The organism is Arthrobacter sp. Leaf337 (assembly GCF_001423745.1).
Taxonomy (GTDB): domain Bacteria; phylum Actinomycetota; class Actinomycetes; order Actinomycetales; family Micrococcaceae; genus Arthrobacter.
The window spans coordinates 1-56,921 of the sequence record NZ_LMPC01000008.1; the positions used below are offsets into that span (position 1 = coordinate 1).

The 56,921-nt window shown below is 66.0% G+C and carries 52 protein-coding genes and 1 pseudogene (1 of these 53 running past the window's edge); 27 read left to right on the forward strand and 26 right to left on the reverse strand.

Translation table 11 applies throughout. The features are described from left to right. The 9 genes and pseudogenes from aspA to ASF98_RS07725 form a co-directional block, all read left to right on the forward strand. Positions 1–271, forward strand: a pseudogene (gene aspA, locus ASF98_RS07685) (aspartate ammonia-lyase); the annotation flags it as partial. 21 nt (positions 272–292) lie between these two features. After that, entirely contained in the window at positions 293–1,858 is a 1,566-nt protein-coding gene (locus ASF98_RS07690) for an amino acid permease (RefSeq protein WP_200939325.1), read from the forward strand. 120 nt (positions 1,859–1,978) lie between these two features. Next, positions 1,979–2,926 (forward strand): L-lactate dehydrogenase, encoded by a 948-nt coding sequence (locus ASF98_RS07695; RefSeq protein ID WP_055799793.1) that lies wholly within the window; start codon positions 1,979–1,981, stop codon positions 2,924–2,926. A 75-nt stretch (positions 2,927–3,001) separates the two neighbouring features. Further along, a complete protein-coding gene (locus tag ASF98_RS07700; RefSeq protein WP_055799795.1) occupies positions 3,002–3,520 on the forward strand; it encodes a hypothetical protein in 519 nt (172 codons plus the stop codon). Positions 3,521–3,660: 140 nt separating this feature from the next. Beyond that, complete coding sequence (locus ASF98_RS07705; protein WP_055799799.1) at positions 3,661–4,287, forward strand: DUF305 domain-containing protein; 627 nt, start codon at positions 3,661–3,663, stop codon at positions 4,285–4,287. A gap of 182 nt (positions 4,288–4,469) precedes the next feature. Next, positions 4,470–5,786 carry an ATP-binding protein gene (locus ASF98_RS07710; RefSeq protein WP_055799801.1) on the forward strand — a complete coding sequence of 439 codons (1,317 nt, stop codon included), beginning with the start codon at positions 4,470–4,472 and terminating at the stop codon, positions 5,784–5,786. Positions 5,787–5,794: 8 nt separating this feature from the next. After that, on the forward strand, positions 5,795–6,439 hold the full coding sequence (locus ASF98_RS07715) for a transmembrane-type terpene cyclase (RefSeq protein ID WP_055799803.1): 645 nt from the start codon (positions 5,795–5,797) through the stop codon (positions 6,437–6,439). 3 nt (positions 6,440–6,442) lie between these two features. After that, positions 6,443–7,708 carry a low temperature requirement protein A gene (locus ASF98_RS07720; protein WP_055799806.1) on the forward strand — a complete coding sequence of 422 codons (1,266 nt, stop codon included), beginning with the start codon at positions 6,443–6,445 and terminating at the stop codon, positions 7,706–7,708. Between the two features lie 80 nt (positions 7,709–7,788). Then, positions 7,789–9,294: a carboxylesterase/lipase family protein gene (locus tag ASF98_RS07725; protein WP_055799809.1), complete on the forward strand. Its 1,506-nt coding sequence runs from the start codon at positions 7,789–7,791 to the stop codon at positions 9,292–9,294. Here ASF98_RS07725 and ASF98_RS07730 read toward each other — a convergent pair. Further along, entirely contained in the window at positions 9,291–9,896 is a 606-nt protein-coding gene (locus ASF98_RS07730) for an HD domain-containing protein (RefSeq protein ID WP_055799812.1), read from the reverse strand. The two genes, ASF98_RS07725 and ASF98_RS07730, sit on opposite strands and share 4 nt — an antisense overlap. Before the next feature lie 17 nt (positions 9,897–9,913). Further along, entirely contained in the window at positions 9,914–10,828 is a 915-nt protein-coding gene (gene gluQRS, locus ASF98_RS07735; RefSeq protein ID WP_055799814.1) for a tRNA glutamyl-Q(34) synthetase GluQRS, read from the reverse strand. Positions 10,829–11,188: 360 nt separating this feature from the next. Between gluQRS and ASF98_RS07740 the strand changes: the two genes are divergently transcribed. The 3 genes from ASF98_RS07740 to ASF98_RS07750 all read left to right on the forward strand — a co-directional run bounded on the left by ASF98_RS07740 (position 11,189) and on the right by ASF98_RS07750 (position 13,923). After that, a complete protein-coding gene (locus ASF98_RS07740; protein ID WP_055799817.1) occupies positions 11,189–11,656 on the forward strand; it encodes an Lrp/AsnC family transcriptional regulator in 468 nt (155 codons plus the stop codon). Between the two features lie 96 nt (positions 11,657–11,752). Beyond that, on the forward strand, positions 11,753–13,240 hold the full coding sequence (locus ASF98_RS07745) for a WXG100 family type VII secretion target (RefSeq protein WP_055799820.1): 1,488 nt from the start codon (positions 11,753–11,755) through the stop codon (positions 13,238–13,240). Then, positions 13,237–13,923, forward strand: coding sequence for a hypothetical protein (locus ASF98_RS07750; RefSeq protein ID WP_235505699.1), 687 nt, complete (start codon positions 13,237–13,239; stop codon positions 13,921–13,923). The genes ASF98_RS07745 and ASF98_RS07750 overlap by 4 nt, the downstream gene beginning before the upstream one ends. Positions 13,924–13,957: 34 nt before the next feature. Here the strand turns inward: ASF98_RS07750 and ASF98_RS07755 are convergent, their stop codons facing one another. Next, a complete protein-coding gene (locus ASF98_RS07755) occupies positions 13,958–14,413 on the reverse strand; it encodes an Lrp/AsnC family transcriptional regulator (protein WP_082506758.1) in 456 nt (151 codons plus the stop codon). A gap of 105 nt (positions 14,414–14,518) precedes the next feature. Here ASF98_RS07755 and ASF98_RS07760 point away from each other — a divergent pair, with 105 nt between their 5' ends. Continuing rightward, the gene (locus ASF98_RS07760) at positions 14,519–15,184 is read left to right on the forward strand and encodes a LysE family translocator (RefSeq protein WP_055799822.1); all 666 of its coding nucleotides are present in this window, start codon (positions 14,519–14,521) and stop codon (positions 15,182–15,184) included. Positions 15,185–15,205: 21 nt separating this feature from the next. On the opposite strand, the gene ASF98_RS07765 is transcribed toward ASF98_RS07760, so the two are convergent. From ASF98_RS07765 to ASF98_RS07790, 6 genes are all read right to left on the reverse strand, one after another. Then, the gene (locus tag ASF98_RS07765; RefSeq protein ID WP_055799824.1) at positions 15,206–15,565 is read right to left on the reverse strand and encodes a nuclear transport factor 2 family protein; all 360 of its coding nucleotides are present in this window, start codon (positions 15,563–15,565) and stop codon (positions 15,206–15,208) included. A 76-nt stretch (positions 15,566–15,641) separates the two neighbouring features. Continuing rightward, positions 15,642–16,607 (reverse strand): hypothetical protein, encoded by a 966-nt coding sequence (locus ASF98_RS07770; RefSeq protein ID WP_055799828.1) that lies wholly within the window; start codon positions 16,605–16,607, stop codon positions 15,642–15,644. Between the two features lie 53 nt (positions 16,608–16,660). Then, entirely contained in the window at positions 16,661–17,161 is a 501-nt protein-coding gene (locus tag ASF98_RS07775; RefSeq protein ID WP_055799831.1) for a DUF456 domain-containing protein, read from the reverse strand. Positions 17,162–17,312: 151 nt separating this feature from the next. After that, positions 17,313–18,536, reverse strand: coding sequence for an NAD(P)-dependent malic enzyme (locus ASF98_RS07780; protein WP_235505701.1), 1,224 nt, complete (start codon positions 18,534–18,536; stop codon positions 17,313–17,315). A 342-nt stretch (positions 18,537–18,878) separates the two neighbouring features. Further along, the gene (locus tag ASF98_RS07785) at positions 18,879–19,454 is read right to left on the reverse strand and encodes a TetR/AcrR family transcriptional regulator (protein WP_055799833.1); all 576 of its coding nucleotides are present in this window, start codon (positions 19,452–19,454) and stop codon (positions 18,879–18,881) included. 151 nt (positions 19,455–19,605) lie between these two features. Continuing rightward, the gene (locus ASF98_RS07790; protein WP_055799835.1) at positions 19,606–20,907 is read right to left on the reverse strand and encodes an MFS transporter; all 1,302 of its coding nucleotides are present in this window, start codon (positions 20,905–20,907) and stop codon (positions 19,606–19,608) included. Positions 20,908–21,006: 99 nt separating this feature from the next. Between ASF98_RS07790 and rraA the strand changes: the two genes are divergently transcribed. The 3 genes from rraA (at position 21,007) to ASF98_RS07805 (ending at position 25,052) form a co-directional block, all read left to right on the forward strand. Then, positions 21,007–21,543, forward strand: a complete 537-nt coding sequence (gene rraA, locus ASF98_RS07795; RefSeq protein ID WP_235505705.1) for a ribonuclease E activity regulator RraA — start codon at positions 21,007–21,009, stop codon at positions 21,541–21,543. A 107-nt stretch (positions 21,544–21,650) separates the two neighbouring features. After that, the gene (locus tag ASF98_RS07800) at positions 21,651–23,303 is read left to right on the forward strand and encodes an MDR family MFS transporter (RefSeq protein ID WP_055799838.1); all 1,653 of its coding nucleotides are present in this window, start codon (positions 21,651–21,653) and stop codon (positions 23,301–23,303) included. Positions 23,304–23,612: 309 nt separating this feature from the next. Next, a complete protein-coding gene (locus tag ASF98_RS07805; RefSeq protein ID WP_055799842.1) occupies positions 23,613–25,052 on the forward strand; it encodes a sugar porter family MFS transporter in 1,440 nt (479 codons plus the stop codon). A 112-nt stretch (positions 25,053–25,164) separates the two neighbouring features. Here ASF98_RS07805 and ASF98_RS07810 read toward each other — a convergent pair whose 3' ends face one another. The 4 genes from ASF98_RS07810 to ASF98_RS07825 all read right to left on the reverse strand — a co-directional run bounded on the left by ASF98_RS07810 (position 25,165) and on the right by ASF98_RS07825 (position 29,764). After that, positions 25,165–25,686 (reverse strand): GNAT family N-acetyltransferase, encoded by a 522-nt coding sequence (locus ASF98_RS07810; protein WP_082506759.1) that lies wholly within the window; start codon positions 25,684–25,686, stop codon positions 25,165–25,167. A 178-nt stretch (positions 25,687–25,864) separates the two neighbouring features. Beyond that, positions 25,865–27,019: a mannitol-1-phosphate 5-dehydrogenase gene (locus ASF98_RS07815; RefSeq protein WP_055799845.1), complete on the reverse strand. Its 1,155-nt coding sequence runs from the start codon at positions 27,017–27,019 to the stop codon at positions 25,865–25,867. Beyond that, positions 27,019–28,980 carry a PTS mannitol transporter subunit IICBA gene (locus ASF98_RS07820; RefSeq protein WP_055799848.1) on the reverse strand — a complete coding sequence of 654 codons (1,962 nt, stop codon included), beginning with the start codon at positions 28,978–28,980 and terminating at the stop codon, positions 27,019–27,021. The genes ASF98_RS07815 and ASF98_RS07820 overlap by 1 nt, the downstream gene beginning before the upstream one ends. A gap of 58 nt (positions 28,981–29,038) precedes the next feature. Continuing rightward, positions 29,039–29,764, reverse strand: coding sequence for a TetR/AcrR family transcriptional regulator (locus ASF98_RS07825; protein WP_055799851.1), 726 nt, complete (start codon positions 29,762–29,764; stop codon positions 29,039–29,041). A gap of 162 nt (positions 29,765–29,926) precedes the next feature. Here ASF98_RS07825 and ptsP point away from each other — a divergent pair, with 162 nt between their 5' ends. From ptsP to ASF98_RS07850, 5 genes are all read left to right on the forward strand, one after another. Then, positions 29,927–31,612, forward strand: coding sequence for a phosphoenolpyruvate--protein phosphotransferase (ptsP, locus tag ASF98_RS07830; RefSeq protein ID WP_055799854.1), 1,686 nt, complete (start codon positions 29,927–29,929; stop codon positions 31,610–31,612). Positions 31,613–31,649: 37 nt separating this feature from the next. After that, the gene (locus ASF98_RS07835; RefSeq protein ID WP_028271476.1) at positions 31,650–31,928 is read left to right on the forward strand and encodes an HPr family phosphocarrier protein; all 279 of its coding nucleotides are present in this window, start codon (positions 31,650–31,652) and stop codon (positions 31,926–31,928) included. Positions 31,929–31,990: 62 nt separating this feature from the next. Beyond that, the gene (locus ASF98_RS07840; RefSeq protein WP_028271475.1) at positions 31,991–32,386 is read left to right on the forward strand and encodes a helix-turn-helix domain-containing protein; all 396 of its coding nucleotides are present in this window, start codon (positions 31,991–31,993) and stop codon (positions 32,384–32,386) included. Between the two features lie 98 nt (positions 32,387–32,484). Next, positions 32,485–32,685, forward strand: coding sequence for a hypothetical protein (locus ASF98_RS07845; protein ID WP_055799857.1), 201 nt, complete (start codon positions 32,485–32,487; stop codon positions 32,683–32,685). A 202-nt stretch (positions 32,686–32,887) separates the two neighbouring features. Continuing rightward, positions 32,888–34,180, forward strand: a complete 1,293-nt coding sequence (locus ASF98_RS07850; RefSeq protein WP_055800012.1) for an FAD-binding protein — start codon at positions 32,888–32,890, stop codon at positions 34,178–34,180. A 26-nt stretch (positions 34,181–34,206) separates the two neighbouring features. Here the strand turns inward: ASF98_RS07850 and ASF98_RS07855 are convergent, their stop codons facing one another. Continuing rightward, positions 34,207–35,427 carry a helix-turn-helix domain-containing protein gene (locus ASF98_RS07855; RefSeq protein WP_055799858.1) on the reverse strand — a complete coding sequence of 407 codons (1,221 nt, stop codon included), beginning with the start codon at positions 35,425–35,427 and terminating at the stop codon, positions 34,207–34,209. A gap of 235 nt (positions 35,428–35,662) precedes the next feature. Between ASF98_RS07855 and ald the strand changes: the two genes are divergently transcribed. Continuing rightward, a complete protein-coding gene (gene ald / locus ASF98_RS07860; protein WP_055799860.1) occupies positions 35,663–36,781 on the forward strand; it encodes an alanine dehydrogenase in 1,119 nt (372 codons plus the stop codon). 106 nt (positions 36,782–36,887) lie between these two features. On the opposite strand, the gene ASF98_RS07865 is transcribed toward ald, so the two are convergent. The 6 genes from ASF98_RS07865 to ASF98_RS07890 form a co-directional block, all read right to left on the reverse strand. Next, on the reverse strand, positions 36,888–37,976 hold the full coding sequence (locus ASF98_RS07865) for a Gfo/Idh/MocA family protein (RefSeq protein WP_055799862.1): 1,089 nt from the start codon (positions 37,974–37,976) through the stop codon (positions 36,888–36,890). 121 nt (positions 37,977–38,097) lie between these two features. Then, positions 38,098–39,807 carry an ABC transporter family substrate-binding protein gene (locus tag ASF98_RS07870; RefSeq protein ID WP_055799865.1) on the reverse strand — a complete coding sequence of 570 codons (1,710 nt, stop codon included), beginning with the start codon at positions 39,805–39,807 and terminating at the stop codon, positions 38,098–38,100. A 53-nt stretch (positions 39,808–39,860) separates the two neighbouring features. Beyond that, the gene (locus ASF98_RS07875; RefSeq protein WP_055799867.1) at positions 39,861–42,140 is read right to left on the reverse strand and encodes an ABC transporter ATP-binding protein; all 2,280 of its coding nucleotides are present in this window, start codon (positions 42,138–42,140) and stop codon (positions 39,861–39,863) included. Next, positions 42,137–43,108 (reverse strand): ABC transporter permease, encoded by a 972-nt coding sequence (locus tag ASF98_RS07880; protein WP_055799876.1) that lies wholly within the window; start codon positions 43,106–43,108, stop codon positions 42,137–42,139. Before ASF98_RS07880 ends, ASF98_RS07875 begins: the two co-directional genes overlap by 4 nt. A gap of 2 nt (positions 43,109–43,110) precedes the next feature. After that, a complete protein-coding gene (locus ASF98_RS07885) occupies positions 43,111–44,097 on the reverse strand; it encodes an ABC transporter permease (RefSeq protein ID WP_028271466.1) in 987 nt (328 codons plus the stop codon). A gap of 360 nt (positions 44,098–44,457) precedes the next feature. After that, a complete protein-coding gene (locus ASF98_RS07890; RefSeq protein WP_055799879.1) occupies positions 44,458–45,111 on the reverse strand; it encodes a TetR/AcrR family transcriptional regulator in 654 nt (217 codons plus the stop codon). Between the two features lie 127 nt (positions 45,112–45,238). Here ASF98_RS07890 and ASF98_RS07895 point away from each other — a divergent pair, with 127 nt between their 5' ends. Both ASF98_RS07895 and ASF98_RS24715 read left to right on the forward strand, forming a co-directional pair. Further along, the gene (locus ASF98_RS07895) at positions 45,239–45,805 is read left to right on the forward strand and encodes an NAD(P)H-dependent oxidoreductase (protein WP_055799882.1); all 567 of its coding nucleotides are present in this window, start codon (positions 45,239–45,241) and stop codon (positions 45,803–45,805) included. Between the two features lie 161 nt (positions 45,806–45,966). Beyond that, positions 45,967–46,788 (forward strand): GerMN domain-containing protein, encoded by an 822-nt coding sequence (locus ASF98_RS24715; protein WP_235505707.1) that lies wholly within the window; start codon positions 45,967–45,969, stop codon positions 46,786–46,788. A 36-nt stretch (positions 46,789–46,824) separates the two neighbouring features. On the opposite strand, the gene ASF98_RS07905 is transcribed toward ASF98_RS24715, so the two are convergent. Next, positions 46,825–47,670 carry an isocitrate lyase/PEP mutase family protein gene (locus tag ASF98_RS07905; RefSeq protein WP_055799885.1) on the reverse strand — a complete coding sequence of 282 codons (846 nt, stop codon included), beginning with the start codon at positions 47,668–47,670 and terminating at the stop codon, positions 46,825–46,827. 121 nt (positions 47,671–47,791) lie between these two features. Here ASF98_RS07905 and ASF98_RS07910 point away from each other — a divergent pair, with 121 nt between their 5' ends. Together ASF98_RS07910 and ASF98_RS07915 are read left to right on the forward strand one after the other, a co-directional pair. Continuing rightward, positions 47,792–49,084, forward strand: coding sequence for an aminotransferase-like domain-containing protein (locus tag ASF98_RS07910; protein ID WP_055799889.1), 1,293 nt, complete (start codon positions 47,792–47,794; stop codon positions 49,082–49,084). Between the two features lie 67 nt (positions 49,085–49,151). Beyond that, entirely contained in the window at positions 49,152–49,583 is a 432-nt protein-coding gene (locus ASF98_RS07915; protein WP_055799892.1) for a universal stress protein, read from the forward strand. 23 nt (positions 49,584–49,606) lie between these two features. Here ASF98_RS07915 and ASF98_RS07920 read toward each other — a convergent pair whose 3' ends face one another. Beyond that, complete coding sequence (locus tag ASF98_RS07920) at positions 49,607–51,190, reverse strand: AMP-binding protein (protein ID WP_055799895.1); 1,584 nt, start codon at positions 51,188–51,190, stop codon at positions 49,607–49,609. Positions 51,191–51,419: 229 nt separating this feature from the next. Between ASF98_RS07920 and ASF98_RS07925 the strand changes: the two genes are divergently transcribed. Continuing rightward, the gene (locus tag ASF98_RS07925) at positions 51,420–51,758 is read left to right on the forward strand and encodes a hypothetical protein (RefSeq protein ID WP_055799898.1); all 339 of its coding nucleotides are present in this window, start codon (positions 51,420–51,422) and stop codon (positions 51,756–51,758) included. Positions 51,759–51,880: 122 nt separating this feature from the next. Here the strand turns inward: ASF98_RS07925 and ASF98_RS07930 are convergent, their stop codons facing one another. From ASF98_RS07930 to ASF98_RS07945, 4 genes are all read right to left on the reverse strand, one after another. Beyond that, complete coding sequence (locus tag ASF98_RS07930) at positions 51,881–53,404, reverse strand: dihydrolipoamide acetyltransferase family protein (protein WP_055799901.1); 1,524 nt, start codon at positions 53,402–53,404, stop codon at positions 51,881–51,883. A gap of 53 nt (positions 53,405–53,457) precedes the next feature. Further along, entirely contained in the window at positions 53,458–54,438 is a 981-nt protein-coding gene (locus tag ASF98_RS07935; RefSeq protein WP_055799904.1) for an alpha-ketoacid dehydrogenase subunit beta, read from the reverse strand. Continuing rightward, positions 54,435–55,682 (reverse strand): pyruvate dehydrogenase (acetyl-transferring) E1 component subunit alpha, encoded by a 1,248-nt coding sequence (pdhA, locus tag ASF98_RS07940; protein WP_055799907.1) that lies wholly within the window; start codon positions 55,680–55,682, stop codon positions 54,435–54,437. The genes ASF98_RS07935 and pdhA overlap by 4 nt, the downstream gene beginning before the upstream one ends. Positions 55,683–55,831: 149 nt before the next feature. Beyond that, positions 55,832–56,921: the 3' portion of a histidinol-phosphate transaminase gene (locus ASF98_RS07945; RefSeq protein ID WP_200939326.1), read on the reverse strand. 29 nt of this gene lie beyond the right edge of the window; the window shows 1,090 of its 1,119 coding nt (coding positions 30–1,119); the start codon falls outside the window, past its right edge; it ends in the stop codon at positions 55,832–55,834.

The following is a 56,921-nucleotide window of genomic DNA, read 5'->3' on the forward strand; positions in this document are numbered from 1 at the left end:
CCTCGAAGCCGCCTGCCGCACCCTCACGGCACGCTGCGTCCGGGGCATCACCGCCAACACCGAACACCTCCGCCTCACCGTCGAACAATCCATCGGCCTGGTCACAGCCCTGAACCCCCACCTCGGCTACACCACCGCAACCGCCATCGCCCAGGAAGCCCTCGCCACCGGCAAGGGCGTCGCCGAACTCGTCCTCGAACACCAACTGCTCACCGCCGAGCAACTGGAAGAGCTCCTCAGCCCGCAACGCCTGGCCAACCTCAGCAAGTAGTCCCCCACCTAAGGACCCTTCATGACACAGCCCCAGCAGGACACTGCCCAAAAGCAGCCGGCCCAAAAGCAGGCCATCACCGACCACACCATCCCGGCACACGCCCACGCCTCAGAAGCCACCCTCCACCGCGAGGATGAGGGCTACCACAAGGGACTCAAGCCCCGGCAGGTCCAGATGATCGCCATCGGCGGCGCGATCGGTACCGGTCTCTTCATGGGCGCCGGCGGCCGGCTTGCCACCGCCGGACCGGCCCTCATCATCAGCTACGCAGTGTGCGGATTCTTCGCCTTCATGATCCTGCGCGCCCTCGGCGAGCTCGTGATGCACCGTCCCTCGTCGGGATCGTTCGTTTCCTATGCCCGTGAATTCTTCGGCGAGAAGGCGGCGTTCGTCACCGGCTGGCTGTACTGGCTGAACTGGGCGATGACCGCAATCGTGGACATTACCGCCGTCGCGCTTTACATGAACTTTTTCAAGAAGTACTGGGCACCCATTGCGGACGTTCCGCAGTGGGTGTGGGCGCTGACGGCCCTGATCCTGGTGCTCGGCCTGAACCTGATCTCCGTCAAGGTCTTCGGCGAGCTGGAGTTCTGGTTCGCGCTCATCAAGGTGGTGGCGCTGGTGACCTTCCTGGTGGTGGGCATCTACTTCGTCATCTTCGGCACGCCCGTGGACGGCCAGCAGGTTGGCTTCAGCCTGATCGCGGACAACGGCGGCATGTTCCCCAACGGGCTGCTGCCTGCCATTGTGGTGATGCAGGGCGTGGTGTTCGCCTACGCTTCGATCGAACTGATCGGAACCGCGGCCGGTGAAACCGAGAACCCGGAAAAGATCATGCCCAAGGCAATCAACACGGTGATCTTCCGGATTGCGGTGTTCTACGTCGGCTCCCTGGTGCTCCTCTCCCTGCTCCTGCCGTACACCGCATACAAAGCCGGCGAAAGCCCGTTCGTCACGTTCTTTGGTTCCATCGGCGTCGAAGGCGTGGACGCCATCATGAACCTGGTGGTCCTCACTGCGGCGCTGTCCTCGCTCAACGCCGGCCTGTACTCCACCGGTCGCATCATGCGCTCCATGTCCGTCACCGGCTCCGCTCCGAAGTTCGCGTCCCGCATGAACAAGGCCGGCGTCCCTTACGGCGGTATTGCACTGACTGCGGCGGTGGCCGTCCTCGGTGTGGTGCTCAACGCCATCGTTCCCGCCGAAGCTTTCGAGATTGTCCTGAACGTGGCATCCCTGGGCATCATCAGCACCTGGGCCGTGATTGTGCTGTGCCAGATGCAGCTGGCCCGGCTGGCCAAGCGCGGCGAACTCCTCCGCCCGGCGTTCCGGATGCCCGGCGCCCCCGTGACCGGCTGGATCACGCTGGCGTTCCTGCTGGCAGTGTTGGTCCTGATGGCCTTCGACTCGCCAGTGGGAACCTGGACCATCGCCTCGCTGGTGATCGTGATTCCGGCGCTGATGCTGGGCTGGCGTCTCTGCCGGGACCGTGTCCTCGAGCTCGCCGCAGTCCGCGACGGCTTCACCGGCCCGTACCCGCTGGTCGCCAACCGCCCGGGCCCGGGGGCGAAGAACAAGAGCTAAACACATTCCGCTAGCCACGCGTTCCACCGGCGAAGCGTTTCAATAGCGCATGAAGCCATTGCGTGCAGTTCCACCACTAGCGCGGGTCCTGGCACTCCGGGACCGGGGAAGAGGTAGCTCATGTCAGGATCCAAACTTGCGGTGGTGGGAGCGGGAAGCGTCGGCACCTCACTGGCGTACGCCGCCCTGATCCGGGGTTCGGCCAGCAATATCGCCCTATTCGATGTCAATGCCCTCAAAGCGGAGGCGGAGGTCCTGGACCTCGCCCACGGCACCCAGTTCGCCGCGGCGGCCGCCACCGTCACCGGCGGCGGAGACATCGCCGTGACTGAAGGCGCCGACGTCGTGGTGATCACGGCCGGCGCCAAACAGGCGCCGGGCCAGACGCGCCTGGACCTGGCCGGAACGAACGTCCGCATCCTCGAACAGCTCATGCCGCAACTGCTCCAGCATGCCCCGGACGCGGTCTATGTCCTGGTCACTAACCCCTGCGACGTTCTCACCGTGGCGGCGCAACAGATCTCGGGGCTGCCGCCGGAACGTGTCTTCTCCTCCGGCACCGTGCTGGATACGTCGCGGCTGCGCTGGCTGCTGGCCCGCCGTGCCGGCGTCTCCGTGGCCAGTGTCCACGCCAGCATGGTGGGCGAGCACGGCGACACGGAGTTCCCGGTGTGGTCCGGCGCCACGATCGGCCCGGTCCCCATCCGGGACTGGGAAGTGGACGGCGAACGGGTCTTCACCGCGGATTACCTCACCGAGACGGCCCGCGAAGTGACGCAGGCGGCCTACAAGGTCATCGCCGGCAAGGGTGCCACCAACTACGCGATCGGCCTCTCCGGCGCGCGCATCGTGGAAGCCCTGCTCCGGGACGAGAACGCCGTGCTGCCCGTGTCCACCGTCCTGGACGGCCCCTACGGAATCTCCGGCGTGGCGTTGTCCCTTCCCAGTATCGTGGGGCGCGGCGGCGTGCACCGCGTGCTTCACACGCCCATGGACGACGGCGAACTGGCGGCTCTGCAGCATTCGGCAGACACGCTGCGGAACACAATGGGTACGCTGGGAATCTAAGGGCCGCACCCTTCGTTGAACGGTGCGGACACTACAGCCGCACTGCCACGCGGTACCAAGGGAAGGGAGAATGCTGTGCCTCAATTTGCCGGTTCCCTGTCCCTCCCTGTGAGTCGTCGGCTTCGGGCCGCCCTGTTTCTTGGCGTCCTCGCAATCCTGGCCGGATTCATCGGCATGCACGTCATAGCGTCCGCGCACACGCAGCACGGCCCGGGTGCCCTGGCAGCCTCTCCCGCCGGCGCCCACGCAACCCACGCCGCGGCACCGAGTGCAGCGGCGCATGTGGCGCCCGATGCCATGGCGGACGGCACAGTTCACGCCGCAGCCTTGGATCCGGCGTCCGCCCGGCCCATGGGCAGCAGCGCACCGGAGCCGCCGCCGTCATGCGTCTCCACCGGCGAAACCGGTGACATGGCTGCCCCGCACGCAAGCTGCATTCCCGCACCGGCCACCACGGTCCTGTCCGCGCCGCCCCCCGGCACCACATCTTTCACCGGTCCGGAACCGTCCGTGGACACCGGCCGGGTGCTGCACGCGTACACACACATGCCCGGCAGTCCAACGCCCGGCGAACTCTCGATTAGCCGGACGTAAAGCGGGAACTGCACCGTGACGCTTCCGGTGCTTCCACCTGCCCGCTGGATGCCTGTTCCCCGCGTTGAACCCCCGCGCACCGAAGCCAGGCAGCCGCCCCTCCCGGCACCCATGCCGGATTCCCGAAGGACACCACTTACATGAAGAAGCCAATCACTCTTTCAGCCGCTGCCCTGGCCGCGGTCATCACACTCGCCGGTTGCGGCTCGAATGCCACCACCGGCTCCTCAACGATGCCCGCGGACCACGGGGCCATGAGCTCCAGTTCCGCGCCAGCCGGCAGCCCTGACTCCATGGGCCACAACTCCGCGGACACGCTATTCACCCAGTCCATGATTCCGCACCACGCACAGGCCGTGGAAATGAGCGCCATGATGCTCGGCAAGCAGGGCGTCAACCCGGCCGTCACGGAGCTGGCCACCAAAATAAAGGCCGCACAGGGCCCGGAAATCGACCAGATGAACGGCTGGCTCAAGGGCTGGAACGAACCCACCGCCATGGCCGGGCACGGCGAAGCAGGCCACAGTATGTCCGGCATGATGAGCGACGACGACCTCAAGGCACTCGACGCCGCACAGGGCAAGGAAGCTGACAAGCTGTTCCTCACCCAGATGATTGCGCACCACGAGGGCGCCGTGCAGATGGCAAAGGCCGAAATAGCCGACGGGCAGAACAGCGACGCCGTGAAGCTCGCCCAAGGAATCGTTACCGCCCAGGAGTCCGAAATCAAGGAAATGAAGGAGCTGCTGGCCACCGCGGCTCAGTAGCGGCGGAGTCGGCGACGGGCCGCAAGTGTCTGTGAGCGCTGTAGGAGCGGCGGATAGGTGCGGTAGCCGGGTTGCGGCGGCGTAATGCAACGCCGCCGCAACCCTGCGGAGCGCCGGTTCGCATATGCTCAGCTGAGAAGTTCACGCTGGCTCAACGACGAACCACCACAGGAGAAACGCTCATGACCACCTGGCGGATCAGGGATTTCCATTCGGCCGACCTTGACGGCATCCTGCACCTCTGGGAATCGCTCAAGGCCACCAACGTGGAGCCCGTCTACGCGCTCTCCGAAGTCCTGGCCTCCTGCGAAAAAGACCACGCCGTGGTGGCGGTGCAGGGCGATATGGTGGTGGGCGCCGCCGTCGGTCGCGCCGCGCACGACCAGGGCTGGATCGTTTTCCTGGCCACCCTCCCCGAATACCGCGGACGCGGGATCGGCACCTCGCTGCTGGCCGCCGTCGAAAACCGGATGGCCCCGCACGGGCTGAACAAGCTGTCCGCGCTGATGCCGGAGTCCGAAACCCGGGTGGAGGCCTTCCTCAGCCGGGGCTTCGTGCTCAAGAAAAACCTGCGCTACTTCGAACGGACCATCCCGGTCCAGCGCCAGGAGCTCGAACCCCTGGGCCTCCTTGGCGGCCGCATCCTGGCCCGCGACCTCTGGGAGAACGTGGCCGGCATGCGCAACGAAAAGGAACTGCTGGAACGCCGTCTGGTGCTCCCCCTTGCCGAGGCGGACCTGGCGGACGAATTCGGCGTGGTGCCGCCCCGCGCCGTCGTCCTCTTCGGCCCTCCCGGCACCGGCAAGACAACGTTCGCGAAGGCCATCGCGTCCCGGCTCGAATGGCCCTTCGTGGAAGTATTCCCCTCCCGGCTCGCGGCCGACCCCAAGGGCCTGGCCGGAGCCCTCCGGGAAACCTTCCTGGAGATCGCCGAGCTGGAACATGCCGTTGTATTCATAGACGAGGTGGAGGAGATTGCGTCCCAGCGCTCTGGCGAGCCGCCGTCGCCGCTCCAAGGCGTCACCAACGAGCTCCTGAAAATCATCCCGGCCTTCCGCGAGCAGCCCGGCCGCCTGCTGGTCTGCGCCACCAACTTCATCCGCGCCCTGGACACTGCCTTCCTGCGCCACGGCCGGTTCGACTACGTGATCCCCATCGGCCTGCCCGACCGCCAGGCCCGGGAGGCCATGTGGCAGCGGTTCATTCCGGCTGCCGTGGTGGACGACGTGGACGTGGAGCTGCTGGTGGACCGGACCGAGGGCTTCTCCCCCGCGGACATTGAGTACGCCGCCCGGAGCGCATCCCAGCGTGCCCTGGAAAAGGCAGTGTACGACGACGGCGGGCTGGCGTCCGGGGGCACCGTGTCAGTCCGCGACGCGGTCCGAAAGGGTCCCGCCACGCAGGACTATCTCGACGCGATTGCGGACACCCGGACCACGGTGAGCAAGGAGGTCCACCAGGACTTCCTTGAGGACATCGACTCGCTGGGCCGGGTGTAACAGCCGGGTTGATTCTGTTCCTCACGGTTGTCAGCGGCATCGCCTGGACGGCGGTGTACGTCGAGGCAATCCGGATCGGATTCCGGGACCGGAGCTATGCGATCCCGGCGGCAGCCCTGGCATTGAACTTCGCGTGGGAAGCCATTTATGCCTCGCGTTCCGTGGCAACCGCGCTGTCCGTCCAAGGCGTGTTCAACATCGTGTGGGCGCTGGCGGACGTTGCCATCCTGTACACGTTCTTCAGGTTCGGCCGGGCCGAGCTCCCAGCGTGGGTGACGCGGAAACTCTTCCTGGCCTGGGCCCTGCTCCTGGGGGTCACCGCCCTTGCCGTGCAGCTGCTGTTTGTCGCGGAGTTCGGCTGGGACGCGGCTCCGCGCTACTCGGCGTTCCTGCAGAACCTGCTGATGTCCGGGTTGTTCATCGCCATGTTCGTCGCCCGCGGCGGCGCCAGGGGCCAGTCCCTGCTCATCGCCGTCGCCAAATGGATCGGAACACTGGCGCCCACTATCGTGTTCGGCTGGTACACCCATTCGCCCCTGATTCTGGGCGTCGGCGCCCTCTGCAGCGTCTTCGACCTCGTGTACATCGGCTTGATGCTGCGGACGCGGACCGGGCGGTCTGGAGCAGCTGCCGTTCCCGCCGGTACTCTTTGAGCCATGTCCAACAATCCCCTCCGGCACGCCATGGCCCGCATGGGCGGCCGCGACCCGCATGAGCAGCACCGGGCAGCCACCCCGCTGGAGCTGTTTTTCGACCTCACCTTTGTCATTGCGTTCGGAGTGGCCGGAAGCCAGTTCGCCCACGAGATTGCCGAGGCCCACTTCGGTGCAGGGCTGCTGGGGTTCTCCTTCACGATGTTTGCCGTGATCTGGGCGTGGATCAACTTCACCTGGTTCGCCAGCGCGTACGACACCGACGACTGGGTCTTCCGGGTGGTCACCATGATCCAGCTGCTTGGCGTGCTGATTCTGACCATGGGCATCGAACCCCTCTTCCACTCGCTGGTGGAAGGCACCCATGTGGACAACGCCGTGATCGTGGGCGGCTACGTGATCATGCGCCTGGCCCTGGTGTTCCAGTGGCTGCGTGCGGCGCGGCAGGACCCGGCCCGCCGCCAGACCTGCCTGCGCTACGCAACCTACCTTGGGGTGGTGCAGCTCGGCTGGATCGCGGTGCTGGTCATCCAGGCGGACCTGCTCACCACCATTCTGATGACCGTGCCCCTGTACGTGCTGGAAATGGCGACGCCGTACGTGGCCGAGCGCTCCATGCGGACGCCGTGGCACGCGCACCACATTGCCGAGCGCTACGGCCTGCTGGCCATCATTGCCCTCGGCGAATGCCTGATCGGTGCGATCGAAACGCTCCGCGCCATCGTGTCCAATCACGGCTGGAGCGTGGACGCGGCTCTGGTGGGCTTCGGCGGAACGGCGCTGGCGTTCGGTATGTGGTGGATCTACTTCATCCTGCCCGCCGGCCGGGCCCTGCACCTCCAGCGGCACCGCTCCTTCTTCTTCGGCTACGGGCATATCCCCATCTTCGCGGCCATCGCGGCAACAGGCGCAGGCCTGCACGTGGCGGCCTATTACATCGACCACGAGGCACACATCAGCGCCGCCTTGGCCGTGGCCAGCATCGCCGTGCCCGTGGCCATTTTCAAGGCCTCGCTTACGGCGATGTTCAGCGTGATGATCTGCGTGGACCGCACTGTCATTGCCGTGGCCGCGGGCGTCCTCGCGGCGCTGGCCGGCAGCGTGGGGCTCGCCGCCGCCGGGGTCTCGGTGCCCGTCTGCCTGCTGGTGATCGTGCTGGCGCTGGGCGTTTCGATTGTCATTGACGAGAAGCGCGGCACCCACAGGATGAACGCAGCGCTGGAGCAGATGGAACGGGCGGTCTCGACAGGCCCGACCCCCAAGGGGTGACCTTCGACCCTTCAACTGCACCGCCGCGGCTGCCAGAGTGACACTGGGGCGGGAAGCCCCCGCCCGTGAAGGTGGCTAGCATGAACCCTGTCGTCACGACCACACATGGCCAGCTGCGCGGCAGCGTCGAGGACGGCGTGCACCGTTTCCTGGGCATTCCGTACGCCGCGCCCGCGTCCGGAGCGAACCGGCTCCGTCCGCCGCGGCCCGTCCAGCCCTGGACAGAAGTCCGCGACGCCACCCACTACGGCGCAGCTCCCTTCCAGCTGGCTCCCCCGGAAAGTGCAGGCACGGAATGGGACGCTGAGCTGGCCGGCGAGGACTGCCTGAACCTCAACGTCTGGACACCGGACCCGGGCAGCGCCGGCCTGCCGGTGATGGTCTGGATCCAGGGCGGCGCGTTCGAAATCGGCTCGACGGCGGCCTACGACGGCCGGAACTTCGCCCGGGACGGCGCCGTATGTGTGGTGATCAACTGGCGGGTGGGCGCGGACGGTTTCCTGGACCTTGGTGACGGGCAGGCCAACGTCGGTCTCCTCGACCAGGTCGCTGCCCTGGAGTGGGTCCGCGGGAACATCGCAGCTTTCGGCGGTGATCCCGGCAACGTCACTGTCTTTGGCCAGTCAGCGGGTGCCATGAGCATCGGCGTCCTTCTCTCGATGCCGCGCGCCGAGGGCCTGTTCCGGCGGGCCATCCTGCAGAGCGGCGCAGCCCACCATGCGATCCCCACCGAGACCGCCCAAAGAATCGGCGGGTTCCTTGCCGAGAAGCTGGGGGTTCCGCCAACCCGGGAGGCAATGGCAGCGGTACCCGCTCAGCGATTCCTCGCGGCACAGGCGGAGTTGAAGGCGGATCTCTTTGCCGGCCCGGACCCCGCGCGCTGGGGACAAGAGGTGGTCTCCGGCTCGATGCTCTGGCAACCGACAATCGACGGCGACGTCATCCCCCGCAGCCCCATCGAACGGATCGCTGCCGGCGCCGGGTCCACGGTGGACGTCGTGGTCGGCACCAATACCGAGGACTGGAAGCTGTTCCTCGCCATCACCGGTGTCATCGCGAAGGTCACGGAGCAGGACCTGGTGGAATCGAGGAGCGTGGACGGCTTCCCGCCCATTGCGGCATACGGGCTTCCCGCCGAGACGGCATACCGCGAGTACCGCTCCCACTATCCGGACAGTGCTCCCGGCGACGTGCTCGCCGCTGTGGAAACGGACTGGTGGGTGCGGATTCCGGCACTCAGCCTGGCCGATGCCCACGTGACGTCGGCGACTTCAGCGCGTACTTTCATGTACGAGTTCGCCTGGCCAGCGCCCGGCCTCGGCGCAGTCCATGCCGTGGAAGTGCCGTTCGTCTTCGACAGCCTGGACACGCACTCGAGGTTGTTCGGACCGTTGCTCGGGGCAGAACCGCCGCAGGAACTGGCTGATGCCATGCACGCCGCCTGGGTTTCGTTCGCCGCCACCGGCGATCCCGGCTGGCCGGGCTACGACCTCGAGCGCAGGACCACCATGCTCTTCAATACCGATTCCCGTGTGGTGTACGACCCCCGGGCCTGGGAGCGCGAACTGTGGGAGGGCATCCGCTAGGACTCGTAGGAGAGGTTCTCGTAGTCGGTATCGTCCGCCTCGTCCAGGCGGTCGTCCAGTTCCTCGAGCAGCCAGGGGTTCACCCGCGCCAGGATCTTGCGGACTTCTTCGACGGGGACGGCGTCGTAGAGCACCGGCCTGGCTTCGTCGTAGCGGGTCACCGGCGGCTTGTCCGGCCACTTTTCAGCCAGGGCCTTGACGCGCTCCGGCAGTGAGTTGTGCGCGTTGTCCGCGATCTTGACCAGCGTGGCGTCGTGATCCTCGGCAATGAACCGGATGCCGGCCTGGTAATCGTCCGGGTTGTCGTGCAGCCGCTTGGTGACACGCTCGATGATGCCCACCGCGCGCTCGGAGACGCCCATATCCAGCAGTGCCTGCCGGGTGATCGGGGTGTCCTCAGCAATATCGTGCAAGTAGCCGGCAATCCGGATGTCGTCGTCGAAATCCGCCAGGGCATCCCCGACGGCGAGGACATGTTCGCGGTACGGCCGCTTGAGCTTGTCCTTCTGACGGTTGTGCGCCACTTCGGCGAGGACCTTCGCCGTCTCAACAGTGAATCGTGGCTGGGGGACGCTTGCGTCCGTGGTTCCTGTGTCTGGCATGGTTCCAGCCTACGCGCCTAGGCGCCTGTGGCTTTGCCCGTGCCCGTGCCCGGAACACCTGGCCACACCCACGGCTCCCGCGGCAGCGCCGACGGATCAAAGGATTGCAGGACCCGCGGCAGCGGTCCCGGCGGGAGCCCGAGCGATTCGAGAAGGATGCCCCGAACCCGGCTGGCGTCCAGTCCGGCGTCGGCCAGGTCGGCCAGCGTTACGGCTCCGTCGCGCTTGGCCAGCCGGGCGCCGTCGGCATTCACTACCAGCGGTACGTGAGCATATTCCGGAACGGGAATATTCAACAGCGAAGCCAGGTATGCCTGCCGAGGCGTGGACGGCAGCAGGTCGTCCCCACGGACCACCTGGTCAATACCCTGCGCGGCATCGTCCACCACCACCGCCAGGTTGTAGGCAGTCACCCCGTCATTGCGGCGGAGCACAAAGTCGTCCACCACGCCCGTGTAGGTTCCGTGCAGCCGGTCCTCCACCGTCCAGTCGGTGACAGCCGAACGCAGCCGGATGGCCGCGGGCCGGATGGTCCTTTTGAACTCCCGTTCGGCCGGGTCAAGGTTCCGGCACGTCCCCGGGTAGGCGCCCTGCGGGGCGTGCGGCGCGGACGGCGCCTCCTGGATTTCACGCCGGGTGCAGAAACATTCATACGTCAGCCCTGCGCCAGCCAGTCCACGGATCGCCTCCGCATACAGCGGCTCGCGTTCGGTCTGGCGCACGACGCCGCCGTCCCAGGTCACGCCAATGGCCGCCAGATCACGGAGCTGCTCCGCCTCAGCACCCGCTCGGGCACGGTCCAGGTCCTCCACGCGCATCAGGAACCGCCGGCCGGTGGAGCGGGCAAACAGCCACGCGAGTATCGCCGTCCTGAGGTTTCCAACATGGAGTTCGCCGGAAGGGCTCGGGGCAAAGCGGCCGGCTGAAGTCATGCCACCAGCCTAGGCGTTTTGACCATGGAGGTTAGTGGCGCCCCGAACAACACACGTGCAAACAACACAAGAGCCCCTCAGCTACCGATGACTTCGGGGATCCGACGTCGGGAGCTCAGGGGCTCTTGCCGTGTTTGCGGAAAGACGATGCGTGAACAAGTGTCAATCAGCGGCGGCCTCCTTGCGGGAAACCTGTTCCAGGGACCGGGTGGTGTACCGGGGGTCCTGTAGCCTGCGGGATCCGGCGGTAGCCTGCGTCCCTTTGTTGCCATCATATCAGCAGAAGACCTACAGTAGGCGCAACGAGCATGCGCTTCACTGATCAGACTGATCAGTCGTCAGCGCGCGACCAGGCAGGAAGTGATCAGATTGCAGGAACTGGATCCGACGGACCGGCGGATTCTTGCCGCACTGGACGACGACCCCCGCGTGCCCATCATGGTGCTGGCGCAAAAGCTGGGCCTGGCGCGCGGAACTGTGCAGTCGCGCCTGGAGCGGATGACGGCGTCGGGCGCCCTCCGCCCCAACAGCAGCCGCGTGCTGCCCTCGGCACTGGGCCGCGGCGTGGCCGCAGCAGTGAGCGCTGAACTGGACCAGAGCCACCTGAACGAAGCCATTGCCGCACTGCGCAAGATCCCCGAAGTCCTGGAATGCCATGCCCCGGCCGGCGACACCGACCTCCTCATTCGCGTTGTGGCCAAGAGCCCGGACGACCTCTACCGCGTGTCCGAGGAGATCCGCCTCTGCCCCGGCATCGTCCGCACATCCACCAGCATGTTCCTGCGCGAAGTCATCCCGTACCGAACCACCGGACTGCTGGACGCCTGACCCCGCGCTGCGGAGTACCCGCTCTAGGGGACTTCTCCCCATCGCCGCCTCCAGCACGAGGCATTAGGCTGGCCGTGGACTTCAACAGGGGGAAATGTGGCGGGGAACTTCTACGGTGCGGACGTTGCACAGCTACGTCAGCTCGCGAAAGACTTGGCGAAAGGTGCCAGCCGGCTGGACCAGCTGGGCCAACAGTTGGGCAGCTCCATCGCCTCCAGCCCGTGGAAGGGCAACGACGGCGACCGCTTCCGCAGTGATTGGAAGGGAGCGCATACGAAGGCGCTCCGGGAAGCTGCCGCGGGGATCCAGAACGCTTCCAAAGCCCTGCAGCGGAACGCCGACCAGCAGGAGCATGCCAGCACCGGTTCAGCGGGCGGCGGCAACGGCGGGTCCGGCGGCGGCAACCCGCCGGCGGACCGCGCCGCGCAGGAACTGACGGACAAGCTCAACGGTATGACGCCGGCGGAACGCCAGGACTACCTGAAAAGCGATGAGTTCAAGCAGTGGGCGCTGGCCAACCCGGACGCCGCAAAGTCCGCCCTGGACGCTGCCGCCGACGCGGGACTGATCGAGAAGACTTCGCCGGAATATTCGGCGTTCCTCACCGACTACTGGAACCAGCAGGCCATGCGGGACATGGGAATCGATCCCGCTGACTGGGATACGTCCAAGGGCACGGAGTACAACTGGGAGACCATCAAGAAGGTCTACGACTTCTACGGACAGGCCTACCTGTCCAACCCGGACCTGCAGTGGGCCGGGATGGCCAACATGATCGGCCCGTCGTTCGCCGGCGGATTCAAGGACATGGCCGTGATGCGGGACCTCGCACAGCAGATCGCCGACAACCCGGCGTCGGACATTCCGCTGCCGATGCTGGACCAGATCGAACAACTGGCCGGCATGACCGACCAGGAGATCAAGTTCTACGAGACCAGCATGCTGGACATGAACAAGGAGATCTTCCTGGACCAGGCCCGGCAGCACCAGGCCTACATGGACGGTGGCCTGGACGAGATCAACCGCCTCCGCGACTCCGGTGCGATCGACCACCCGACGGCACGCGCCTGGGCCCAGGTCGATTCCGGCGACCCTGCGCAGGTGCAGGCAGGCAACACCACGCTCCTGTACCGGGAGCAGAACGAAATCATTGCAGACGACTACGACACCATGCGCAGCCACCCGGGCGGGGAGGCCGTGACCTACATGGTGACGCTGGCCGGTGAACCGTCCATCCCCGGTGCCAGGAGTTACCCCGAAGTGTTCCCGTACAAGTTCAGCGTGGAAAGTCCGGGGCCGGAAAACGTGCCCTTCACCAACTGGGACAACCCCACGCAGTTCCGCACGGACTTCACCACCGGCTTCCCCGATGGGAACATCGCCAATGCCGATCAGCGCTGGGAGCTCATCAAGCAGGACACCCTGCCGGCCTACCAAAACCTGCTGGCCACTGACCCGGCGGGGGCTCGGCAGATCATCGGCTCGGATTTCAACGACCGGGTGGACCAGTACCGTCCCACCAACAATATTCCGGGCATCATGGACCGCTTTGTCTCCGGCTTCGACGCCGAGGTGCACCAGTGATTCCCGCGCTTCCGTCTGTCCGCCCGCGCCTTAGGCGGCAGGCCGCCGTCGTCCGCCGCGTCCTGCCCGTGTTGGGCCTGGCCGGAAGCCTTGCCCTCACCGGCTGCCAGATCAGCAGCCCCAACGCCACCGAACCGACGTCCGCCGCATCATCTTCTGCAGGGAGCACCGTGAGCACCTCCGAATTTTCCACCCTCGACGCCGCCGGAGTGGATCAGATCCGCGCCACCAAAACCGCGCGGCTGGACATGAGTTCGGGTTCGTTGAAAAAGGCTGACGTGCGGGTTACCGAGGACAGCTACGGTCCGGAAATCAACACCCGCGGCTCGGGCAAGATCGCGCTGACGATTGTGGCACCCAATGGCGAGATCGCGGGCGAAACGGATCGGATCCGGTTCAACACCACGGACCAGAGCCCCGACTTCAGTGAAGTGACCTACTTCCTCACCGCCGATTCGGCGGCTGAGTACTTCGGCCTGATCCGCGACGGCGTACAGCGCTACGGAATCGACGGCGGCTCCGCTGAGCGGTGGATTTCCTCGACGGAGAAGGATCCTGAAGGGAAGAGCGATTTTTCCATCACTCCGGGGACGTCCACCGGGCTGGAGGTCAACTACGACCTCCGGTACGACGGCGCCAAGGACACCCAGGTGATCATCGTCCACGTCAGCCCGGCAGCCTGACTGGCCGGCTGCCGCTAAACGGGCAGGACCCCGCCTAAACCGGCGGACCGGCGTTGGACTTCAGGTTCTTCATCACCAGGGTTGATGTGAGTCGTTCGACGCCGGGCAGCGACGTGAGCTCGGAGTCGTAGAAGCGCTGGTAGGCGGGCAGGTCCTCGGCGATGACCTTCAGGAGGTAGTCCGGCGAGCCGAACAGCCGCTGCGCCTCCACGATGTTGGGATTGTCCGCCACGCGGTTCTCGAAGATCTCCATGGTGGGCCGGTCCACCTGCCGCAGCGTCACAAAAACGATGGCCTCGAACCCGAGTCCGACGGCGGCAGGGTCGATGTCCGCGCGGTAGCCGCGGATCACCCCTGATGACTCCAGGTCCCGCAGCCGCCGGTGGCACGGCGCGACCGTCAATCCCACCTTTGCCGCAAGGGCGGTGGCAGTCATCCGGCCATCCGTTTTCAGGTGGCGCAAGATATTTCTGTCAATGTGGTCAATCACGCAATTATCTTACCCACCAGCGGCATTTCCTGAGTAAATCAGGGAACACTTGTTGCGGCTTTTTGCCTAGAGTTTCTCCTATCAGCACACCGTAGGAGGCCGCCCGTGAATTCCCAGTTATTCCTCGCTTTCCTGGTGGTTGCCGGCGCCCTGGCCTGCACCCCCGGAGTGGACTGGGCCTACTCCATTGCGGCGGGCCTGAAACAGCGCAGTTTTGTCCCCGCCGTGGCCGGACTGTGCAGCGGCTACGTCCTGCACACGGTGCTCATGGTGGCGGGGCTTGCCGCCTTGCTGGCCGGTGCGCCCGGCGTCCTTGGCTGGCTGACCGTGGCAGGGGCGGCCTACCTGCTGTGGCTGGGCTTCGGCACCATCCGGTCGTGGCGCGGCGCCAGTTTCGGCCCCGGAGCGGCCGCCGTGGGCGACTCCAAACAAACGGAATCCAACCAGTTCCGCACCTTCCTGCAGGGCGTCGGCACCAGCGGGATCAACCCCAAGGGGCTGCTGTTCTTCGTGGCGCTGGTTCCCCAGTTTGTCAGCCCGGAAGCGTCTTTGCCGGTACCGGTGCAGTCCGGGCTGCTGGGCCTGACCTTCGTCCTGCTGGCCGGTGTGGTGTACACGTGTGTTGCCCTGCTCTCCAGGAAGCTGCTGCACTCACGGCCCGGGGCTGCCCGGCGGGTGACCCTTGCCAGCGGGATCATCATGGTGGCGCTGGGCACCGTGCTGCTGTCCGAGCAGCTCATTCCGGTGGTGGCCGGGATCGCCTGGCAGTAGCAATAGCACCGGCCGGCGCCCTCAGACCTTGCGTTCCATGAACCACTCGGTGAAGGCGGAAGCGCGTCCGTCCGGGCCGAGCCGGACCACCCACAGGTTCTCGTAGCTGGGACGGTCACCCAGGTAGTTTGTGCGGCCTTGAACGAAATGCAGGTCACCGTCCGAGCCGAGCGGCGACCATTCGAAGGTCCACTCCTCCGGCTCGTCAGCCTCGGTCAGCCAGTGTTCCACGATCTGTTCATGCCCGCGCCACGCGTTCGGATCGTAGGGCCGGGTGGCGTAGACGGCGTCCTCGGTGAAGAGGGCGCGGATATCGTCCGGCTTGTTGGTGGTCCACGCCGTGATGTACTTTTCCATCCACTGCCTGATTGCATCGCTCATTGGTCCGTTGTACCGCGGCCTGCCATTGCCCACAAGGGCCTCCGGCGCCGGGCCTGCCGGACCCGGACGAGGAGCTCTATTCCCGGTCCAACTGCTTCCATTCCTGTTCCCAGAGCCTGCGCTCCTCGACGTCCTTGCGGATGACTTCGAAGGTCTCGAGTTCGGCCGGCCGGCCCCGCAGCCAGTCCCGCGGATTGAGTGACTTGCGGCCGTTGTCCAGCAGCAGGAGGGCGCGGTCGGTCATGGCGTCGTTCCGCAGCGCCAGATGGGTCTTGCGGCGCCGCAGGACTTCCTTGAGGGCCGCCTGGGCAGCGGCGCTGGCCCCAAGCCGCCGGAGTGAACGGGCGCGCACCAGGAGCAGCGCGGCAGAGAGGTCATCGGAGTTGAGGAGCCCTTCCGTCCACACCGCCACCTCCTTGTCGCGTCCCAGCGCATGGGCCAGCGAGCAGCGCGCCAGGGCCGCAGGCAGCGACGGCGGAAGCGACGCCACGGTTTGCAGCGCCGTCTCAAGGTGGCCCGTTTCCCGAAGCGAGTGCGACAGCGCCAGGAACACGGCCTCTTCACTGAAGAGCACCGGAACCTCGATGCGTTCGGCGACTTCAACCCGGGTGACCACGCGGGTCAGGTAGCCCGACGCGAACTGGTTGGCGTCGTCGTCGTTCCTGGTAGTGAGGCCCCGCTGCAGGAGCTCGGAGGCGCGCAGGTAGCCGCCCTGTTTGTAGGCGAGGAGCCCGGCCATGACGTAGCAAAGCCCGGCCCAGCCGGGATAGGCCCGGCCGGCGGTGATCAGCCGGTTGGGATCGGCGTTGTGGAAGACCGCCTCGTATACGGTCTTGGCGGCCTTCCCGGGGAGCCGCTTCATGCGGGGGACGGGGCCATCCACGCTGAGCAGCGCAGCGTTGCGGCCGCCCAGGGCGCTGTGCAGGATCCCGCCCACCCCGTCTGCGATGTCACGCACCGGCGTGCGGACCAGCGCGTCGCCGAACGGGGTGAGGTCGCGCTGGTCGCGATAGATCGGTCCTGAGGTCTGTCCGGCGCTCATTCTTCCATGCTAGTGGTGCACGCTTGGCGGCTGCTGGGAGGGCCTCCCCACAGCTAGCTGGCTGCGGCCACCCAGACACCGATCACCCAGGTGCTCGCGGCCAAGCAGGCCAGGCCGAACTCCACCAGCATGCCCAGACCGGTAGCTTTCAGGGCGGCCCAGCTGGTTGTCATGGCGGTGCGGAAATCGCGGGTGCGGTGGGATTCGCTGAGCAGCAAACCGGCGGCGAACCCTACAAAGAGGCCCACTACCGGGATGAGGAACATGCCCACCACCCCAAAGACGAGACCCGCCACCACGCTGCGGCTGGGGATGCGGTGTTCCCTGAGTTTGCGTCCCGTCAGCACGGCGCTGGCCGCCATTCCCGCCAGCACGAACACCAGTCCGATTCCGAAAACCACCCAGCCGGCCGTTCCGGCGCCTCCCCAGATGGCCCAGGCCAGCAGGCTCAGTCCGATGAGGATGCTGCCCGGCAGCACGGGGATAACGGTGCCGGCCACACCCACCACGATGGCAAGGCCGCAGAGGACAGTCACAAGGATCTCGGGGTTCATGCCCCAAGTCTAGGGTTGCCCGGCGAGGGTTCCCGGCATGGGTTGCCTCCGGGGGCTGCCCGGGCTAAGCGCTTTCACATACGACGACGACGGCGCCTCCCCAGCACGGGAGGCACCGCCGTCGAACTTCCTGGCGGAGAGTGCTCCGCGGTTACTCGGCTTCGACCGCTGCGGCGACAGCGGCGGAAACGGCCGGGGCGACGCGCGGATCCAGCGGGCTGGGCACGATGTAGTCGGCGGACAGCTCAGGCTCGGCCAACGCAGCGATGGCGCGTGCCGCGGCGAGCTTCATGGCGGGAGTGATCCGACGGGCACCGGCATCCAGCGCGCCCCGGAAGATTCCCGGGAAGGCCAGCACATTGTTGATCTGGTTGGGGAAGTCGCTACGCCCGGTGGCCACCACGGCGGCGTAGCGGGAGGCGACCTCGGGCAGGACTTCGGGGTCCGGGTTGGACAGCGCGAACACGATGGAGCTGTGGTTCATGAGCTTCAGGTGCTCCTCGGCGAGCTGCGAGGAGGAGACGCCGATGAACACGTCGGCGCCGAGCAGGGCCTCGCCCGGGCCGCCGGTGATGCCGCGCGGGTTGCTGCGCTGCGCCATCTGGGCCTTCTTGCTGGCGGGGTCGGCGGCGATGTCCGCACGGTCCTTGTTGATGACGCCGCGCGAATCCAGCAGGACGACGTCCCGGATACCGGCGGTCAGCAGGATTTCGGCGACGGCGATGCCTGCGGCACCCGCACCGGAAACCACGACGCGGAGTCCTTCAAGTTCGCGGTCGGTCACCTTGGCGGCGCCGGTCAGCGCGGCGAGGACCACGACGGCGGTGCCGTGCTGGTCGTCGTGCATCACCGGACAGTCCAGGGCTTCGATGAGCTTTTCCTCGAGCTCGAAGCAGCGCGGGGCGGAGATGTCCTCAAGGTTCACGGCACCGAAGGAGGGGCGCAGGCGGACCAGGGTTTCCACGATTTCGTCCACGTCGGTGGTGTTGAGGACCAGCGGGATGGAGTCCAGGTCGCCGAAGGACTTGAACAGCGCGGACTTGCCTTCCATAACAGGCAGGGACGCGCTGGCGCCGATGTTGCCGAGGCCCAGTACAGCGGTGCCGTCGCTGACCACAACCACCAGGCGCTGGGCCCAGGTGAGGGTCTTGGCAAGCTCCGGGTCGGCGTGGATGGCGCGGCTGACCTGGGCAACGCCCGGCGTGTAGGCAATGGAAAGATCGCGCTTGCTGGCCAGCGGGACCGTGCTGGAGATTGACAGCTTGCCGCCCTGGTGGGCCTCGAAGATCTCCTGGTCGGTCAGTACGGTCGACTGCTCGGCGGAGGCGGAACCGGCGGAAATGCCGTCAGCGGGAGTGATGGTTTCAGTGGACACTTCGTTGTCTCCTGGGGCTAGCCGTGGGCGCACGGCACAAATGAGGCTCAAGCACATAGGAGGCTCAAGGTGGGCTGGCTGGAACTTCTGCGGCCCAAGGGATGGCGGGACCGCGGTGAGGCTCCTGCAAGGTACGGGCTGCTAACCACTCCGGTCCTGCAATGGTAAACAGACGCGCGGCGGCCGAATGGACACTGGGCCGACCAGTGACTGTGATAAAACGTTTATTCACTGGCTTACGTGATCCACGTCACAGAAATATGCCGCCAGAAGCCTCGTATTGGTCTAGACCAGTTACGCGTCGCTACTGGAGAACGAGCGCCCCGCGGGCCCCCTCGTGAACTAGCACCGGGTAAGCAGCGAGCAGGCTTTCTTCAGGTCTTCCTCGGCCTCGAACAGCGATAGCCGGCGGCAGCGGACCGCCTGCACCAGGCCGGAGACCGTCAGCAACAGCACACGGGACTTGGCGGCGTCGCCGCTTGCCACCGTCACCGCCTGCTCGGCAAGGGCGTCGATCTCCCGAAGGAGAACCGTGGTGTCCTTGTCCTTCACGTAGACGCCCTTGCTCAGGCACTGCTCCACCGCCGGCTGCATCAGCCGCATGTGAAAAATCTCCATCACCACCCCCGCCAGGGAATGCAGGCGGCTTCCGTCCGACTCCGGCCAGCTTCCCACCTGCAGTTCGCCCAACTGCTTCCGGTAGAGCCCCAACATCAGGTGAGTGGGGGACGGAAAATACCGGTAAAGGGTACCCAGCGGAACGTTCGCCTTGTCCGCGACCTCGGCCAGGCTTACGGAATCCAGCCCTTTCCGGGCAAATCCGGCGGCGGCATCCAGGATCCGGGCATAGCGGATCTGCTGTCTGGGCAGGGTCGGCGGCGCAGCCATGGGGGGAAGATCTGAATTGAGTTCAAGCATCAGCAGCGTTCCGGGAGTGGGTTTCGTACAGCGGTCAGGCGATCCCCATCAGAGCACTGCCGCAGCAATTCGAGTCCACTATACGGCACCGTTCTTGGCGCTTATTAGTCAAAACGGTGTGCTTCGCTGCGGCGCCGCGGAGCGGTTGACTTCAGGCCACACCCTTGATCTTCACCACGAACACCGCTCCCAGCAGGCCGATCACTGCGGCCGCGGAAAACAGCGTGACGTAGCCGCCAAAGTACTGGATGGACAGGAAGGCGATCGCCGGCGCGAACACCTGCGGCAGGGAGCTGGCAACGTTGATGACCCCCATGTCCTTGCCCCGGTCCGCCGCTTGCGGGAGCACCTGTGTCAGCAGCGCGAAGTCCACCGCCAGGTACGCCCCGAAGCCGATGCCCAGAACTGCGGCCCCGGCCAGGGCACCCGGCCAGACCGGGAAAAAGGCCATGATCAGTGCCGCCATGGCGATGGTGACCGAAGACCCGATAACGAACGGTTTGCGTTTGCCCACCCGGTCGCTCCATGGCCCTGCCAGCACCGCCGTGATCATCACCATTGCCGCGTAGATTCCGGTGAGGATCAGCACTCCGAGCGCCGGTTCCTCGTACCCGATGATGTCCCGGAGGAAGAAGAGAAGGTACACGATGGTCAGCTGGTTTCCGACGTTCATCAGGAAGCGGGTCACCCAGGCCCAGGCGAAATCAGGGTGCCGGGCAGGGCTGATCCAGAAGCCCCTGGCGAAGGATTTCCACTGGAACGGCGGGCGGTCGGAAAGCGGCAATACGGGATCATTCCGGTGAAACAGGTAGGGCAGGATGGACAGCAGGAGCGCTGCGGCGCAAAGCCAGTACCCCACCATGTAGTTTCCTGAGACGACGGCACCGAAAACGGCGCCGAGGAGTATGCCCACTGTCTGGCCCATCGCTGCCAGGCCGCCGACGGTGGCCCGCTGCGGCACCGGCACGCGGTCCGGGACCGCCGCCGTAATAGCTGCGTAGGCTGCGTTGGCACCGAGCTGGACCAGGCACCAGAAAAGGACCATCAGTGCCACGGCCGTCGCGCCGGACATGGCCAGCAGCGCAGCAGTGCCCAGGATCGCGCCCGCCAGAACCCACGGGGCGCGCCTGCCGAAGCCGGAGACCGTGCGGTCGGACAGGGCCCCGAAGAGCGGGTTCGCGACCAACGAAACTGCCGCGCCAGCGCTGGTCACGAGGGACAGGATGGCTTCCTTGCTGGGCGCGTCGATGCTGATCGCCTGCTGGCCGATGAACACGTTGATGGGGCCAAAGAAGGCGGCGTTGATCCCGACCTTGACCAGCACAAGTCCCGTCACCCACCGCGCGGTGACCCTGCGCTCCGGTTCGGCGAGCGCCGCCGTAGTACGTCCCCCCGGGGAGGCGGCAGCGGCGGAAGGATCCGGGACGTGCCCCGGCAGATCGGAAAGGCTCATTGCGGCTCCCCAAGGAACTGATGATAGATGTCGAATCAGACTATCGTGGGCATCACAGCCCGCACGCGGGTTGTCCACAGCCAGTTCCAAGGAGGACCAATGACCGCTTCCCCCGCAGACACCCCCGAAAGCCGCGACACGGTAGGCAAGGCAGGCATCATCGCCAGCCGCAGCATCAACACCGCCGACCTCTACGACGAACGGGGCGAGGAACTCGATTCCATCGCGCTGCAGTTCCAGTCGCTGGGCGGGCTCTCCCACTTCAGCGGACCGGTCCGCACCATCCGGTGCCTTGAGGACAACGCCCTCGTGAAGTCCACCCTGGGAACCCCGGGCGAGGGTGCCGTGCTGGTGGTGGACGGTGCCGGATCCCTGCGAACGGCCCTGATGGGGGACATGATCGCGGCGAGCGCGGTCGCCAACGGCTGGGCCGGCGTCGTCATCAACGGGGCAGTCCGCGATCGTGAGGTCCTGGCCGACCTGCCGCTCGGCGTCAAGGCGCTGGGCAGCAATCCGCGCAAGAGCGCGAAGGAAGGCGCCGGCGAAACGGATGTGGAACTGGAGATCGACGGCGTCGCGGTGCGCCCGGGCGCCATGATCTGGTGCGATCCGGACGGAATCCTGGTGGAGCGCTGAAAAGTAAATTCCTCATTTCGGCGGGGCAGGGGAACAAATCTCAAAGTAAGATAGTTACTGAAAGCAACTATCAAGCTTGATTCCCTTTTCTTTGTAATGGAGCAGTCATGTCCAAAACCGCCGCCGGGCCCGTAGCCGGGGACGTCCTGACGAAACGTCAGACCATCACAGTGATGGTGGGTCTTATGCTCGGCATGTTCCTTTCCTCGCTGGACCAGACCATCGTGTCCACGTCGATCTACACGATCGCCAACGACCTCGACGGGCTCTCCCTGCAGGCCTGGGCCACCACCGCGTACCTCATCACCTCCACGGTGAGCACCCCGCTGTACGGCAAGCTCAGCGACATCTTCGGACGGCGGCCGCTCTACCTGGCCGCGATCGTGATCTTCCTGGCCGGCTCCCTGTACGCCGGGTCGGTGCATTCCATGACCGAGCTGGCCATCGCCCGCGGCATCCAGGGCATGGGTGCCGGCGGCCTGCTGGCCCTCGCGCTGACCATCATCGGCGACATTGTGGCCCTGAAGGACCGGGCCAAGTTCCAGGGCTACTTCATGTCCGTCTTCGGCATCTCCTCCGTCCTCGGCCCGGTGGTGGGCGGCGCCTTCGCCGGGTCCGCCAACATCCTGGGCTTCGACGGCTGGCGCTGGGTGTTCTTCATCAACCTGCCCATCGGCCTCGCCGCGCTGGCCGTAGTGTTCCTCTACCTGCATCTGCCGGCCAAGCACGTCAAGCAGAAGATCGACTACTGGGGTGCGGCCGCCATCACGCTGGCCATCGTTCCGCTGCTCCTGGTGGCCGAACAGGGCCGCAGCTGGGGCTGGACCTCGGCGGCTTCCCTCCTCTGCATCGGGCTGGGCGTCGTGGGCATCGTCGCGTTCCTGCTGGCCGAGAAGCGCGCCGGCGACTACGCCCTGATTCCGCTCCGCCTGTTCCGGAACCTGACGTTCGGCCTGTCCTCGCTGCTGAACTTCATCATCGGCATCGGCATGTTCGGCGCCATCGCCATGCTCCCGATGTACCTCCAGCTGGTCAAGGGCCTCACCCCCACCGAGGCCGGCCTGATGATGATCACCTTCACCGTGGGCATCCTCACCGGCTCCATCACCGCCGGGCGGACCATCTCGGCGTCGGGCACCTACCGGATCTTCCCCGTCATGGGCACGGCCGTGCTGACCGCAGCGGCCGTCGTTATGGGCTTCTCGCTGGGCGTCGACACCGGGCTCTGGGTTCCGGGCGTCATCGCCGTATTCTTCGGACTGGGCCTGGGCTTCTGCATGCAGCCGCTCACGCTGGCCATGCAGGTTTCCGTCCCGCCGAAGGACATGGGCGTGGGCACCTCCTCCGCCGCGTTCTTCCGGTCGATGGGCGGCGCCGTGGGCACCGCTGTCTTCATCTCCATGCTGTTCAGCATGGCTGCGGACCGCATCGCCACGGGCATGAAGGACGCCATGCAGAACGCCGACTACCTGAAAGTCCTGAAGGATCCCGCTGTGGCCGCCGACCCCGCCAACTCCAAGCTCTACGAGTTCTTCCAGAACGGCGCCACCAACGATTCCCTCAACGACACCAGCTGGCTGCACACCGCCAACCCCGTGCTCACCCGGCCCATCACCGAGGGCTTCGCGCAGTCGATCGACGCCGTGATGCTCACCGCCGCAGTACTCACCGGCATAGCCTTCCTGATCAGCTTCGCGCTGCCGAACAAAAAGCTGACGGACCCGAAGGCTGCTTCGAAGGAAGCGGTGGCCGCACACTAACCGCCTCGCGTCCGTTGAATACGTCACGGCAGGCAGTCTTTTGGACTGCCTGCCGTTTCCTTTCCCCGGAAATCCGGGACAACACGGTGCCTTGCCCGGCAAAAGCCTGCGCTGCCTGACGCGCCGGAGTCAGGCCGGGACACGACGGCGGAAGCACCCGCCGTCGTCGTCCCTCCTTCCCTAAGTGGAACCTCACAGCGTGAAGTGGCACACTGTTTAGCGCGTGTGCGCCGGCCAACAGGGCCGGTTCCGTGGTCAACGATGTCCGCACAGCCAAAACCCAACGCGTCAAAAGCCCAAGGGAGATCCATGTCCACATCCAGCACTGAAGGCCGCCCTGGCGTTCCCCGCAAGGTGATCGGCCTCGCAATCGCGGGAGCAGTGGGAGGGTTCCTCTTCGGCTTCGATTCCTCCGTTGTCAACGGCGCCGTAGATGCCATCAAGGGCGAATTCGCCCTGAGCGAGGCCGTCACCGGCTTCGCCGTGGCCGTCGCCCTCCTGGGCTGCGCCGCCGGCGCCTACCTTGCGGGCAAGGTGGCCGACAAGTACGGCCGCATTCCCGCCATGAAGCTCGGCGCCATCCTGTTCCTGGTGAGCGCCGCCGGCACCGGCTTCGCGTTCGGCGTCTGGGACCTGATCTTCTGGCGACTGGTGGGCGGGCTCGGCATCGGCCTGGCCTCGGTCATTGCCCCGGCGTACATCTCCGAGATCTCGCCCCGGCACGTCCGCGGCAGGCTCGCGTCGCTCCAGCAGCTAGCCATCACCACCGGTATTTTTGCCGCCTTGCTCTCCGACGCCGTGTTCGCCAATTCGGCCGGCGGTGCGGATGAGCCGCTCTGGCTCGGCATCGACGCGTGGCGGTGGATGTTCCTCGCCGGCGCCGTGCCAGCAGTCGTGTACGGCTGGATCGCGTACACCCTGCCGGAATCCCCGCGCTTCCTGGTCTTTAAGGGCAAGGAGGACGAGGCACGCAAGGTGTTCCAGACCATCGCCCCGTCCGAGGACACCGACCGCCACATCCGCGAAATCCAGTCCGCCATCGAGGAAGACAAGCTCGCAGGCCAGAAGGGCTCGCTCCGCGGCAAGGTGTTCGGACTGCAGGCCGTGGTGTGGATCGGCATCACCCTGTCCGTGCTGCAGCAGTTCGTCGGCATCAACGTGATCTTCTACTACTCCACCACGCTGTGGAAGGCCGTGGGCTTCCAGGAGAAGGACTCGCTCACCATCTCCGTGGCCACGTCCGTCACCAACATACTGGTCACGCTGGTGGCCATCGCGCTGGTGGACCGGATCGGCCGGCGCCCCATCCTGCTGGCGGGCTCCGTGGGCATGGCGGTTTCGCTGGGTGCCATGGCCCTGGCCTTCGCCTCAGCCACAGGCTCGGGCGAAGAGATTTCACTGCCCGGCGCCTGGGGACCCGTTGCTCTGGTGGCCGCGAACGTCTTTGTGATCAGCTTCGGCGCCTCCTGGGGCCCGCTGGTGTGGGTTCTGCTGGGCGAGATCTTCCCGTCCCGGATCCGCGCCCGCGCCCTTGGCCTCGCCGCGGCAGCACAGTGGATCGCCAACTTCGCCATCACCTTGAGCTTCCCCGTAATGGCGGCAGGTTCGCTGCCGCTCACGTACGCCATGTACGCCCTGTTCGCGGCGGCGTCGTTCTTCTTCGTCATGTTCAAGGTGCCGGAGACCAACGGCATGTCCCTGGAGCAGGCGGAGACGCTGTTCGTGCCGAAAGGGACCGTCAAGGTCTAGGCTCCGACCTCCGTAGGAAAGCGCCGGTACCGCGCTCGGCACACCGCGCGAGCGGACAGATATGGCCCACGTTCATGGAGAACGTGGGCCTTATCTGTATCTTCGCCAGGGACTAGAGCGTGAGTTTCATGCCTTCATGGCTGGCCGCGAACCCCAGGCGTTCGTAAAAGCGGTGGGCGTCCTTGCGCGACTTGTCGGTGGTGAGCTGCATCAGGGCGCAACCCCGGCGGCGTGACTCCTCCGCGGCCCAGAGGACCATGGCGGCCCCGATCCCGAGGCCACGCAGTCGCGCTGACACCCGGACGGCTTCGAGCTGGCTGCGCCAGGCACCGCGGCGGGAGAGGCCGGGGAGAAAGCTCAGCTGGAACGTGGCGACGACCGCCCCGGCCGGCGCCCCCGGCTCCACGAGCTCGCCAACGACCAGAAGGTGGGCAGGATCGCCGTCGATCGCCTCGAAGGCACGCTCGTACGGAGCCATCTCCGAAATGTCCTCGCGGGTTGCGGCCAACTGGTCGTCCGCCAGGAGCTCGAGTATTTGGGGCAGGTCTGCCTGTGTGGCGTGGCGGAGGCGGAAGGTCCCGCCGTCGACGTCGAGGGTGAGCAGGGCGGGCGGGTCATGTTGCTCTGAAGTCACCCGCCCAGCCTGCCACAGCCAATGCTCTCTCACCTTTCGCGCGGAAACCACAGACGCTCTCTCACCTGGCGTTCAGAGGTGAGAGAGCGTCTGCGAAAACCGGACCGGATCTGAGAGAGGGTCGCCGAAAAACCGATGGAAAGTGAGAGAGGGTCGGCGCTGGGAGGTGATGCTGGCCCTAAACCTTGGCTTCCGCCTTGACCTCTTCCACCAGGGCCTCCACAGCCGCGAAGAGCGGGTGATCGGCGGTCAGACCGGTCACCTTTTCCGTGGCTTCCGCAGCCGTGGACGATGCGACGATCTGCGCCAGCTCGGCAGCTTCGGCGTCTGCGGGGTCGTTGAAGCGCAGCGCAGCCGCAATGGCCCCCAGCAGCGCCTCGGGCACAATTCCGCGTTCGGCCAGCTCCGCCGCCGGGCCGATGAAACGCTCGTGCCGGCTGAGCTTGCGCAGCGGCGCCCGCCCCACCCGATTCACGGTATCCGGCAGGTGCGGGTTGGTGAACCGGCCAAGGATCTTCTCGACGTAGGCTTCCTGCTCCTCGCGGTTGAAGCCGTGCTTGTGGATCAGCAGCTCTTTGGTTTCGTCCAGGACGGCGCGCACGTCGGCGGCGACGTCCTGGTCCGCCATCGCCTCGGAGATCTTGCCGAGCCCTGCCTCGAACCCGAAGTAGGCAGCTGATGCGTGGCCGGTATTCACCGTGAACAGCTTCCGCTCAATGTACGGCTCCAGGTTGTCCACAAACGTGGCACCCGGAATGACCGGCACATTCTCCCCGAAGGGCGTGCGGTCGATGACCCACTCATAGAACGTCTCCACCGTGACATCCAGGCCCTTGCCCGGCTCCTGGTTGGGGACGATCCGGTCAACGGCCGTGTTGGCAAACACGGCCGCGGCCTCGAGCGGTCCGGCGGCGGAGTCCCACTGCGCCGCGACTTCGTCCCGCAGGATGTCGGTGGCGTTGATGGCGTTCTCGCACGCCATCACCTGCAGCGGAGCCAGCCCTGCTGCCCTGGCGGCGATGCCCTTGGCAATCACCGGCGCCACGAACTTCAGGATGTGCGGTCCCACAGCGGTGGTGACCACATCCGCCGTCGCGATTTCCGCCACGACGTCCGCCTCCTGGGTTCCCGAGTTGAGCGCCCGGAAGTTGTCCACGGTACGGACCGTGGGGTTGTCCCCCACTTCGTGGACGTCATAGCTGTCCGCGGCGGCGAGCTGCGAGATCAGCTCCTCCGCGACGTCGGCGAACACGAGCTCGTAGCCTGCCTGGTGCAGCAGCAGGCCCACAAAGCCCCGGCCGATGTTCCCGGCCCCAAAATGAACAGCCTTCACTATGCGTTGACCTTTCCGAACAGTTCCAGCACTTCGTCCACCGTGGTGGCCGCCTCAAGCTGTGCCACCTGGGCTTTGTTGGTGAATACCTTCGCGATGGAAGACAGGATCTGCAGGTGCTCGTTGTTGATGCCGGCAACGCCCACCACGAACTTGACCTCCTTGCCGTTCCAGCCGATGCCGTTCGGGTAACGGATCACCGAAACCGCGGACTTCATGATGTGGTCCTTGGCGGCGTTGGTGCCGTGCGGAATGGCCAGGAAGCTGCCCATGTAGGTGGACACGGATTCCTCACGTTCGTGCATGGCGTCGATGTAGCCGCTGTCCACGGCGCCGCGGTCCAGCAGCAGCCGGCCCGCTTCGTCGATGGCGGCGTCACGGGTGGTGGCCGTGCCGTTGAGGATCACGCTGTCGGCCACCAGGATGTCCGACGGCGGTGCGGCTTCAGCAGCTGCCGGGGCGGCGGCCGCGGCAACTGGCGCCGCAGCTGCGTCAGCCGTTCCTTCGGTGTTGCTGCTCTTGACCAGCTCCACGATCTCGTCGTATCGGGGGCTGTTCATGAAGTTGTCCACGGATACGTGCACGGCGCTGGCTGTAGCCGGCTTGGCCCGTTCGGTCAGGTCCTGGTGGGTGATGACCACGTCGTAGGTGTCGCTCAGGTTGGCAATCGCGGAGTTGGTGACCTTGACGTCGGGGAAGCCGGCCGCCTTGATCTTGTTCCGCAGCACCGAAGCGCCCATGGCACTCGAGCCCATGCCGGCGTCGCAGGCAAACACGATGTTCTTGATGGGTCCTGCCATCACGGTGGTGGTTGCCCCCGCACCGGTCAGGGTCGAGGAGATGGAGCTCTTCTTGCCCTTCATGGCTTCCATCCGGGAGGTGGCGGCGCCCAGGCTGTCCTCCTCGGTTTCACCGACGGGAGTCTTGCTGGCCTTCAGGATCACCGAGGCGATGAGGAAGGACACTGTGGCGGCGAGCAGCACGGACAGTGCAACCCCGAAGTAGCTGTCGCTGGCGGTCGCGGCGAAGACGGCGAGGATGCTGCCCGGGGCTGCCGGGGAGCGCAGGCCGGCGCCGGTGAGCACCAGCGTGAAGATGCCGGTCATGCCGCCGCCGATTGCGGCGAGGATGATGATGGGCTTCATCAGCACGAATGGGAAGTAGATTTCGTGGATGCCGCCGACGAACTGGATCAGGGCGGCGCCGGGGGCTGACGCCTTGGCCAGGCCCTTGCCGAAGATCATGTAGGCAAGCAGGATGCCCACGCCGGGGCCGGGGTTGGCTTCGAGCAGGAACAGGATGGACTTGCCGTTTTGCAGGGCCTGCTCCGTGCCGAGGGGCGTCAGGATGCCATGGTTGACGGCGTTGTTCAGGAACAGCACCTTGGCCGGCTCGATGAAGATGCTGGTGAACGGCAGCAGCCCGTTGGTGACGAGCCATTCGACGACGGCGCTGGCGCCGTTACTGAAGGCCTTCACCACCGGACCGATCACAAGCATGCCGAAGATGGCCAGCGCCGCTGCCACGATGCCTGCGGTGAAGTTGTCGATCAACATCTCAAAGCCCGGCTTGACCCGGCCTTCCCAGACCTTGTCCAGCTTCTTCATGATCCATGCGGTCAGCGGGCCCATGATCATGGCGCCGATGAACATGGGGATGTCCGTACCGACGATCACACCCATGGTCGCGGCAGCGCCAACAACGCCGCCGCGGACGCCGTGGACCATGCGGCCGCCGGTGTAGCCGATGAGAAGCGGAAGCAGGTAGGTGATCATCGGGCCAACAAGCTTGGCCAGTTCCTCATTGGGAGTGAAGCCTGCCGGAATGAAGAAGGCCGTGACGATGCCCCAGGCGATGAAGGCGCCGATGTTGGGCATGATCATTCCGGACAGGAACGTCCCGAATTTCTGGACGCCAACCCGCAGGCTGGTGCGGGGTTTTGCAACTGTCTCTGTTGCCATGTGATTTCCTAACCGTGATTCCTGCTGCACCGCAGGATGGTCCGATATTTTCGACGACTTAGCTGGTGGAACTGGTGGAGATCCGGTGGAGCCATTCGAGAAAGAGCTTGAGTTCCGAGCTGGAGAGCTGATCCGAGTGCGACGCCTGAAGAGCGGCGTTCAGGGCGATTGCTGCCACCACGACCGACGACTTCCCGGAGTCTTCCGGAGTGCCGCTGGCCTGCTCCGCGGACACCGCGAAAATCATGGCGTCGCGGGTCATGGTGGATAGTTCAAGGTTGCGTTCCGCGGCAGGCTCCGCAATCAGCATGAGCGTCACACCCACGTTGGCCGCCAGAATGCTTCTGGCTGCCTCACGTGGCTGAACGTTCAGCTGCCCTGCCACTGCAGCTTTGTTCAGCATTTCCTCCATGAGGGCCTCGGCATCGGCAACGATGGCCGGACGGCTCTCAGGACGAATATTGCCAAACATGACCAAATACAGTTCCGGCTGGTTCAGCCCGAACTGGACGTGGTTGTCCCACATCCGCCGGATGTCTTCCAGCGGATGTCCGGACGGCGCGAAGTCGCGTTCTCCGGCCACGTACTCTTCGAAACCCGCCGCGACGACGGCGTCGAACAGCCCTTCCTTGTCACCGAAGTGGTGATACAGAGTGGGAGCTGAGACCCCTGCCAGCTGGGTGATCTGGCGGGTTGAAACGGCCCCGCCCGCCGAATTTGCCAGCAGCTCGGCGGCTGCACGCAGCAGCCGAACTTTGGGCGGAAGCTGGCCATCGAAACTCATAACCGCTACCCTAGCACCTATAGCAACGCTATATGAAGTGCATCACATACAATTTTTTCAGGCACCGCAAACGCCGTCCGACGTAGCCGTTGCGACGGGCCGGGCATCCGCCCGGCAAACGAACGGCGGGGCCTGCTTACCGGCAGAGAATGAGGACCTTCAGTGCAGAACTTCCCAGGAGTAGGCGTCAGCCCCGGCCGCATCATCGGCACCATCCGCCAAATGCCCAAGCCCATCAGCGAACCGCCCGCGGGAGAGCAATTGCCCGCGGGAGTCACGGCCGAGGACGCCACCGCCGCCCTCAAGACGGCGTCCCAGGCTGTGCACGACGAACTGAAGGCACGCGCCGCCCACGCCACGGGTGACGGCAAGGCAGTCCTGGAAGCCACGGCACTGATGGCCAAGGACACCATGCTGATCAAGGGCGCGGCCAAACTGGTTGCCCGCGGCGTCTCGAGTGAGCGCGCCATCTGGGAGTCCGGCTCCTCCGTTTCTGAAATGCTTCACAACCTGGGCGGCTACATGGCCGAGCGCGCCACCGACGTCCTGGACGTGCGGGCCCGGATCGTCGCCGAGCTGCGCGGCGTGCCAGCCCCCGGAATCCCCGCCTCCAACACGCCGTTCGTCCTGGTGGCCGAAGACCTGGCGCCGGCCGACACCGCCACCCTGGACCCGAACAAGGTGCTGGCACTCGTCACGGCGGGCGGCGGACCCCAGTCGCATACAGCCATCATCGCCCGCTCGCTTGGCCTGCCGGCCGTTGTGGCGGCAGTCGGTGTGGACCAGCTCCCGGACGGCATGGAAGTCTACGTGGACGGCGCGGCCGGCACCATCACGGCCGAGCCCGACGAATCCCTGCGTGCCGCGGCCGAAGCATGGGCGGCCACCGCGTCCCTGCTCGCCGAATTCAGCGGCACGGGCGCGACGGCGGACGGGCACCTGGTGCCCCTCCTCGCCAACGTCGGCGGCGGCAAGGATGCCGAAGCGGCCGCGAAACTGGGCGCGCAGGGCGTAGGACTCTTCCGCACCGAATTCTGCTTCCTGGAACGGGACACCGAGCCCTCCGTGGAAGAGCAGGCCGCGGCCTATAAGAGCGTCTTCGATGCGTTCCCGGGCAAGAAGGTTGTCCTGCGGACGCTCGATGCCGGCGCCGACAAGCCGCTGCCGTTCCTGACCGACTCCACCGAGCCCAACCCCGCCCTGGGCGTCCGCGGCTACCGCACGGACTTCACCACGCCCGGCGTCCTGGACCGCCAGCTGGAAGCCATCGCCCTGGCCGAGAAGCAGTCCGAAGCTGACGTGTGGGTCATGGCCCCGATGATCTCCACGGCGGAAGAGGCCGCGCGCTTTGCCTCCATGTGCGCCGACGCCGGGATCAAGACACCCGGCGTGATGGTGGAGGTCCCCTCTGCCGCACTGACCGCCGAAGCCATCCTGCGCGAGGTGGGCTTCGCCAGCCTCGGCACGAACGACCTCACGCAGTACGCCATGGCCGCCGACCGGCAGCTCGGCCCGCTGGCCGCACTGAACACTCCCTGGCAGCCCGCCGTGCTGCGCCTCGTCGGGCTTACCGTGGAAGGCTCGCGCGCCGAAGGCCACAACAAACCCGTGGGCGTCTGCGGCGAAGCGGCAGCGGATCCCGCCCTCGCCGTCGTGCTGACCGGACTGGGCGTTTCCACGCTGTCCATGACCGCACGCTCCCTGGCTGCCGTGGCCGCCGTGCTCAAGACCGTCACGCTGGCCGAAGCGCAGGACCTGGCCAAACTGGCGCTGTCCGCACCGAGCGCCACCGAAGCCCGGGCCTGGGTGCGCGAAAAGCTGCCCGTCCTCAACGAACTCGGCCTCTAACGGCCGCCGCCCACCCATAACCCCTTCAGGAGAAGCAATGCCAGAACGTACCGCAACCATCGCCAGCCGCTCCGGCCTGCACGCCCGCCCGGCCGCGCTCTTCGCCGAGGCGGCCGGCAATGCCGGCGTCGACGTCACCATTTCCATGCAGGGCGAGCCGGCGGACGAAGCCCTCGACGCCGCCAGCATCCTTTCGCTCATGACGCTGGGGGCGGCAAAGGGGGACGTCGTGGTGCTGCGGGCCGACGGCGACGGCGCGGACCAGGCGCTGGATTCTTTGGTCGCGCTCCTGGAGACGGACCTCGACGCCGAATAGCGCCGCCGGTTCCCGGATCACCTGACAGGGCCGGGTCGCGCGGGGGGCGCTAGGATTTCCGCATGGCACTGATTGCTCCCCGCGTGACCGCCGGGCTCCCCGGCGATGAAGCCCTGAAGCTGAAGCACGCCCTCAACGACAGCCACGACATCACGGTGTTTGTGGACGGCACGGTCCACCGGCTGCCGCCCCAGGCGCGGGACGCCGTCGTGGATCTCCTGAGCCGCTTCAGCCGCGGCGAAGCCGTCACGGTCAGCAGCGTTGAGGAAATGCTGACCACATCCCAGGCCGCTGAACTCGCCGGGATTTCGCACACGTACCTTCGCAATATGACGGACCGCGGGGAAATTCCCGTCGAGTACCGCGGCACGCACCGGCGGATCAGGCTTGCGGCCGTCATGGAATGGCTGGAAACGCAGAAGAAGGCCAAGGCGGCCGGCCCCGACGAGCGGGTTTGATGTAGCGCCGGACGCAATTTGTGAAGCAGTGATAAGGATCAAGCAACGATCCCCGTTCTTCGCCAAAACGCCGCAAAGGCCGGGGTTACCCTTTATTCGTGGGTAAGTTCAGAGGGTGGCATATTGTGGCGGGGTTCGCCGCCATGCTGCTGACTGCCGCCCTCGGAAGGGTCATGGGACTGAATGAAACGGCCGCTTTTACGGCGAGCTGCGTGGCCTTCGTCGCGGTCTCCAAGGGCCTGGAAAGCCACCTTGCCCGCCGCCGCCGCGAAGCTGCCGAGCGCGACGGCGGGTCGTAACGGCCGGGCGTAGCGGCCAAACCCCGCGCCGCATTCCAGCCCACGTCTGAACGGTGGATGGCCATTGACACCGGGCTGGCCCCCTCACCAGAATTGTTAGCGATAACACAACCGCCGATGGACGTTGGTCCGCGAAAGGGATGCGATGCGCACTGAGGCCAGCGAACTGCCCGGACTGGACAGCCACACGGTCGGCTCCACCATGACCCGCGGCGCCGCGCCGGAACTGAACTGGGCCGGCAATTACCGCTACACGGCGGCTGCCATCCACCGCCCCCGCTCTCTCGAGGAAGTCCAGGACGTGGTGGCTGGCGCAGCGAAGGTCCGCGCACTCGGCTCCCGGCACTCCTTCAACGACATCGCCGACTCCCCCGGATCCCTGATTTCCCTGGAAGACCTGGACCCGGCCATCCGCATCGACGCCGCCACGCGCACCGTCACGGTATCCGGCGGGACCCGCTACGGCACGCTCGCGGAAAAGCTGGAGACAAACGGCTTTGCACTGCCCAACCTCGCCTCCCTTCCGCACATCTCCGTGGCCGGCGCCATCGCAACCGCTACCCACGGTTCCGGGGATGCCAACGGAAACCTGGCAACCTCCGTCGCAGCGCTGGAAATCGTGGCAGCGGACGGAACCGTCCACCAACTCAGCCGGGGCGACTCGCCCGACTTTGACGGCGCCGTCGTGGGCCTCGGCGCACTGGGCGTGGTCACTAAGGTGACCCTGGACATCGAACCCACGTTCATGGTCCGGCAGGACGTCTTTGAAGCGCTTCCGTGGGAGATGGTGCTGGAGAATTTCGATGCCGCCACCTCCAGCGCCTACAGCGTCAGCCTGTTTACGGACTGGAGCGGGGACGCCCTCGCGCAGGCCTGGCTGAAGAGCCGCGTGTCGGGTGCTGAAGCGGCCGGAGTCGGCCTGCCGGCGCACCGCGGCGACACGTTCTTCGGCGGCACGCGCGCCACGGTTGCAAGGCACCCGCTGCCCGGGGTCTCGGCCGAAAACTGCACCGAACAGCTCGGAGTCCCCGGGCCATGGTCGGAGCGCCTGGCGCACTTCCGGATGGCGTTCACGCCCAGCAGCGGCGAGGAACTCCAGAGCGAGTTCTTTGTCCGCCGCGAGGACGCCGTGGCCGCCATTGCGGAACTGCGCGCCCTCTCGGACCGGATCACACCGCTGCTGCTCGTATCCGAAATCCGCACCGTGGCAGCCGACAGGCTCTGGCTCAGCACGGCTTACGGCCAGGATTCAGTGGGGTTCCACTTCACCTGGAAGCAGCGGCAGGCCGAAGTGGAGGAGGTGCTCCCGGTGATGGAGGAGGCACTTGCGCCATTCAACGCCCGCCCGCACTGGGGCAAGCTGTTCCATGCGGGCGCTGGTTCGCTCGCAGGGCTCTACCCGCGCTTTGCCGACTTCAAGGACCTTGCCGAACGGATGGACCCGGAGCACAAATTCCGCAACGGCTTCCTGGCGCGGAAGGTCTTCGGCGGGTAGGGCGTGGGAGCTGGATCCGTAATCGGCTAAATCCGCGGCCGCCCGGACCAGCGGCGTGCCTTAAGCGCCGCGTGGAGTTCCAGCCGGACCATGCCCTTGAGCGGATCCACGCCGAGTACCTGCCGGATGCGGCCCAGCCGGTTGTAGATGCTGCTCCGGTGCAGGTGCAGCTTGGTGGCGACGTCCTGCACGGACCCGTCGTTGTCGTACAAAAGTTCCAGGACGGGGAGCAGCTCGCCGTTGCGGTCGTGGTCTTCGAGGATGCGCGAGTAGACGGAGCCGGCGTCGGCCCATGCCCCGGCGCCGCCCCCGGCCGAAGCCAGCAGCTGGTAGACGCCCGTGGCCCGGCAGTCCACCAGCTCGCCCAGCTGGGGGTCCACGGCGGCGGCCTGGGCAGCCTGCCTGGATTGGGCGTACGCGTCCGCCAGTTCGCGCGGCTTGGCGAAGCCTTCGCTCGTGCCGAGGATGATCCGGCGCACCGGCCGGCCGGACCGTTTGGCGAGTTCAAGCTGGTAGTGCACCAGCACCTGCGCGTGGGCCGCACGCCCGGTGGATTCCCGGAACAGGACCACCGCGTGTGTTTCCGTGCCTGCGCTAAACAGCGCCGCGTCCACGCCAATGGTGGCCTGCAGCGCCGCGGAGCGGTGGATCAGGGTTGAGGCGATGGGATCGGATCCCTCCGCCCAGCCGTCGGCGTCGAGCACGGTGACCAGCTGCCACGGACCGCGCCCCTGCACTTCCTTCCACCCGCCCACGGCGGCCACCGCGTTGGCTTCGCCCCGGCATGCGCTCAGGAACTCCTGCTCCCTGCGGCGCCTGAATTCCGATTCGGCGGTGTTCGACTCCAGGAGAAGTCCGGACAGCAGCTCCAGTTCGTCCCGGACGCCGGGCAGCTGGGTGAGGATCGCCGTCGCGCTTTGGTCTTCGATGTCCTGCTGCACCCACAGGTAACCCACGCGGAAGCCGCGCACCAGCAGCGGGACGCAGACGCGTCCGAGCATGCCCAGCTCCTCGTTGGCGGGGACGACGACGGGACGCACCGCTGTCGCGATCCCGTGCGAAAGCTGCCACGCCTTCACGTCCGCCGGCACGCGCTTGCTGAGCAGGAAGTTCACGCGGACGCGGTCCGCGTGCGACTGGTTGGAGCTGTAGGCGAGCAGGACGCCGTCGAGATCCTCCAGCGAAAGTCCACGGCCGAGCTTCTCGGCCACCTGCTCAACGAGCTGTTCCACATCCTGCTGGTGCATGGTGCCACCTTACTGCCCGGCGCCGCCGGAACGTGAACGGACACCAGGCGACACCTGACGCTTCACCGCTCGACAGATGTCTAGGTAGTGAGTGGGAAAACCCCTGAAATAAGCGGAAGTTGCCTTATCCGAACGACGGCGTCGTGTCGGCTACCTCACATGCGGATTTATTCTGGAAGTACCAGATTCCCCGCACGTCCGGCCCACAAAGCCCACCAACAATGGAGCCCAAGAAATGATCATCGGCGTCCCCAAAGAGATTAAAAACAACGAATTCCGCGTGGCCATCACCGCTGCCGGAGTCCACGAATTCCGCACCCACGGCCACACCGTGCTGGTGGAACGCGGCGCAGGCCTGGGCTCCGGAATCACTGACGAGGAATACGCCATCGCCGGCGCCGAAATCGTCATCGAGGCAGATGACGTGTGGGCCCGCGCTGACATGGTCATGAAGGTCAAGGAGCCCATTGCTGCGGAATACCACCGCTTCCGCAAGGGCCTGATCCTCTTCACCTACCTCCACCTGGCCGCCGAGCCGGAACTCACCGCCGAGCTCATCAACTCCGGCGTCACCGCGATCGCCTACGAAACCGTCCAGGAAGGCCGCACCCTGCCCCTCCTGGCCCCGATGTCAGAAGTTGCCGGCCGCCTGTCCGTCCAGGTGGGCGCCACCTCGCTGATGGCACCCGCCGGCGGCAAGGGCGTACTGCTGGGCGGCGTCCCGGGCGTCCGCCCGGCCAAGGTCGTTGTGCTCGGTGCGGGCGTGGCCGGCACCAACGCCGCCGCCATGGCCCTGGGCCTCGGCGCCGACGTCACCATCCTGGACATCAACATCAACCGCCTCCGCGAACTCGACGCCCAGTACCAGGGCCGGCTGAAGACGGTCGCGTCCAACAAGTACGAAATCGAAAAGTCCGTCGTCGACGCGGACCTCGTGATCGGCTCCGTGCTGATCCCGGGGGCCAAGGCACCCAAGCTGGTCACCAACGAACTCGTGTCCCGGATGAAGCCCGGCTCCGTCCTCGTGGACATCGCCGTGGACCAGGGTGGCTGCTTCGAAGACACCCACCCCACAACGCACCAGGAACCCACGTACAAGGTCCACAACACCATCTTCTACTGCGTGGCCAACATGCCCGGGGCCGTCCCCAACACGTCCACGTACGCACTCACGAACGTGACCCTGCGCTACGGCGTGGCCCTCGCCAACCTCGGCGTAAAGGCCGCGTTCGAGAAGGACCCCGCACTGGCCGCCGGCCTCAACATTGCCGCCGGCCACGTGGCGCACCACTCGGTCTCCGAAGCGCACAACCTGCCGCTCGTAGCCGACTGGCACGAACTGGTCTCCGCATAGTCCTTAGTTCGTCCCGCTGCGCTGGACGACACACATCCTCGGCGTGCTCGCTCCTTCGTCGCTTAGACGCACGCTGCCGGATGTCTGTCGTTCAGCGCAGTTTTGGTTAAGCTCTATGCGTCGCCAGTTCGCGTGCCTTTTCTATTAATTTCAGGACCTCGATGGGGCCTGCAGGGTCTACTGGCAACGGCAGGGGCGAGCCGGTGCCGCCGTCGTGGATCTTGTCCGCGAGGAGCCGGTAAAACTCCGGGTAGGCGCCGCGTTCAGTGGGCAGGCGGTCCAGGTGGCCGTCGCGGCCCAGGAGCCCCGCCCAGTCCTTGTCCTCGACTCCGTATTCGGGGTCGAGCGGGCTGCCGCCAGCCACGATGTAGGGCTCCTGCGGGTCGATGCCGTGCTTGGTGAAGCCGCCCTCGGAGCCCAAGAGCCGGTAGCGGGGTCCCTGCTGGGCGCAGAGCATGTTCATCCAGAGGTGGCTGACTACGCCTGAATCATGCTGCAGTGCCACGAACACGTCATCGTCGGTCTTTTCGCCCGGCCGCCGGGCGCGGAGTTCCGCGTGCGCCACCGTCGCCGGGCCGAACAGCTGCAGTGATTGGTCGATGAGGTGGGTTCCGAGGTCGAAGAGCACCCCGCCCCCGTCGTCCGCCGTGGCTTCCGCTTTCCAGGCCTTCGAGACCTCCGGGGACCAGCGTTCGAACCGCGACTCGAACCGGGTCACGCTGCCCAGCACGCCGCCTTCCAGCAAGCCCTTCACCGTCAGGTAGTCGCCGTCCCACCGGCGGTTCTGGAACACGGTCAGCACCCGCCCCAGCCGGGCGGCAAGCTCCAGGAGTTCCTGCCCCTCGGCGCTGCGCACCGCAAAGGGCTTGTCAACGACGACGTCGAGTCCCGCCTCCAGCGCGGCCTTCGCCAGCGGGTAGTGGGTGGCCGGCGGCGTCCCGAGGACCATCAGGTCAAGGCCATCGGCCAGCGCCAGGATGTCGGCAGGGGTGTTTACGAGCCGCGCGGCAGGGTAGGCGGCGGACGCCTCAGCCTGCCGGCCGGCGTCGGACGTTGAAATAACGTCCAGCGAATATGACGGATTGGCGGTGATCAGCGGCGCGTGGAACACGCGGCCGGACAGGCCGAAGCCGGCGACCGCCGTCCGGATCGCGGGCTTGCTCGGGCCGGTGCCGGGGGTTGCTCCTGTGGTCATGGTTCCAACGCTACCCCCGCACGCCCGGAGGGGACGGCGAAGGCCGGCACCCTGCGTGAAGAGTTCGTGTGAACAGATCACGGGGATGCCGGCCCCCGGCGTCAGTACTGTCAGGCTGCTGTTACTTCTTTTCCCAGCCGAGGGTGGTCCAGTCCGGAACCTGGGACAGGCTCTTGAACAGGGACGGGCCGTAGTTGGCCAGGCCGGTGCGGACGAAGGAGATCTGCGGCCCGTTCATCACGACGCCCATGGAGAAGTACTTGGCCATGTGCTTCTTTTCAACTTCCATGGCTGCCTTGTTGCGCTCGGCGTTGTCCTCAATGCTGCTGAGTGCCTTGATCTCGGCATCCAGCTCGGCGTCGCCCAGTTCGTTCTCGTTGGTTTTGGAGTCGTAGAACTGCTTGACGGCGTCCGTTGCGTCGGCACCCACGGTGTAGCCGGAGACGCTCAGGAAGAAGTCGCGGCTGCCCAGGACCTTGCCGAAGTCGGCAGAGGCGCGCTGGTCGATTCCCACGTCCATGCCGCCGGCCTGGAGCTGCTTCTGCAGGGTCTGCACGAACGCCAGGGTGGTGGGGTCGTCACCGAAGTTGCTGATCTTGAAGGCGGCCGGAACGCCGTCCTTCTCCATGATGCCCGCGGCATTGGGCTTGTAGCCGGCATCGGTCAGCACCTTCTTGGCTGCCTCTGCACCGGATTCCGTGGCCGGGTAGTTGTCCTGGTAGTACTTGGAGAACGGCAGCAGCATCATGGAACCGGAGCTGGTTTCTTCCCAGTTCAGCCCGTTGAAGCGGACCTTGCGCAGGGCTTCGCGGTCTACGGCGGTGAAGATTGCCTTACGGATGGCGACGTCCGTGAGCGGAGCCTTCTGCGCGTTGAGATTCAGGCCGCCGGCGAACAGCCGCTGGCCGCGGCGGATCTCGGAATCCTTGGTGCCGTCCAGCTGCTTGTACGGGGTGATGGTGTTCGCGGAAACGCCGTCAATCTCGCCGTTCTTGAAGGCGGCGATCGCGGCGCTGCTCTCCAGCTGGCGGAACACCACCTTGTCGAGGACGGGCTTGGTGCCCCACCATTTGTCGTTCTGCGCCAGGGTCACAGTCTTGGCGGCGCTGTCATACTTGTCCAGCTTGAAGGGTCCTGCCATCCACTCCGGGTGCATGTCGCCGGTGAAACCGGTGTTGAAGATCTCGGGAGTGTTCACGGCCGGGTGGATCAGGCCGGTGAAGAGGGCATCCAGCGGATAGACGGGCTGGGTGGTGGTGACCACCACTTCCTTGTCACTGGAACCGGCCTTGACGGAGTCAACGAACTCGTAGGCGCCGGAGCTGACGATGTCGATGTCCTTGTTTTCGCCCTTGAGCATGTTCCAGGTGTTCTGGAAGGCCTTGACGTCGATCGGCGTGCCGTCGTTGTACGAGGCTTTCTCGTTCACCTTGATGGTGATGGTCTGCTTGCCGTCCTTGACTTCGCTCTTGACGTCCTCGCAGAAGTCCTTGTTCGGAGTCGCTGTGCCGTCGAAGTCGAAGTTCCAGCAGCCCCAGGTGCCGGCCTGGTCGATGGGGCGGTGCAGTGCGGTGTTGTCCGCGCTGTTGCCGTTGTTGGAGAAGCCGTTGAAGTCCGGACCGATGTTGCCCAGCGGAAGCGTCACGGTGCCGCCGGGTTCCAGGTCCTTGGCATCCTTGGCGTTTATGCTGATCAGCTTGGTGAGGTCACTGCCGGCGTCCTGGCCCTTGCCTGCGTCGGGACCCTTGGGAGTCCCGCCTCCGCCACAGCCGGTGAGCGCGAGCGCTGCCGCCACAGCGGCCACCCCGCCAATCTTGGTCAGATTCTTCATTGTTTTCCCTTCATTTTTTGGTGCGAGAGTTGGTGCTTTGGGGATCGGGCAAGTTAGGGGCTGTCGTGGACAACGAGCATGTCCGCGTCGAGTTCACCGTCCGGGAAGAAGCAGGCGAACTGTTGGTCGGCGTCCTGGGCAAACGCCCGGGCCCCGGCCGGGGACGCCTGCGGGGACGCGGTCTGCGGAGAAGCGACCGGTTCCAGCGGCGGCTCAAGGGTGAGGCATTTTTCCTGCTTCGCCGCGGGGAGCGCGGCAAACACCGGGCAGCGGGTGGCGAAGTTGCAGCCCTTTGGCGCATCAAGCGGCGACGGGAGGTCTCCTTGCAGGATGATGCGTTCGCGGGTTCGTTCCAGCTGCGGGTCAGGCACCGGGATCGCGGACAGGAGTGCCCGGGTGTAGGGGTGGCGCGGGTTGTCGAACACGTTGTCCACGTCGCCAATTTCCACGATCTTGCCCAGGTACATCACTGCCACCCGGTTGGAGATGTGCCGCACCACGGAAAGGTCATGGGCCACCATGAGGTAGCTCAGGCCGAGTTCAGCGCGGAGCTTGTCCAGGAGGTTGATCACGCCGGCCTGAACGGAGACGTCCAGGGCGGACACGGGTTCGTCGAGGACCACCAGCTTGGGGTTCACGGCAAGCGCGCGGGCGATACCGATGCGCTGCCGCTGGCCGCCGGAGAACTGGTTGGGGAACCGGTTGACGTGGTCCGGCTGGAGGCCCACCAGTTCCATCAGTTCCATGATCCGCTTCCGGATGGCGGGCTTGTCCATGCCGGCGTTTTCGAGCGGCTCGGACAGGACCTCAAAGACGGTGAAGCGCGGGTCCAGTGCCCCGGTGGGATCCTGGAACACCATCTGGAGTTCCTTGCGCATGGCGGTTTTCGTCCTGGCGTCGGAGGCCGCCTTGTTGCTCAGCCCGCCGATGGTCACCTCGCCGTCCTGGTCCTTGTGGAACTCCATGATTTCCAGCAGCGTGGTGGTTTTGCCGCAGCCGGATTCACCCACGATGGAGAAGCATTCGCCCTCGCGGATGTCGAAGCTCAGCCCGTCCACGGCCTTCACGGTGCCGATCCGGCGCTTGATGAGCGAGCCCTTCAGGAGCGGGAAGTGCTTCCTGACGTCCCTCAGTTCCAGGACTTTCCTGCGCTCAAGCCGCGGGACGGCATCGAAACGGGAGACCGGTACGGCCGGGGCGTGGAAGATCTCGTGGACATCCACTTCGGCGCCCAGTGAGTCGGTCTTGATGCAGGCCGCCTTGTGGGCGCCGCTGCCGGCAATGCCGTTTCCCGCTCCCCGCGGGCCGCTGACCGGCCACAGCTCCGGTTCCCCCTGCAGGCAGGAGTCGCTCACGAGCGGGCAGCGCGGGGCGAAGGAGCATCCGGTGGGCTCGTGGATCAGGTTCGGCGGGATGCCCTCGATGGGCACCAGGGAGGCCTTTTCCGCAATGTCCACGCGGGGCACCGCGCCCAGCAGTCCCATGGTGTACGGCATCCGCGGGCTGTAGTAGATGTCGTCCACGCTGCCGGTCTCCACCGGCTTTCCCGCGTACATCACCATGATGTCGTCCGCCATGCCGGCCACCACGCCAAGATCGTGCGTAATCATCACGACGGCGGCGCCGGTCTCCTCCTGCGCTGTGTGCAGCACCTCAAGGACCTGCGCCTGGATGGTGACGTCCAGCGCCGTCGTCGGCTCATCCGCGATGAGCACGCGCGGGTTGTTGGCGATCGCGATCGCGATCATGACGCGCTGGCGCATGCCGCCGGAAAACTCGTGCGGGAACGCCTTCAGGCGGTCCTTCGGGCTGGGGATGCCCACCATGCCGAGAAGTTCGACGGCGCGGGCTTCCTTGGCCTGTTTGCTCATCTTCGGGTGGTGGACCGTTAGTGCCTCGATGATCTGGTGGCCCACCGTGTACACCGGGGTCAGGGAGGAGAGCGGGTCCTGGAAGACCATGGCGATGTCGTTGCCACGGAACCGGCACATGGCCTTGTCGCTGAGTCCCAGCAGTTCCTTGCCGTTCAACCTCACTGACCCGCTGATTTCGGCGGTGGTGGGCAGCAGGCCCATGATGGCCAGGGAGGTCACGGATTTGCCCGAACCGGACTCGCCCACGATGCCGAGCGTCTTGCCCGGCAGGAGGTCGAAGTCGACGCCGCGGACGGCGTGGACCACGCCGTTCTCCGAGTTGAACCGGACGTTCAGGTCCCGGACGGAGAGGACGGCGCCCGCCGGGGCATCACCTGCGGCATGCAGCCCGGCGACGTGCAGGCGCTCCGCCACGGAATCGGCGGGGCGCTCTGTGCTGGCGGTGGTTTCGCGGCTCATTTGTTCCTCTTCCGTGCAGTCTTCTTGGCGCTGCCAACGGAGCTGGAGCTGGGGTCGAAGGCATCGCGCAGGCCGTCATTCATCATGGCCAGCGAACCGGTCAGCAGGAACATCACCACGAGCGGAACCCAGAACATCCAAGGGAACGTCTGGACCTGGGAGGTTGCCTGGTTGATGAGGACGCCGAGGCTGACATCAGGGACCTTGATGCCGATGCCGATGAAGGAGAACGCGACTTCGGCCAGGATGGCGCCGGTGACGCCGCGGGTGACGTCCAGGACCAGCAGCGATCCGATGTTGGGGACCAGGTGCCGCCAGACGATCCGGCGGGCCGGGATGCCCATGTACTGGGCGGCCTTGACGAAGTCCCGCTGCATGAGCGACATCGAAAGGGAGCGGATCAGGCGGGCGGTGCCCATCCAGCTGAAGACCAGGAGCACGATGATCAGCAGAAGCCAGCTGGGCAAGTTTTCCCGGAGCCCGTTGCCGCCGCCGCTGGTGGCGACCGCCACGACCAGCAGTGCCGGCATCATGATGAGGGCCTCGAGGACGAAGAGCATGACCTTGTCCACTTTGCCGCCGAAGTAGGCCATGGTGCAGCCGTAGACGGCGGCGATCAGCACCGAGACCAGGCCGACCACCAGGCCGATGAGGATGGAGATCCGGGTGCCTTCAACCATCAGGGCGTAGAGGTCGATGCCGGCCTGGGACGTACCCAGGAGGTGTTCACCGGACGGCGGCATGCCGATGTTGAAGGGGTCGATGGTTTCTTTGTCCCAGGGGGAGAGGAAACCGCCCACGAAGGAGAAGACCGTGAGGGCGAGGAAGATGACCAGGCCGGCCACGGCTGTCTTGTTCCGCAGGAAGCGCCGCAGGATGATCGCGGACTTGGCGATCACGACGTCGTCGTTCTCTATCCTTGCTTCCTCGGCAACGGCGGCGGGGTCGATCGCGTTCAGGTTGGTCATGGCTACTGCACCCGCACTCTCGGGTCGACAAGGGTAGTGGCGAAGTCCGCGAGGATCGCGCCGATGGCGAAAATCACGGAACCGTACGCGAGGGTGGCTGTGGCCGCGTTGACGTCCTGCAGGGCGATGGCGTCGATGCTCCACGAACCGACACCCGGCCAGGCGAAGATCTTCTCGGCAAAAAAGCCGCCGGCGAAGATGGCCGGGATGGTGAAGGCGATGCTTTGCGCGACCGGGATGAACGAGACGCGCAGGGCATGGCGGGCGATGGCCTGGTTTCGGGTGAGCCCCTTGGCCCGGGCTGTGCGGACGAAATCCGCGTTGACGTTGTCCAGCAGGTACTGGCGCTGGGCGATCTGGTACGTGCCCCAGCCCACCAGGGTGATGGCCAGCGTGGGCACCGTGTAGTGGGCCACCATGTCGACGAACTGGACCCAGGCGCTGCCTTCCAGCCCGGGTGTGGAAATGCCGGTGACGAAGAAAATCCGTTCGCCGATGGTTTCGTTGACGTTAATGGCGCCGAGCTGCACGAGGAAGTAGGCGATCGGCGCAGGCACGATGTACACGAGGTAGCTGTAGGACGTGATCACACGGTCCTGGAACTTGTACTGCCGGGCGGCGGTGTACACACCCAGCGCAACCCCGATGACGAGGGTCAGGACGATGGAGGCCAGGAACAGCCGGGTGGAAATCCACACGCGGTCGCCGAACTCGGCGTTGATGAAGGCGCCGTTGGGGCTTCGCCCCCAGTCCCAGCGCGTGACGACTGCCGTGAGCCAGTCAACGTAGCGTTCCCAGGGGCTGAGCGTCGGGTCAAGGCCCTTGAGCCGGAAGGAGTTTGTCACCTGCTCCGGCGTCGGCCGTGGAATGCGTTCCTGTTCCAGCAGCGCGGGCTGAAGCGTACTGACGGCAAGGAAGTACCCCGCCGTCGTAGTCAGGAAGATCATGAGCAGGTAGGTGGCTGCCCTTTTGGCGAGGTAACGGAACATGTCTGCCTAGCTCCGGATCGCCGGTGCCAGTTCCGCGCTGCGCAGTGACGGCGGCGCCTCGGAGGAGCCGTCCCGGGCCGGTGTCATATCAGCATTCACAGCAGGTGATCCTTCCGTCAGCTCCCGGACCGGCAGGGGTTCCGCCGCCGATCCGGGATCATGGCCAGCGGGTGTCTGGCCGTCCGCGGGCCCTTGGGCCCTTGTCCTTGTGGACTATGTTGCGGGTCACATTCCAGAGGAAACTACCACATATGGGGAACCCTCCACGGTGCCTAAAAGCGGAAACGCGGGCGTCCTGTACCAGATCGTTATGAATAAATCACGAGGATGGATTTGACTGGCCGGACGGTGTGCCATGGACTAGCCTTCGTCCGGCCGGGATGCGCTGTCCTGGCGGGGGGCGCCTCCGGGACAGCTGACCACGCGCGTGACGAGCTCGCGCCATGATTCCGCGAGCCGCTCCGGAGCCACATGGTGGACCCGCACCGCGTACAGCAGCCGCTCGGGGTCCAGGGTTGAGCTCAGCGACATCGCCATCAGCCAGGGATCGGCGGTGACTCCGGCGGCCCGCAGGAGCATTTCGATGTGCCGGTGCCATAGAACGGCGGCCGGTACGTCGTAGCGGTTGTAGGCGGAGGCGTCCGCGGCCCGGGCCAGCTCGCCAAACTCCAGCACGTAGGCAATGCGTTCCGCTCCGAACGCTACAAGCCGGTCCAGCGGCGGCGCCCCCGGGCCCAGGGGCGGGGGCCCGAACATGAACCGGCCCTGGAATGCGGCCTCCGAGTCGCTGAGCAGCGTCATCATGAGCCCCGCCCGGGAACCGAACCGCCGGAAGACTGTGCCTTTGCCGACGCCGGCGCGTTCGGCCAGCCTGTCCATGGTGAGCCCGTCCGCGCCGCACTCCTCAATGAGTTCCCGGGCAGCCTTGAGCAGCAGCTCCCGGTTGCGGGCGGCGTCGCTGCGTTCCGCTTCCCCGCCGAGCGGCGATCCGGAGCGGATTGGGATGAGGCTCACAAGAAATATTCTAGCCCCGGGAATAATATCCGGACCGCAGTCCGTTTAGCATGGATGAAGGCACCAACAGCCTCCGCAAACCAACCAGCCGGCGGATCCCTCCCGCGGCCAGACACAAGGAGTTCAAATGTCCAAGAGCACCGTACTTACACTGGTCGGCAGCCTGCGCGCCGAATCCACCAACCAGAAGCTCGCCGAGGCCATCCAGCTGAACGCACCCGAGCAGGTTGAGGTTGTTATCCACGAAAGCCTGGGCAACATCCCGTTCTACAACGAGGACATCGACGTCGAAGGCCAGGTTCCGGCTGCCGCCGCTGCGCTCCGCGCCGCCGCCAATGACGCCGACGCCCTCCTGCTGGTCACCCCGGAGCACAACGGAACCGTGCCGGCCTCGCTCAAGAACGCCATCGACTGGCTGTCCCGCCCGTTCGGCGCCGGCGCCCTTGCCGGCAAGCCCACCGCCGTCGTGGGCACCGCCTTTGGCCAGTTCGGCGGCGTCTGGGCACAGGACGAAGCCCGCAAGGCTGTCGGCATCGCCGGCGCTCGTGTCATTGAAGACGCCAAGCTGGCCGTTCCCGGCTCCATGGTCCGCTTCGCCGAAGTCCACCCCAAGGACGACGCCGAGGTCGTGGAGCAGATCAAGGGCGTTTTCGATGCCCTGGCCAAGGCCGAAACTGCCGCCGAAGCAGCCTGATTCACCACCCCTGAAGCCCCCGGCCACCGCCGGGGGCTTTTGCGTCACCATTCCGTGATGGAGCTGACGCAAAACCGTCACTTGGCACCTGTTCCGCACACCGGCGCCCCGCCGTAACGTGGAGACGGGGGACGTGCGAGAGCTGGAAGTGCGGTGCCTTCATGATGGTCACGCCTGGGGTCCGGGCAGCTGCGGCAGCCGCCGCGTTGATGCTTCCGCTGTGGCTCGGATCCTGCTCGCTGCCCCTGTCGGCATCCCCGGCCGGTACGGCCGCCCAGCCGGGCAGCGTGCCGGAACCGCAACCACTTCCGCCGCCATTTCCCGGGGCCACAACCGGGGCTCCGCTCCCGGCCTCCGCCGGCGCCGGACCGGAAATTGCCGCCTCCAGCCCGACGGCCAAACCCAGAACGGGCGGCAGCATCACATCGCAGGCCGGCGGCGACGGCGCCGCGATGATTGACGACTCCACCGCCGTCACCGGGCCCGCGGTCACAGCTCCGGGCACTCCCGCATCGGGCAGCTCCGGATCCGGGAACCCGGCAGCGGCGGTGAAACCTGCCGACGACGACAAGGCGGCGCGCGGCCGACTGTCCGGCGGAACGCCCGTGTACTTCGTGGCACTCGATGACGGCGGCAGCTCCGGCGTGCGGTTCGGCTGCAACGACAGCCTCGTGCCCGTCATCCACGACACCGCCGCGGACGAGGAACCGCTCCAGGCAGCCCTCGATTTCCTGCTCGGCAGCGATCCCCCGGAGGGGCTGTACAACTCGCTGGACGACTCCGCGCTGAAGTACGTTTCCGCATACTTTGACGGCACCACGGTGGTAGTGAACCTGACCGGGACCATCCGGCCGGGCGGCACCTGCGACGTTCCCCGGCTGGAAGCCCAGCTCACGCACACGGCCGTCTCCGCCGTCGGCGCGGCGCGGGCGGAGATCTATGTGGACGGGCGGCGGCTGGCGGACGTTCTTAGCCTCCGGTGAGCCGGCTCCAGGTGAGCCGAGGGCGGCACCCGGCGCTTAGCCCCGCCGGAACAGCTCATCCATGGCCTCGTGGCTGCGGGCGCCGGCCAGTTCGGACCAGTTGCCGTCCCCGAGCACGTCTTCGGCCACCCGGGATACGGTGGCATAAGCAGCCTTCGCCGTGTTTCCGCCGATGCTGATCCGGCGGACACCAGCATCGTGCAGTTCGCCCACGGAAGGCGCGCCCAGGCCGGCTAGCGCGTTCAGTGGCGCGGCGATCCGCCGCGACAGGTCGTGGAGCAGGTGCAGGTCCTGCACCCCGGGCACGAAGATTCCATTGGCCCCCGCGGCCAGGTATGCGTCTGCACGCTGAAGCGTTTCCGTGAAGGCGGTCTCCGGGAAACGGCCGGACAGGTACGTGTCGATGCGGGCGTTGATGAACAGATCAACGCCCGCATCCTCCGCTGTGCGGCGGACGACGGCGATGCGTCGCGCCTGCTCGTCAACGTCAGTTAGCGGATCATCGCCGGAGTCTTCGAAGTTCACACCGACCGCTCCGGCTGCCAGGACACTGCGGATTGTTTCCCGCAGTTCACCCTCGTCGAATGCACCGCGTGCCTTCGCATATCCCGTCTCTATGTCCGCCGTGACCGGCAGCGCCGTAGATGCCGCAATCCGGCCAAGGGCCGCCATGGCGAGTTCCCGCGGCAGGTGGTTGCCGTCCGGAAAGCCGAGGCTCCAGGACAGGGCTGAACTGGAGGTGGCCAGCGCGGTCGCTCCTGCTTCTTCCACGAGGCGGGCGGACGCCACATCCCAGACATTCACCAGGACCAGCGGCGCCGGGTCCTCGTGCAGTGCGTGGAAGGCGGCAGCCAGGGGACCGAAGCGACTCTGCGTTGTCATGGCTCTATTCCATGCCCTGCGCCGTTCCAGGTAAAGCAATTCAGTCCCGCACCAAGGGAAGATTCAGATTTTTAGCAACAAACGTTGCCTCATTGACAACAACTGGCTGTATCCTGTCAGTGTGACCCACGAAACACTTGATGCCGCCGCAGACATCCTGCCGGCCGAGGCAATTGACGCAATCGAACGCGCGGCAACGTCCGCCCACCGCCACGATGAACTTTTCTCGGAGCGCGCAGCAAACATCAAGCAGTCCGCCGTCCGCGACGTCTTCGACATCTCCCTGCGCCCGGGCCTGGTGTCGCTGGCCGGCGGCAGCCCCTACCTGCAGTCGCTGCCGCTGGAGCGGCTGGGGCAGACAGCGGCGAAGATCATTGCCGAGCAGGGCATGACGGCCCTCCAGTACGGCAGCGGCCAGGGGACCGAAGAATTACGCACCCAGATTTGCGAGGTGATGGCAGCAGAAGGGATCCTCGACGCCGATCCCCGGAATGTGGTGGTCACTGCCGGCTCCCAGTCCGCACAGGACGTGGCCACCAAGGTCTTCTGCAACCCCGGCGACGTGGTGCTGGTGGAGGACCCGACGTATGTGGGCGCGCTGAACACGTTCGAGGCCTACCAGGTGGAAGTGGCGCCCGTTCCCATGGACGAGCACGGCCTGGTTCCGGATCTGCTGGAAGCCCGGATCGCCGCCCTCCAGACGGCCGGGAAGAATATAAAGTTCCTGTACACCATCCCGAATTTCAACAACCCGTCCGGCATCACCCTGGCTGAGGAGCGCCGGCAGGAAATCGTCGATATATGCCGGAAAGCGAATATTCTGGTTCTGGAGGACAATCCCTACGGCCTGCTCCGCTTCGAGGGCAAGCCGCTCGCTCCGTTGCGGGCCGCCAATCCGGACGACGTTATCTACATGGGCTCGTTCTCCAAGATCTTCGCCCCGGGGCTGCGGGTCGGCTGGGCCCTGGTGCCGGCACACCTCCAGCGCCGCTACTACCTGGCATCCGAAGCCGTGACGCTCTGCCCGTCCACCCTGAACCAGATGCTGGTCTCGGCCTACCTGCGGGATTACGACTGGAAAGGTCAGATCGAAACCTACCGCGGTCTCTACGCGGAGCGCTGCCAGGCCATGCTCGCCGCCCTTGAGGAGTACATGCCCGAGGGATTGACCTGGACCCGGCCCGAGGGCGGCTTTTTCGTCTGGGTCACGCTGCCCGAGGGCGTGGATACCTACCCGCTGCTGCGCAAGGCCATCGACGCCGGCGTGGTGTTCATCCCCGGGGCAGCGTTCACGCATTCGGACGAACCCTCGAACAAGCTGCGCCTCGCTTTCAGTGCCGTGCCTCCCGAAGCCATCGCCGAAGGCGTGCGGCGGCTCGCGCCGGTCCTGCGGGACGCCATTGCGGCGCTGTAGCCTGAATCATTACTGCATGCTGCCCGCCACTTTTCATTAAACTGACCGATCTCTTAGGAGCAGGACTATGACCGGAATTATTGTTGTCGGCGTTGACGGCAGTGAGACTGCCATGCGGGCCGCGGAAACGGCCCAAGGGCTCGCCGCATCCCTGGACGCGACGCTTCACGTGGTAACCGCGTTCGACAGTGACCGCACCGAGGTCTACGGCAGCGGCAGTGACCGGTTCATTGTCTCCGATGCCGGCGAGGCAGAGAAGGTGGCCAAGGACGTTGCGGCACAGCTGAGCACGGAAGGCCTCAAGGTCACCTATTCCTCGGCCCGGGGCAAGCCGGCGGAAGCCATCATCAGGGAAGCCGAACGATTCGACGCCCGCTTGATCGTGGTGGGGAACCGCCGGATGCGCGGGCTCGGCCGCGTCCTGGGAAGCGTCGCCAACAGTGTGGCGCACAACGCGCCCTGCGACGTCTACATCGCCAAGACCGACGTCGCCGACTAGGACGTCCGGCCGGGGATTCCCTGCTAGGGCGTCTTAAGCAGCCTGCGCAGGATCTTCCCGGACGCGGACTTGGGTACCGCCTCGATGAACTCCACCCGGCGGATTTTTTTGAAGGGAGCCACTTTGCCGGCGACGAAGTCCATGACGCCGGCCTCGTCGAGTGTCCCCGCCTGCCCGCCCGGCTGGCGCACAACGAAAGCCATCGGGACTTCCTGGCCGTCGGCGTCGGGCGTCCCGATCACAGCGGCATCCGCGATGCCGGGGTGCGTCAGCAGCAGTGCTTCAAGTTCCGCCGGGGCGATCTGGTAGCCCTTGTATTTGATGAGTTCCTTGAGCCGGTCCACGATGGTCACCACGCCGTCGGCGCGGACGGTGGCGATGTCGCCCGTGTGAAGGAAACCGTCCGCGTCCAGGGTGTCCGCCGTTTCCTCCGGGCGGTTGAGATAGCCCAGCATGACGTTCGGTCCCCGGCACAGCAGATGGCCCGGGGCGCTGGTGCCCTCCGCCGGGACGCCGATGTCCTCACCGGAGCCTGGGTCCACCAGCCGGCATTCCATGTTGGGCACCGTGAACCCCACCGAGCTCACCGGAACGTCGGTGGCGCCCACCGGGATCAGGTGCGACACCGGGCTCATCTCGGTCATCCCGTAGCCCTGCAGCACGCGGCACTGGAGCCGTTCGGCGAGAGCCGCGCCGAGTTCACCGTCCAGCGGCGCGGCGCCCGAGAGCGTCGTGTGGACGGAGCCGAGATCGTATTCGGCAACAAGCGGGTGCTTGGACAGTGCCACGGCCACCGGCGGGGCGATGAACAGGTACGTGCATCTGTGGTCCTGGATGATCCGCAGGAACTCGGCCAGTTCGAACCGGGGCATGGTGACCAGGCAGGCCCGTTCCCGCAGGGCAAGGTTCAGCAGGACGGTCAGGCCGTAGATATGAAAAAACGGCAGCAAGGCAAGGAGCCTGTCCTGGTCCTTCACGTTCAGCAGCCCGCGGGACTGCTCCACGTTGGCCACGAGGTTCCGGTGGCTGAGCTTAACGCCTTTGGGCCGCCCGGTGGTCCCGGACGAATACGGCAGTACCGCCGCATGGGTTGCCGGGTCGAAGGACACGGCCGGAACCGGCGCTCCCGCAGTGAGCAGGTCCTTCAGCGACGGGTGACCTGCGGCGCCGTCGAGCACCACCAGCCGGTCCGCCGGGATTCCGGCGCGTTCGGCGGCTTCCTCGGCCCCCGGGAGCAGCGCTGACACCGTGAACAGCCAGCTGGGGCCGGCATCCTCAAGCTGAAGCGCCAGTTCGTCGGCGGTATAGAGCGAGTTGACGGTGGTGACGGTGGCGCCGGCGCGGAGCAGGCCATGGAAAACGGCCGCGAAGGCCGGGATGTTGGGGCAGAGGATGGCCGCGACCCCGCGCGGGCCCAATCCGCGCGCGGACACGGCCCCCGCCACCGCATCGATCTGCTCCAGCAGCTGGCGGTAGGTGGTTTCCGCGCCGCTCGCGCCGTCCACGACGGCGGTCCGGTCCAGGTCCGCTTCCGTGATGCCGCCGAAGAGGTACTCGTAAAGGCTTTGGTCCGGGATGGCCACATCCGGGAAGGGGCTCGAAAACACGCAACATCTCCTTTGATTTGCTCCAGCAGCCGGCGGCCGGTGACGGCGGCAGCTGGTGCAGCTCTAGTGCGGCGTGTCAAGCACGGAACGTCCCACGCTTGACCGACGTCACTCCCCCTGGTGGGCAGCCTCACCCGTTTTCCGGCGGAATCACGCGGTTTGCGGCGATAAAATTAGAAGGTGCTCGATGGTGCGGACATCCGAGTACCACCGACTTCAGGGGAACATTATGCTGACTCTTCAGCGCCGCCAGCTCGTAGGCCACGACATCCTTCTTGCCCGCCACGGAAATCACATCAGCATGATGCGTGTGGACCGCGCCAATGACAGGGTGATTGCCTTCCTCGACGACGGCTCCACCGACTCCGCACCCAACCTCATCACACCCGGCCTGAACCTGCCGGAGACCATCCGCAGCGTCATTCGCGATGACTGGAAGTTCTTCGCCGTCGTCACCGCGTGCGTCACCGGCTTTTCCGGTCTGATGATCACGGCGGCCGTCGCCTTGAGCGGAATGACTTCCGATCCGGCCCTGGCCCAGATGCTCTCGAACTACCCCGCCTACTAGGCCGCCCCTTTCGGCTGGTACAACAGACGCAGGCTGACTCAACAAACGCAAAAGGAACCCCGTCGCTGACAGCGGCGGGGTTCCCTTGGTTTCTGCTCCGGACTGGTACTGATCCAGCAGTACTAATCCAGCAGGAGGGCCGGCTCCTCAAGGATCGCCGCGACGTCGGCCATGAAGCGCGCCGAGAGATCGCCGTCCACCACGCGGTGGTCGAAGGACCCGCCAAGGGTGGTGATCCAGCGCGGAATGACTTCGCCGTCAAGGACCCAGGGCTTCTGCTTGATGGTGCCGAAGGCCACGATGGCCACTTCGCCGGGGTTGATGATCGGAGTGCCGGTGTCGATGCCCAGCGCGCCGATGTTGGTGACGGTCAGCGTGCCGCCCTGCATCTGGGCAGGCTGGGTTTTTCCCGCCCGGGCAGTGGTGGCCAGGTCGTTGAGCGCCAGAGCCAGTTCCTTGAGCGAGAGGTCCTGGGCATTCTTGATGTTCGGCACCATCAGGCCGCGCGGGGTTGCCGCTGCGATTCCCAGGTTCATGAAGTGCTTGACGTGGATCTCGGCGGCATCGCTGCCGTCGGCGCTGTCCACCCATGTGGCGTTGACGCTGGGGTTGCGGGCGGCTGCCCAGATCACTGCCTTGGCGAGGATCAGCAGCGGGGAGACCTTGATGCCTTCGAAGTCGCGAGAGACCTTGAGCCGCTTGACGAACTCCATGGTTCGGCTGGCGTCGACGTCCACGAAGATGCTGACGTGCGGTGCGGCGAACGCCGACTCCACCATCGCCTTGGCCGTGGCCTTGCGGACACCCTTGACGGGAATCCGCTCGATGCGCTGGTCCTGCGGCCGGCCGGACTTGCCCCAGAAGGTGTCCGCCTTGTCCACTTCGGCATCGCGCTGGGCCTGGTAGCTGACCAGGTCTTCGCGGGTGACTTCGCCTCGTGCACCCGTGGCCACGACGTCTGCGAGGTCGATCCCGAGGTCCCGGGCTATTTTGCGCACCGGAGGCTTGGCCAGGACCTTGTTCACCAGGCCGCTGATGGTGCCGCCGAGGGTCGGGCGCCCCGAGCCTTCCTCGGGGACCGCTCCGGCGTCTGTGACCGTGGGCGCGCCGGCGTTGATCCAGATGCCCTGGGTCTCGACTGGCTCGACTACTGGAACAGGCTCGACCACCGGGGACGGCGCCGCGGCTGATGGCGCAGGGCCCGCCGCGGCCGCAGATGCCTTGCGCGGGCGGCGCTTGACGGCGTCGGCCTTGGGACCCGAGCCAACCAGCGGGCCGACGGCCTTGTCGGAGACACCCGCGGCCTCCGCACCCGAAGCAGGGGCGGCCGGCGCCTGTGCCGGTGTTTGCACCTGTGCAGCTGCGGCGGGAACCGGCGCATCCGCGGGTGTCGGGTCGCCGGACACGGCGTCACTGACGCTGATGATCGGAGTCCCGACGTCGACCGTTACTCCCACGGGCACGAGCAGTTCGGTGACCGTGCCCGCAAACGGCGACGGTAGTTCCACGAGGGACTTGGCCGTCTCGATCTCACACAGAATGTCGTTGATCGCGACGCTGTCGCCGGGCTTGACGTTCCACGAAACGATCTCGGCCTCGGTGAGCCCTTCGCCCACGTCGGGGAGGTTGAACTTGTTTACAGTCATGGGGTCCTCGGTTTGGAAGGCATCGTCAGTAGGAGGCTGTCAGCAGGAAGTCGTCAGTACGCGAGGGCGCGGTCCAGCGCCTCGAGGATGCGGTCGATGTCCGGCAGGTAGTCCTCTTCCACCTTCGCCACGGGGTAGGGCATGTGGAAGCCGCCTACACGGATCACCGGGGCTTCGAGGGACAAAAAGGCCCGCTCGCTGACCCGGGCCGCGATTTCGCCACCGATGCCGCCGAACGTCGGTGCCTCGTGGGCCACGACAAGCCGGCCGGTCTTCTTCACGGATTCCGTGACGGTGTCGAAGTCGATCGGCGAGATGGACCGCAAGTCGATCACCTCCACGCTGTGGCCGTCCTCGGCAGCGGCTGTGGCCGCGGCGAGGGCCACCGGAACCAGCGGACCGTAGGCCGCCACGGTGGCGTCGGTGCCTTCGCGCAGGACGTGGGCCTTGAACGGGTCCGCCGAGGCGCCGGGTGATTCGGTGTCGACGTCGCCCTTGAGCCAGTAGCGGCGCTTCGGTTCGAAAACGATCACCGGGTCCTGGCAGTCGACGGCCTGCTGGATCATCCAGTAGGCATCGTGGGGGTTGGAAGGGGTGATGATGCGGAGGCCGGCCGTGTGGGCGAACAGCGCCTCAGGGGACTCTGAGTGGTGTTCGATCGAGCCGATGCCGCCGCCGTACGGAATGCGGATGACGACCGGCACGGTGAGGTTTCCGTTGCTGCGCGCGTGCATCTTGGCCAGCTGGGTGGTGATCTGGTTGAAGCCCGGAAAAACGAAGCCGTCGAACTGGATCTCGCAGACCGGCAGGTATCCGCTGAGGGCAAGTCCGATCGCGGTGCCGATGATGCCGGACTCGGCCAGCGGGGTGTCCACGACGCGGTCGGCGCCGAATTCACCGATAAGCCCGTCGGTGACCCGGTAGACGCCGCCGAGCGGACCGATGTCCTCGCCCATGAGCAGGGTGCGGGGGTTGTTGTTCAGCGTCGCGCGCAGGCCTTCGTTGATGGCCTTGGCGATGGTCATGGTGGTCATCGGTTGGCTGCCCCGTCTGTATCTGCCTCAACTGTCTCTGATTCGTCGGCGAATCCTGCACTGTATTCCTCGAACCAGGCCAGTTCTTCGGCCACCAGCGGGTGCGCTTCGGCGTAGGTGTTGGCGAACGCCGTCCGGATGTCCGGGGTTTCGAGGTCGTGGGTCGTCTTGCGGACGTAGGCGGCGAGCTCATCGCCGTCTGCCTTAACCTTGGCGAAGAAGTCATCGTCCGCGAGGTTCTCGGCGCGGAGGTACTTCTCGAGCCGTTCGAGGGGGTCTTTCGCCCGCCACTGCGCCTCTTCGTCGGAGCCGCGGTACTTTGTGGGGTCGTCGGCCGTCGTGTGGGCGCCGACCCGGTAGGTGAACGCCTCGATGAGCACGGGGCTCTTCCCTTCGCGGGCGCGCTCCAATGCCCACTCTGTGACGGCATGGACTGCGATGACGTCGTTGCCGTCCACCCGGATCCCCGGGAAACCGTAGCCCTTGGCACGGTCGGCGAGCGGGACGCGGGTCTGAACGGTGCTGGGCACCGAGATGGCCCAATGGTTGTTCTGGCAGAAAAAGACCACGGGCGCGTTGTACGACGATGCGAACACCATGGATTCGTGCACGTCGCCTTCGGAGCTGGCGCCGTCGCCGAAGTAGACCATGACCGCTGCCTTGGGCTCCTGCGGCTGTCCCGGAGTGGCGTTGGCGGCCGCGAGTTTCTGGTCACGCTGGATCCCCATGGCGTAGCCGACGGCATGCGGAGTCTGCGCTGCGAGGACCAGGGTGTACAGGTGGAAGTTGGTGTCCTTGGGGTTCCAGCCCCCGTTGGACACGCCGCGGAACTGGCGCAGCAGCTCGGCGAGGTCGACGTTGCGCGTCAGGGCGACTCCGTGCTCGCGGTAAGTGGGGAAAATGTAGTCCTGCGGCTGGCTGGCCCGGCCCGAACCGATCTGGGCTGCTTCCTGACCCGTGAGGGGTACCCAAAGGGCAAGCTGGCCCTGCCGCTGGAGCGCAGTTGCCTCCTGGTCAAAGCGCCGGATGGCTGCCATGTCGGCGTAGAAACCCCGCAGCTTATCAGCGTCCAGACGGTCGGCGTAGGCAGAGAAGACCGGATCTTCGCCCAAGGTGCCGTCCGGACCCAGGAGCTGGACCATTTGAGTGGGAGGTTCGCCCAGCACGGCCTCGGCTTCCGCCTCGAGCTGGTCATCTACCCCGGTTCCGTCGAACTCGGTAGCGGGCAGGTGTGTGGCGCCCATACCGTCTCCTTGCTTGCCGCTCACAAGAGCGTCGCAATCTCGCTGGGATATATGCCGGATCGGGAATACATTCCTGATCCGGCATATATTTTGGCTTACTGTCCCTTACTTTATCCGCAGTAGGCGGACGCCGGGCGTTATGTTAAGCGCTAGGAACGCCGTGGCGGCTTTGTATAGTTCGCACAGAGCTTGAGGAAACGGCTGTTCGCTTCCTCCTCGCCGATGCTCACCCGGACACCCTCGTTGCCGAATGCCCGCACGGACAGGGCGTTTTCACCCGCCAGCGCGGCGAACTCCGCGCTGTTTTCGCCCAGGTTGAGCCAGACGAAGTTGCCTTGGGCGTCCGGCACGAACCAGCCAAGCTCGCGCAGCCCGGCCGTCACGCGGTCACGCTCGTCCACAAGGCTTTGTACCCTTTCTACAACCTGGCTGAAGTTCTGCAGCGAGGTGACAGCCGCCCGCTCGGCGATCTGCGATACCGAGAACGGCGTGGCGGCCACCCGGAGGTGCTGCGTGAGGTCCGGGTGGGAGACGCTGTACCCCACGCGGAGGCCGGCCAGCCCGTGCGCCTTCGAGAAGGTCCGGAGGACCACCACATTCGGGTGCTTGCGGTACATCTCGATGCCGTCCACGGCGTGCTCGGCGCGCACGAACTCCTGGTATGCCTCGTCAATAACGATGACGACGTCCGAGGGGACGGAGCGAATGAACCGCTCGGTTTCCTCGGATTCGAGGATGGGACCGGTGGGATTGTTGGGGGTGCACAGCAGGATGACTTTGGTTCGCGCGGTAACGGCGGCTGCCATGGCATCGAGGTCGTGGCGGCCGTCGGGCGTCAGGGGGATCCTCACGCTTTCGGCCCCGGCAAGCCCGACACAGATGGGGTATGCCTCAAAAGACCGCCAGGCGTAGATGACTTCATCGGCCTTGCCGTCGTCGTTCTGCCCGGCGAAGGTCACCAGCAGCTGGTTCAGCGCGCCCAGGCTGCCCGCCCCCGTGACGATGTCTTCGGCGGGAACCTGCAGGAATTCCGAGAGCGCCCCCCGGAGTTTCGTACTGAGGGGGTCGGGGTAGCGGTTGAAATCGGTCTGGTCCGCAATGGCCTGCAACACTGCAGGGATGGGCGGAAGCGGGTTCTCGTTGGAGGACAGCTTGTAGCTGGCTAGACCCTCGACGGCGGCGGGAGGCTTGCCGGCGGCATAACGGGGAAGCCTGTCCACGACCGGACGGGGCCTGATT

Coding starts and splice junctions, on each gene's coding strand:
- ASF98_RS07880 (WP_055799876.1), bottom strand. CDS start 43,108: ATGACCAACCTGAACGCGATCGACCCCGCCGCCGTTGCCGAGGAAGCA.
- ASF98_RS07725 (WP_055799809.1), top strand. CDS start 7,789: ATGAACCCTGTCGTCACGACCACACATGGCCAGCTGCGCGGCAGCGTC.
- ASF98_RS07730 (WP_055799812.1), bottom strand. CDS start 9,896: ATGCCAGACACAGGAACCACGGACGCAAGCGTCCCCCAGCCACGATTC.
- ASF98_RS07765 (WP_055799824.1), bottom strand. CDS start 15,565: ATGAGCGATGCAATCAGGCAGTGGATGGAAAAGTACATCACGGCGTGG.
- ASF98_RS07895 (WP_055799882.1), top strand. CDS start 45,239: ATGTCCAAGAGCACCGTACTTACACTGGTCGGCAGCCTGCGCGCCGAA.
- ASF98_RS07850 (WP_055800012.1), top strand. CDS start 32,888: ATGACCCGCGGCGCCGCGCCGGAACTGAACTGGGCCGGCAATTACCGC.
- ASF98_RS07790 (WP_055799835.1), bottom strand. CDS start 20,907: ATGAGCCTTTCCGATCTGCCGGGGCACGTCCCGGATCCTTCCGCCGCT.
- gluQRS (WP_055799814.1), bottom strand. CDS start 10,828: ATGACTTCAGCCGGCCGCTTTGCCCCGAGCCCTTCCGGCGAACTCCAT.
- pdhA (WP_055799907.1), bottom strand. CDS start 55,682: ATGGGCGCCACACACCTGCCCGCTACCGAGTTCGACGGAACCGGGGTA.
- ASF98_RS07855 (WP_055799858.1), bottom strand. CDS start 35,427: ATGCACCAGCAGGATGTGGAACAGCTCGTTGAGCAGGTGGCCGAGAAG.
- ASF98_RS07885 (WP_028271466.1), bottom strand. CDS start 44,097: ATGTTCCGTTACCTCGCCAAAAGGGCAGCCACCTACCTGCTCATGATC.
- ASF98_RS07865 (WP_055799862.1), bottom strand. CDS start 37,976: ATGACCACAGGAGCAACCCCCGGCACCGGCCCGAGCAAGCCCGCGATC.
- ASF98_RS07805 (WP_055799842.1), top strand. CDS start 23,613: ATGTCCACATCCAGCACTGAAGGCCGCCCTGGCGTTCCCCGCAAGGTG.
- ASF98_RS07705 (WP_055799799.1), top strand. CDS start 3,661: ATGAAGAAGCCAATCACTCTTTCAGCCGCTGCCCTGGCCGCGGTCATC.
- ASF98_RS07835 (WP_028271476.1), top strand. CDS start 31,650: ATGCCAGAACGTACCGCAACCATCGCCAGCCGCTCCGGCCTGCACGCC.
- ASF98_RS24715 (WP_235505707.1), top strand. CDS start 45,967: ATGATGGTCACGCCTGGGGTCCGGGCAGCTGCGGCAGCCGCCGCGTTG.
- ASF98_RS07785 (WP_055799833.1), bottom strand. CDS start 19,454: ATGCTTGAACTCAATTCAGATCTTCCCCCCATGGCTGCGCCGCCGACC.
- ASF98_RS07710 (WP_055799801.1), top strand. CDS start 4,470: ATGACCACCTGGCGGATCAGGGATTTCCATTCGGCCGACCTTGACGGC.
- ASF98_RS07870 (WP_055799865.1), bottom strand. CDS start 39,807: ATGAAGAATCTGACCAAGATTGGCGGGGTGGCCGCTGTGGCGGCAGCG.
- ASF98_RS07840 (WP_028271475.1), top strand. CDS start 31,991: ATGGCACTGATTGCTCCCCGCGTGACCGCCGGGCTCCCCGGCGATGAA.
- ASF98_RS07825 (WP_055799851.1), bottom strand. CDS start 29,764: ATGAGTTTCGATGGCCAGCTTCCGCCCAAAGTTCGGCTGCTGCGTGCA.
- ASF98_RS07800 (WP_055799838.1), top strand. CDS start 21,651: ATGTCCAAAACCGCCGCCGGGCCCGTAGCCGGGGACGTCCTGACGAAA.
- ASF98_RS07720 (WP_055799806.1), top strand. CDS start 6,443: ATGTCCAACAATCCCCTCCGGCACGCCATGGCCCGCATGGGCGGCCGC.
- ASF98_RS07935 (WP_055799904.1), bottom strand. CDS start 54,438: ATGACCACCATGACCATCGCCAAGGCCATCAACGAAGGCCTGCGCGCG.
- ASF98_RS07905 (WP_055799885.1), bottom strand. CDS start 47,670: ATGACAACGCAGAGTCGCTTCGGTCCCCTGGCTGCCGCCTTCCACGCA.
- ASF98_RS07925 (WP_055799898.1), top strand. CDS start 51,420: ATGCTGACTCTTCAGCGCCGCCAGCTCGTAGGCCACGACATCCTTCTT.
- ASF98_RS07875 (WP_055799867.1), bottom strand. CDS start 42,140: ATGAGCCGCGAAACCACCGCCAGCACAGAGCGCCCCGCCGATTCCGTG.
- ASF98_RS07915 (WP_055799892.1), top strand. CDS start 49,152: ATGACCGGAATTATTGTTGTCGGCGTTGACGGCAGTGAGACTGCCATG.
- ASF98_RS07690 (WP_200939325.1), top strand. CDS start 293: ATGACACAGCCCCAGCAGGACACTGCCCAAAAGCAGCCGGCCCAAAAG.
- ASF98_RS07820 (WP_055799848.1), bottom strand. CDS start 28,980: ATGGCAACAGAGACAGTTGCAAAACCCCGCACCAGCCTGCGGGTTGGC.
- rraA (WP_235505705.1), top strand. CDS start 21,007: ATGACCGCTTCCCCCGCAGACACCCCCGAAAGCCGCGACACGGTAGGC.
- ASF98_RS07770 (WP_055799828.1), bottom strand. CDS start 16,607: ATGAGCGCCGGACAGACCTCAGGACCGATCTATCGCGACCAGCGCGAC.
- ASF98_RS07695 (WP_055799793.1), top strand. CDS start 1,979: ATGTCAGGATCCAAACTTGCGGTGGTGGGAGCGGGAAGCGTCGGCACC.
- ald (WP_055799860.1), top strand. CDS start 35,663: ATGATCATCGGCGTCCCCAAAGAGATTAAAAACAACGAATTCCGCGTG.
- ASF98_RS07775 (WP_055799831.1), bottom strand. CDS start 17,161: ATGAACCCCGAGATCCTTGTGACTGTCCTCTGCGGCCTTGCCATCGTG.
- ASF98_RS07930 (WP_055799901.1), bottom strand. CDS start 53,404: ATGACTGTAAACAAGTTCAACCTCCCCGACGTGGGCGAAGGGCTCACC.